A 56,189-nucleotide genomic window follows, 5' to 3' on the forward strand; every position below is an offset into this window, starting at 1 on the left:
AGCAGCATGGTGAGCGGGGTGTCCTCGGCGGGCTTGACGATGATCGTGCAGCCTGCGGCGAGCGCGGGGCCGATCTTGCGGGTGCCCATCGCGAGGGGGAAGTTCCACGGCGTGACGGCCAGGGTGGGTCCGACCGGAACCTTGGTGACCATGATCCGTCCGCTGCCCGACGGGGACGTGGTGTAGCGGCCCTGGATGCGGACGGCTTCCTCGCTGAACCAGCGCAGGAACTCGGCGCCGTAGTTCACCTCGCCGCGGCTCTCCGGCAGTGCCTTGCCCATCTCCATCGTCATCAGCAGCGCGAGGTCGTCGGTGCGCTCGATGACCTTCTCCCACGCCGAACGCAGGATGATCGACCGCTGCCGCGGCGCGGTCGCCGCCCATTCCTCCTGGACCGCCGCGGCGGAGTCCAGTGCGCGCATCGCATCCTTGCCACCCGCATCCGCAACGTCGGCGATGAGAGTGCCCGTGGCCGGGTCGTAGACCGGGAACGTGCCGCCGTCGATCGGGTCGGTCTGGGCACCGTCGATCCACAGTCCGGTGGGCAGGGTGGCGCGGAGCCGTTCGAAATCAGTCATCGGAGTCCTCGTGGTGGGAATGGTGGTGATCGCACGCCTCCGGGGTGGGGGCGACGTCGAGGGCGGGGTTGCGGTCGAAGAATCCGACCGGCTTCAGCCAGAAGGACACGGTGTCCGCAGGCATGATCGGCCAGTCCTCCGGCCGGGGAATGTGGTGGATACCGAACGTGTACCAGAGCACCACGTCGGTGTTCTCGATCGGGCGGTTTGCCTCGGTCCAGGCGGGAAGTCCGTGATCGACCTTGCTCTGGTTCACGAATTCCCCGGCAGGCCAGCGTTCGTCAGGTGAATTGGGTGTCACCCAGACGGTGTGGCCGATCGCACCGGTGCGCTGGAAGATCGGCGACGCCGGGTCGAACATCGACGGTATCGCGCCGCCGGGAACGAGCTTGTAGGCGGGGGCGGTGCCGAGCCCGGTGGTCACGTTGTCGTTGACCACCTTCCACGCCCGCTGGCTCTGCCAGTCGAAGTCCTGGCGGCCTTCGTGTTCGGTGCGCAGCGGGGTGTTCTTCTGGCGCAGCGCGAGACCCAGAGGGTTGTCCGGGCCCATCGGCACCACCTCGGTCTCGGTCGCGTACACCGTGTTCTCGGTGCCATCGACGTCGAGATCGAGGCGGGCGACCAGGAAGTGCTGGTGGAACGGCGCGTACGTGCGGTTGTCGACGAGCGTCCCGCTGGGGTGCTCCCCGCCTTCGGGGAAATGGCTGACCACCATGATCCCGGTGGCGCGGACCTCGCACTCGATGTTGCCGTCCTGGTAGAACCGCCAGTAGACGAGATATTCGTAGTTCGCGACCGTCACGTGCGTCGACACCGTCAGCCGCCGCATACGGCGCACCTCGGCGCCCGCGTCGTGGTCGACGTGCTTCCAGAGGACGGCGTTGTCCTCCTCGTGGATACAGATCGCGTTCTCGATCGTGAACGGCACACCGTGGCTGTCGTGGAGGACGGCGTCGAGGTACCGGATCTCACCGAGGCAGTCGCAGCCCAGGGTCAGCGACGTGGTCATGAACCCGATGCCCCACTCGCCGATGTCGAAGGCGGTGCGGCGGTAGTGATCGGTGCTGGTGTCGCGATACGGCACCGCCATCTCCGCGAACGACATCCGGTTCGCGATCGAGCGCACCCGGCCGTTGTCGTTGTACGTCACCGCGTGCAGGGTCATGCCCTCGCGGTAGTTGAACCCCACCCGCAGCGACCAGTTCTGCCACTCGAGCTTGTTGCCCTCGAGCGTGAACGACGGTCCCTCCGGCTGGACGATGTCCAATGGTGTCAACGGCGGCCGGGTGCTCGCGTTGCGGATCCGTTCCGGGATGTGCCGGGGCACGTACTCGCCCATGACCTCGGGACGTTCGACGCTGAACGTGTCCTCGATCTCGAGCAGTTCCATCTTGTTGACATCGATCACGCAGTGGAAACCGTTGACCGGGCCCGCATACGGGTTGGCGCCCTCGGCTGCCCGCACCCAGGTGTCCGACCAGCCGAGCCGGCGTCCCTTGTACTTCTCCGGGGTCACCGCGTCGCCGTACGTCCACACGTCCATGAACACCAGGCTCATGTCCGTGATCCCGCGCTTCGCGAGTGCCGCGATCACGTCCGGGTGCCCGCGGAGGAAGGCGTCCGCCTCTTCCCATTCGTCCACCGTGAAATTCGCCTGGACGTCCGGGATGTGCTCCCAGGAGACCACGTTGTCTCCCGTGAGCGAGACGAGCGCTTTATAGGTGTCTCCGCTGCTGCGGTCGAAGCACACGACGACGGCCCGGCGGTCCGGGACGGTGCCCGACGTGTCGAACGCCGACACCTCGGCCTTGGCCGGCTCGGCCAGTTCGATCGACGCGAACCGCCAGCCGTCCCCGACCCCGTGTTCCCGGGCGAGGACGGCCGCGGCCTTCGCGAATTCGTCCGCCCCCAACGGGTCCAGAGGATGGAACGTGCCGGTGGTCGTCCGGGTCATGGTGTCTCCTCTGGTCGTGGGGTGGGCACTTCGTGCTCGTGCGCCTTTTCGGTAGCGGTGACTACCGAAAAGGCGCACGGGTCAGACGAGCGAGCGCACGATCTGCTCGATGACGGTCAGGGCGTCGTCGAGCAGGTCGTCGCTGATCACCAGCGGCGGAAGCAGTCGGATGACGTTTCCGTAGGTACCGCACGTCAGCAGAATGACACCTTGTTCGAGCGCATGTGCGGCAATCGCCTTCGTCAGTTCGGCGTCCGGCTCGTCGGTGCCGGGCTTGACGAACTCCATCGCGAGCATCGCGCCGCGTCCGCGCACGTCACCGATGACACCGACGTCGGCGGCCAGGGCCTTCAGCCGCGGCAGGGCCAGGTCGCCGATGTGCTGTGCGCGAGCGGGCAGGTCGAACTTCCGCATGCTGTCGATCGCGGCGAGCGCGGCGGCACACGCGACGGGGTTGCCGCCGTACGTGCCACCCAGACCGCCGGGGTGCACCTTGTCGAGGAGTTCGGCGCGGCCCGTGATCGCGGACAGCGGCATGCCGCCCGCCATGCCCTTGGCCATCGTGATGATGTCCGGGACGATCTCCTCGTGCTCGCACGCGAACCAGGCGCCGGTGCGGGAGAACCCGGTCTGCACCTCGTCGGCGATGAACACGACGCCGTTGGCGCGGGCCCAGTTCACCAGGGTGGGGAGGAATCCCTCGGCGGGAACGATGAATCCGCCCTCGCCCTGGATCGGCTCGATGATGATCGCCGCGAGTGAATCGGCGCCGATCTGCTTCTCCATCTGACTGATGGCGCGCTGGGCGGCCTGCTCGCCGGTCAGTCCGTCCTGGTCCCGGTAGGGGTAGGACATGGGGAGCCGGTACACCTCGGGAGCGAACGGACCGAAGTGAGCCTTGTAGGGCATCGACTTGGCGGTGAGGGCCATCGTCAGGTTCGTACGACCGTGGTAGGCGTGATCGAACGCGACGACGGCGTCGCGGCCGGTGGCGAGGCGAGCAACCTTGATCGCGTTCTCCACCGCCTCCGCGCCCGAGTTGAACAGGACGGTGCGCTTCTCGTGATCACCGGGGGTGAGGGCGGCGAGCTCCTCCGCCACGCGGACGTAGCCCTCGTACGGGGTGACCATGAAACAGGTGTGGGTGAAGTGCCCGACCTGCTCCCGGACCGCCTCGGCGACGGCCGGATCGGACGCGCCCACGCTGGTGACCGCGATGCCCGAGCCGAGGTCGATCAGGGAGTTGCCGTCGACGTCGACGACCACACCACCGTCGGCATCCGCCGCGTACACGGGGACGCTGGAGCCGACGCCCGCGGCCACGGTGGCGCGGCGGCGTGCGGTGAGGGCCGCCGACTTCGGGCCGGGGAGCTCGGTGACCAGGGCGCGCTTCTGCGGCAGCCGGTACTGGATGTCGTTCATGATGGTGCAGTCCTCAGGGTCGTGACGTGGATGGGTAGGGGGTGGGCGACGTCAGTCGTTGGAGCTCATGACGTGCTTGATGCGGGTGTAGTCCTCGACGCCGTAGCCGGAGAGGTCCTTGCCGTAGCCGGAGTACTTGAATCCGCCGTGCGGCATCTCGGCGACGAGCGGGATGTGGCAGTTGATCCACACGGCACCGAAATCGAGTGCGGCCGAGAGCCGTTGCGTGACGCCGTGATCGTTGGTCCACACACTCGACGCCAGACCGTACCGGACGTCGTTGGCGAGGGTGACGGCCTCCTTCTCGTCGGAGAAGCTCTGCACGGTGAGGATGGGACCGAACGTCTCCTCCTGCACGATGTCGTCGCGCTGGTCGACGCCGGTGATCACGGTGGGTTCGAAGAAGAATCCCTGTTCTCCCGAACGCTTTCCGCCGGTGACGATCTTGGCCGAGGTGGGGAGCGCGGCGATCTTGGAACTGACCGCGTTGAAATGGTTGACGTTGTTGAGCGGGCCGTAGAACGTGTCCGGGTCGTCCGGCAGGCCGGGCTTGAGCGTCTCGGCCTTGCGGACGAGTGCGTCGACGAGCTGGTCGTGGATGGACTCGTGGACGAGGACGCGGGTGGCGGCGGTGCAGTCCTGCCCACCGTTGAAGAAGGCGGCCTCGGCGATGCCACTCGCCGTCTTCTCGATGTCGACGTCACCGAAGACGATGGCGGGGGCCTTGCCGCCCAGTTCGAGGTGCGCGCGCTTGAGCTGGCGTGCGGCGGAGACGGCGACGGCGATGCCCGCCCGAACGGATCCGGTGATCGACACCAGTCCGAGGGCCGGATTCTCCACGAGGGTGGCGCCGGTCTCACCGTTGCCGAGGACGACGTTGAAGACGCCGTCCGGCAGGATCCCCTTGGTCAGCCGGGCCAGGACGAGCGTGCTGTTCGGGGTGGTGTCGCTGGGCTTGAGCACGATCGTGTTGCCTGCCGCGAGCGCGGGGCCGATCTTCCACAGCGCCATCATGAACGGGTAGTTCCACGGGGTGACCTGACCGACGACACCGATCGGCTCGCGGCGCACGTACGACGTGAAGCCGTCCATGTACTCGCCGGCGGCCTTGCCTTCGAGCATCCGGGCCGCGCCCGCGAAGAAGCGGAGCTGGTCGGCGCCCACCTTGATCTCTTCGTCGGCGATGACCTGCTTGGGCTGCCCGGTGTTGCGGCACTCCGCCTCGACGAGTTCGTCGCTGTGCGCCTCGATCGCGTCGGCGAGCTTCAGCAACGCGGTCTGCCGGACGCTCGGAGTGGTCTTGCCCCACGAGACGAAGGCCCGCTCGGCCGCCTCGACGGCGGCATCCACGTCGGCCTTGGTGGAGACGGGCGCGCGCCCGACGACGCTCTCGTCCACGGGGTTGATCAAGTCCAGCGTCTCTGTCGCGGATGAGGCGACGAACTCACCGTTGATGTAGTTCTCGAGTACGTCGATCGACATTCGTACCGGTTCCTCTCGTGGGGTCGAAACTCGTGGGTCGAAACTCGTGGGTCGGGACGGACCGTCGGTCGAACAGTCCGACCGGGGTCCGGAGTTGCAGAACATCTGAAAACAAGTGTGCGCTGCCTCACAAGCCGAGGGCAGCTGACAAAATGGTGAAAGACGCGCCCCCCGCCGCGCCGAGTTGTCCAATCCGAAAGTCACCCGTGCGAGCAGGTGTGCGCGGCCGCGCCGGAGCCGGCGAACGGCACGTCCGCACCGGCGCTCGCGGAGTCGGCGTCGTGCACGATCGCGCCGCCGACGAGGGTGAGGTCGGCCCGCTGGTCCAGCAGTTGCCCGGGTTCGAGCGCGTAGAGGTCCGCCGACCAGACGACCAGGTCGGCGCGGGCACCCGGACGGATCACTCCGAGCTCGTCCTCGGCGTGCCACGCCCACGCGCCGCCCCGGGTGTACGCCCGCAACGCCGAATCCAGGTCCATCCGCTCGCGCGGAGTCCAGTCGGTGCGGCCGTCCAGGCCCGAGCGGGTCAGGGCCGAGTACAGGCCGACGAGCGGATCCATCTCCCCGACCTGCCAGTCGCTGGAGAACGCCAGCGCCGCCCCCGACTCGGCGAGCGAACGGAACCGCCACGCCCGGCCCCACCGGTCCTCACCGACGTTCTCCATCCACGTTCCCGCGACGAGGTCGGGAGAGCAGTGCCGCGGCTGCATCGCCGCGACGACGCCGAGTTCCCGGAACCGGGGAAGGTCCTCGGGGTGGAGGCATTCGACGTGGACGATGCCGTGCCGTCGGTCGGCCGTCCCGTTCACGCGGCCGGCGTGCTCGATCGAGTCGAGCGCCAGCCGGATACCCCAGTCGCCGGTCGCGTGGGTGTGCGTCTGGAAGCCGAGGCGGTCGAGTTCGGTGAGCATCGCGGTGAACTCGTGCGGCGGCAGGCTGGGCGCGCCGCGGTGCCCCGGCCGGTTCGCGTAGTCGGACAGCATGGCGGCGGTGTGCGGTTCGATCACGTCGTCGGCGTACAGCTTCACCGGCCCGAGCCGCAGCATGTCGTCGACGGGTGCGCTGTCGACGGCCTCCCGCAGGTCCCGGCGAAACTCGGCGTCGGCGCCGACGGGGTGGAACAGGGCGGTGATCACCCGCGAGTTCATCCGTCCCTCGGCGCGGGCCCGATACATCAGATCGAGTTCGGCCAGCGGGACCTGTGGTTCGACGACGGTGGTGATGCCGCTCGCGGTCGCCATCTCCAAGCTGGACGTGATGCGGCGATAGCGGCGGTCGGGGGAGTACATCGGGATGTCGCGTTGGAGACCGGCCAGACCGGCCCGCGTCATCGCGCTGGTGTAGAAATCCGTGACCCAGCCGGTGGGTACGCCGGTGTCGTCGAATTCTGGCCGCCCCCAGGGAATCTGGGTGCCGCGGTCGATTCCGAGGACCCGCAGTGCGGCGTCGTTCAGCCACACCGAGTGCTGGTCGTAGGTGGTGATGAAGACCGGACGATCCGTGAGGCCGCGCAGGTCGGCGGCGTTCGGTCGCCGCCCGGTCACCACGGAGTAGACGGCGTTCTCGGCGCAGATCCAGTCGAGGTCGGGGCGGGCGGCCGCGTGCGTGCCGATCCGTCGCCGGACCTCGGTGAGGTCGTGTGCGCCTTCGAGGCTCACGGCGTCGGGATCGAATCCGAGGAGCAGGTGGTTGTGGCTGTCGATGATGCCGGGGGTGAGCAGCCTGCCTCGCAGGTCGATGGTGCGCAAGGCGGCGGGTGCGTCCTCGGTGGTTCCGACGTACCGGATCCGGCCGTCCGCGATGCCGACGGCCTCGGCCCGGCCGGTGGTGTCGAACGTGCGCACGACGCCGTTGGTCAGAAGTAGGTCGAGCATCAGCAGTTCTCCTCGGGTGCGGCGTTCAGCAACAGCAGGTGGGTGTGCTTGCGCGGTCGCAGGTACAGGGCGAAGTAGACGAAACCGGCGGCGACGAGTCCGAGGGAGATGCCCAGGCTGAGCCACTGCTCCGGGTCGAGCAGCGTGACGACGAAGACGAGGCCGAGTGCGGCGATGCAGATTCCCGGGGCCAGCGGCCACAACGGCATCCGGTAGCCGGTTCGGGTGGCTCCGCCGCGGCGGTGGTTGATCGCGGCCAGCGCGATGAACAGGTACGTGAACGTCAGGGTCGACCCGGTGGCGGTGAGCAGGACGTCCAGCGGGACGAAGCACGCGGTGAACGCGATGGTGCCCATCACGACGGTGGCGAGGACGGGGACGCGGCCCTTGGTGCTGACGGTCTGCAACGGCGCGGCGACGGTCTCGGGGAGAGCGCGGTCGCGAGCTGCGGCGTAGAGGAGCCTGCCCGCCTGCAGCGTGATCGCGATGATCGCGTTGATCACGGCGAGGGCGATCGAGAGCAGGACCACCATGGCGACGGCGTGACCGGCGCGTTCGGTGAGGAATGCCTCGACGGGAAGGCTGGAACCGAAGAGTTCGGTCTGCGAGCGGGCGCCCACCAGGATCGCGATGAGCGGGACGAGTTCGGTGGCGACGGTGATGACGGCGCTCCAGATCACTGCTTTCGCGATCGAGCGGGCGGCGTTCTTGGTCTCCTCGGCGAAGTACACGGCGCCGCCGTATCCGTTGTACGCGAAGATCCCCTGGGTGACGGCCAGCATCAGTCCGGAGATCGCCAGCGGCGCGAGGTTGCCGGTGCTCGGATCGAGGACCTCCGGGCTGAGAAGGCTGGTGAGTGGCCGTTCCATGTGGACGAAACCGAGGACGGTGAGCAGAGCCAGCGCCGCCATCTCGACGCCCAGGAAGACGCCGGTGAGCCATGCGTTCGTGCGGATGTCGAAACACGCGGTCACGGTGGTGATCACGACCACGACGAGCGCGGTCTGCTGCGGGGACAGGCCGTGGATCGCGACGCCCAGGTAGTCGGCGACCCCGAGGGCGAAGACGGCGATGATCAACGGCAGGGAGATGAGGCTGATGAAGAATGTGGCGACGCCGAAGGCCGGTCCGAGTGCCCGCGACACGAGCGAGTAGTCGCCGCCGGCAACGGGATACGCGGAGGCGAGTTCGGCGTAGCAGAAGGCGATGAGAATGCTCACGATGCCGGCGATGAGGAACGCCCAGAACACGCCGGTGCCGAACAGGGCGAGCGCCGAGCCGCCGAGGATGAAGACGCTCGACGCCGGGGAGATCGACGACAGGGTGATCAGGATGTTTCCGCCGACGCCGATACTCCGGGAGAGCGAGGCCTCGTAGGTGCGGGGAGTGGCGGTGGGTGGCCGGGCGGTCTGGTCCATGAGCTGTCCGTTCGGGGAGGGGGAGGGCCGGAAATAGTTTTTTGACAGGTCCGTCAAACAACTGGGCCGAGTGTCACAGATCACGTCGGCTAGTGTCAACGGCATGGCGCGACCGAACACTCAGAAGCAGCGGCGTTCCGAACTCATCGAGGCGACGCTCCAGGCGGGATCCGCGCACGGGCTCAGGTCGCTGTCCCTGACCGATGTCGCGAAGCGCGCGGGCCTGACGCGCGGCGCGCTGCTCTACTACTTCGACGATCTGGATTCGCTTCTAGTCGAGGCGCACCGGGCCGGCACCGAGCGCTACTGCGATCTGCGCGACGAGGCGGTGGCCGCGCAGTCGTCGTACGCCGCCAAGCTGCGGACGGCCATCGACGCCGGGCTGCCGAGTGGTCCCGACGACACCCTGATGCGGTTGCTCTACGAATTCGACTTCATGACAGGCACTTCGGCGCTGCACGACGAACTGGTCCAAAAGATGTATCTGCGGCAGCTCGCGACGTACCGCGCCATCCTCGGCGACGGGCACGCGGCGGGGGAGTTCGCCGTGCGCGGCGACATCGACCAGGCGGCAATGAATCTGGTGGCCCTCGAGGATGCGTACGGTTTGCACATCGTCGGCGGAAACAGCCTCATCACCGTCGATGCCGCGCGCACGGCCATGCTGGGGTTCTGTGAACAGATCGGCTGCGGCGTCACGGAAGACGCCGCAGCCGAACGGGACTGACCGGGTCGGCTACACGGGGTGGCTGCCTGCCACCTCCGCTTCGTGGCGCACGGAGCCGGCCACCACGGTCAGCTGCACCCGCGCTGTGAGGAGGGAATCGGCGCCCGCGGTGAACGGATCCCCGTCGAGGACCACGAAATCGGCGGCCTTGCTCGCCACCAGTTGACCGGTGAGATCGTCCCAGCGGCACGAGTAGGCGGCGTCGCGGGTGGCGTGCGCGAGCGCCTCCGCCATCGGCAGTGCGTACTCGGGCAGGTTCGGTGCGAGCGCCGGATCGATCGCGGACTTACGCGTCGTCGCGATGTACATGTTGGGCAGCGGGGGATGCGGCGCCGTGGGGGCGTCGGACCCCAGCGCGAGGACGGCGCCCGCGGCGGTCATCTCGGGCCACGGGAACGCCCGCTCGACCCGATGGTCGCCCAGCATCGCCCGCCAGTTGTCCTGGATCGCCGGATCGGCATGGACCGGCTGCATCGACGCGACGACCCCGAGGCGCGCAAGGCGCTCCACATTGTCCTTCGTGATCGTCTCCAGGTGCTCCATCCGGTGCCGGCGCGGGCGAATCCCGTTGGCGGCGATCGCCTGTTCGAGCGCGGCGAGCGCGATCTCCGACGCCTCGTCGCCGATCGCGTGCAGCGCCACCTGGAGGCCGGCGGCATCCGCCGCGACGACCACCGGTGCCAGCGAGGCGAGGTCCCAGATCGGTTCGGCATTGGTGCCGTCCGAGTACGGTTCCTTCATCGCCGCGGTGCAGCTGTCGATGACGCCGTCGATGATGATCTTGATCCCGGCGATCCGCAGCCACGGACCCTGCAGTCGCCTGTGGTGCTCCACCGCCTCGTGCACCTGGCGGACGTTCTCCTCGTCCGAATCGGTTCGTTCGATCAGCCAGTGGCCGGCCACCCGGAGCGGGAGCGTGCCCCCGCCTGCGGCCAGTGCGCGTTCGAGCGCCTCGACCTCGTCCGCGCCGAGCGCCATGTCGACCGCCCCGGTGACGCCGTCCGCGAGATACTGCTCGAACGCGGCCGCGAGGGCGACGTCCCGCTCGGTGTCGCTGACCAACTTCGCGAGGGCGGGCCACACGATCTGGGTCACCGCCGTCTCGTAGAGCATGCCGGTGGCCTCACCGGTGACGGGATCACGCTCGATCCGGCCGCCGATCGGGTCGGGAGTGTCTGCGTCGATGCCGAGTTCGCGGAGCGCGGCCGTGTTCACCCACGCCGAGTGCACATCGTTGGAATCGAGGTACACGGGACGGTCGGCCTCGGCCGCGTCGATCATCTGCCGCGTCGGCGGGTGTCCGTCGAGTGCCGAAAACAGCCAGCTGCGTCCCAGGAGCCGGGGTGCGTCCGGGCTCTCGGCGGCGAATCGGCGGATGCGGTCCTGGATGTCGTTCAGATCGGCGGCGCTCTGCAGGTCCAGCTTCTGGAGGGCCTGGCCCATCATCAGCAGGTGGGTGTGGGCGTCGATGAAGCCGGGCAGGACGAAGGCCCCGCCGAGTTCGACGACGCGGGCGTCGCCGGACAGCGTGTCGGCGGTCGCGGTGTCGCCGACGTACGTGAGGCGATCGCCCTGGACGATCATCGACTCGGCCCAGGCGGGTTCGGCGGCGGTGAAGATCCGGCCGCCGCGGTAGTGGGTCGTCGTGTCGGTGTTCATGGTGTTCTCTCTTTCCGTCAGACGACGACCGAGGTGGTGTACCGGGCAGTGGGATCCTGTCCGGGTGCCGCGGAGGCGCGCTCGGTGCGCGTCGACAGGCGGGCGATCGACACGATCGGCACCAGCAGGACGAGGCTGATGCCCGCGAGGACGACGCCGAACGCGACGTAGCCGACTGCGCCGGTCACGAGGGTGCCGAAGAGCGGGGCGAACGCGGACCCCACCAGATACGTTCCGAGGAGCGGGGCGGACCAGCGGCCGGACGAGTCCAGCGCGGCCGCGATGGCGACCACGTAGATGAAGGCCGCGGCGTACACCGTGTTCCAGGCGATGATGAGCACCAGATACGTCGTCGAATCGGTGGCCAGGCACGAGCCCAGTTTGAGGGCGGCGCCGAGCACGAGGAGGACGGCGGTGGGGACGGTGCGGCCGAGGCGTGACCCGAGCGCCGTGAGGACGAGGGCGGCGCCGATGCCGCCCGCGGTGGAGAGGCTCAGGGCCAGGCCCATCTGCTGTTCCGTCAGGGCTGCGTGTTCGGCGCCCATGATGCCGGACACCGCCCACAGCGAGTCCTCGCCGATCGCCCAGACGGCGAAGAGTACGAGCAGGGTGAAGCCGGCGACGGCCAGTTTCTTCTCGGTGACGCCCTCGGGCAACGGGGTTCGGGTGTGCGCGGTGCTCGCCGAGTCGTCCACGACGGCGGGGGCGGACGGCAGCCAGGTGATCGTGAACACCGTCGCCAGCGCCAGCACCGCGACGATCCCGAAGGCATTGGTCATGTGCAGGCCGAGGATCGGGATCAGTGCCAGTACCCCGGTGACCGCGGTGCGGTTGACGAGCCCGTTGATCCCGGACACCCGGTTCGGATTGTTCAGCGCGGCCAGGGCCGCCCCGCCGACCGCGACCGCGCCACCGGCACCGATCCCGCCGACGATGATCGCGACGCACGCGATCGGCGCCGAGTGGACGGTGGCGGCGACGGCGAATCCCGCGGCCATCACGACGAGGCTGACGCGGCCGAGCAGGTGGCGCGAGCGCCCCGCCGCCCACCGGGTGGTCGCGAGACAGACGAGTGCGGTGGCCAGTAGGGAGCCGGTGAGGACGGCGCCGGCGACGGTCTGGGTGATGCCGAGATCGTCGACCATCGCGATGATCATGAGCGGGATCAGATTGGCCGTGATGTAGCCGACGACGAAGACGCTGAACGTGGCGATACCGCGGCCGAGTGTCAGTGGGACGCGGACTGCGGCGGTCACGTGGGGTTCCTGGGGTGGGTCAACGACAACTCCGTGTCTCGGGTGGCGGCCCGCGTGAGACGTGGGTCACTTAGCGAATGGGATTCGTTAAGTATGCGGAGGGCGCGTCCCGTACGCAAGGGGTCAAACGAACTCAATTCGTTAATGTGGGTTTCGGCGTCGCCCGAGGGTCTACGTCTGACACAATGGAGTAGTCGTCCGTGCTCCGCTGGCCAACTTGTCCAGCGCTATCCCGATCCCGACCGGTCAGGGTGGCACGGACCCGACCGCAATGCGCAGGAGCCGACATGACCGTTCCCGTTCGCTGGATGTTGTCCCAGCCGGACCTGGCTCTCGAATTGAAGGGTGGCGCCGCCGGTCTCGGCAACGAGATCACGTTCGCCCACACCACCGAACTGCAGGACCCCTTCCGGTGGCTCTCCGGCGGAGAACTGCTCCTCACCACCGGAATCCGGCTACCGTTGACCGCCGCCGACCGGGCCCGATACCTGCGCGGTCTCGGTGAAGCCGGGGTGGCGGCGGTCGGGTTCGGCACCGGTCTCTCACATCCGGAGGTGCCCGAGGACCTGGTCGCCGTCGCCGACGAGATCGGGCTGCCGCTGCTCGAGGTGCCGTTGCCGACACCGTTCGCAGCCGTGGTCAAGCGGGTCATGAACCGACTCGCGGAGCAGGAGTACGAGGCGGTGCTGCGCGCGTCCCGGGCGCAGCCGCGGATGACCCGCGCCGTCATCCAGGGCGGCACCGGTGCCACTGTGCGCGAGCTGGCCGTCGCCACGTCGGCCACCGTCCTGCTCCTCGACCTGTCCGGCCGGGTGCTGGAGTCGCATCCGGCGCAGCCCGCGGAGGACGTACTCGGGGAACTGCGGGAAGTGCTGGAGGCGGGCACCGGCGGCGCGTCGAGCAGCGTGTCGCTGGCACGGTCGGGCGCGTCGATCACGGTGCAGCAGATCAGCGTCGGCAGCACACCACACGGACACCTCGCCGTGATCAGCCCCACCGCGCTCAGCCACGTCGACCAGATCCTGCTCGGTCACGCGAACTCGTTGCTCGCCTTGGATTTCGAGAAGCCGGTGCGACTCCGGACCGCACAGAACCGGCTCAATTCGCACGCCCTCGGCCTGCTGCTCACCGAGGACCGCGACCTCGCGCCCGCCTGGTCGCAGATTCGGCACGCCGCGGACGCCGACGGGATGGTCCGCGGACTCACGGTCGTGGCCGAGACGCCGGCACTCGCGGAACGGGTGGAGTCGGCGGTCGCGGTCGCGATGAACAAGGCCGGGCGGCAACTCTTCTCGCGCCGCCACGATACGCGGGTCACCGTTCTGCTGCGGGGCACCGACGACGTGGACTTCGCGCGGGCGATGCTGCGCGGACTGTCCGCGCCGGCGCGGAAGGCGATCCGTGCCGGGCTGAGCGGGAAGCGGGAGGTCGCCGGTCTGGTGGCGGCGATCGAGCAGTCCCAGCTCGCCGCGTCGGCCGCCGAGGCGGGAGCCGAGCCGTTGGAGTTCGCGGCGCTCACCGGCAGCGCGCTGCTCGCCTTCAGCTCGACGCGGGAGGTGCTGAACTCGCTGGCGGACACGATGATCGCGCCGATCGACGAGTACGACCGCACCAACGGCACGGAACTGCTGGGATCGCTGCGGGCGTTCCTCGAGGCGAACGGGCACTGGGAGTCGGCGGCCGCGGCGATGGGCGTGCACCGGCACACCCTGCGCAGCCGCATGTCGCGGATCGAGTCGTTGATCGACTGCCGGCTGGACGTGGCGCGGGTGCGCGCCGAACTGCTGCTCGCGATCATCGCCCGGCAGTCGTGACTGCCGGGCAATGATCGGACGGGACTACTTGCCGAGGCGGGCGACGATGTCCGCGGCGGTGCGCTGACCCATCCGCACGGCGCCGTCCACGTGCTGGTAGCCCTCGGCGGCGATGTCCGAGCAGGAGAAGTGGAACGGTCCGACCGGCGTCCGCGTGTCCTTCCCGTACCGGTGCAGACCACCGAGGTCGAAGCTCGCGGCGTACGCGCCCCGGGTCCATTCCTCCGAGCCCCAGTCGGACTCGTAGTAGACGACCGGCTCGGCGGCCTTCGGTCCGAGGTAGCGGGCGAGCGAACCGAGGATGGTGGCGCGGCGCTCCTCTTCGCTCAGTTCGAACATCGCGTCGGCCTTCTCGTCCGACACGAACGCGACGAGGGTTCCCCGGGTGTCCTCGTGGTTGGTGTTGTCGTACACCTCCTGGACGACCTCGGACGCGCCGAATCCGGTGCCTGCGAGACCGTCCTCACGCCAGAACGGGGTCTCGTACACGGCGTGCACCTTGATGACCAGTCCCAGCGACTGGTGCTGGTGCATCTGGTGCTGGCGGCGCGGCAGCGGCGGGTCGTAGGAGATGCGGGAGTACAGGTTCGGCGGGACGGCGAGCACGACGCGAGACGCCTCCACACGAATGTCCCCGTCCGCCAGCACGACTGCGCCGTTCTCGCTCCACTGGACGGTGCGCACGGGCGCGTTCAGGAAGACGTCGTCGCCGAGCGCGGCGGCCATCCGGATCGACACCTGCTGCATGCCGCCGATGACGCGCTTGTCGAGGATGAAGTCCTCGTCCACCAGGTGTGAGAACGATCCGGCGGACGCGGCCATGAGCACCGCCTGCAGCGCCGAGAACGAGTGAGCGGGCTTGGTCAGCATGCCGCCTGCGATGAACAGGCCGATGTTGTCGCGGGCTTCGGCGTCGTCGGACTGCTCGATCAGCCAGTGCTTGAACGAGATCGTGTCCAGTTCGCGGGCCAGCGGGTGCGCCCAGGGCTCCTCGGCCCCGACCTGCGCGGCCAGGTCGTCGAGGATCTGGATCAGCCGGTCCATCTCCTTGCGAGTCGTCTCGTCGACGGGGAAGGATTCGCCGGTGTAGCGGGTGCGCTCGCCGGAGGCGGAGATGTAGACGGACTCACCCTCGCGGTACCGGTCGAACGTCTCGAGTCCGAGTTCGTCGAGCAGCGAGATGAGCACCGTCTGGTCGGGGGAGACCCACTGGCCGCCGATCTCCAGCATCGCGCCGTCGATGGTGTCGGTCCAGGTCCGACCTCCCACGCGGTCGCGCGCCTCCAGGACCGCGACGGACAGCCCCGCCTTGCGCAGCGCGGTGGCTGCGGCCAGGCCGGACGGGCCGGCGCCGACGATGGCGACATCACGTTGGAGAGTAGGCACTTTCGAGCTCCTTTGGTTGAAGTGCTGACGGATTCGTGAAATGTGGTTCGGTTAGCAGCGGGTGAGCGCGAGCGACAGTTCGGCATCGATGACGCAGATGCTCGAGTTGTCCACGCGGTCGTGGCTCCGCAGTTCGCCCAGCATCTGGGCCAAGCGGTCCGCGGCGGTGGTGTGTTCGGCCAGCCAGCCGGCGACGGCGTCGGCGGCGGACGTCGCGGGCGAGGCGTCGCGCAGTACCAGTCCGATCAGGCCGTGCCAGTGCTCCTGCAGGTTGTCGACGAGGACGGCACCCGCCATCGCCTCCCAGTAGGCGGTCCCGGTCTCGCCGACGGAGAACCGTTCCGACAGCCAGTCGAGGCCCACCACACGACCGAATTCGCGATACGTCTCGGCGACCTGGGTGATCGGCAGGTCGAGCGACTGCGCGGTGGTCTCCAGGGCGAAGCCCTGCGCCAGGATCCGCAGCGTGCCCAGGTCCTGGGCGGGCGCACCGGTGAGGCGCGGCAGTGCCGCCGCGAGTTCCTGAACCGGCTTCGCGAACCGCTCGATGAGCTGCTGCGCATCCGTGCCCGCGGTGCGATGCCGCAGCAACCACGACGTGGTGCGTTCGATCAGGTCCTGGATGCCGAAGTGCAGGTTCAGCCGGGTCCGGTGGGACGCGCCGGGCAAGGTGAGGACCTCGTTCCACAGGCGGTCGATGTCGAACACCTGCCGCACCACCGCGTACGCGACGGTGATCTCGGGGGTGCCGACGCCGAGCCGCTCCTCGAGGCGGTGGATCAGGCCGGGGCCGACACGGTCGATCATGTCGCCGGCCACGATCACGGCCACGATCTCCCGGGCGAGCCGGTGACCGCTGATCTGCTGGGGGACGCGTTCGCGGATGGACGCCGGGAAGTAGTCGGCGAGAACACCGTCGAACACGGCGTCGTCGAGCACGGGGGAGGCGAGCAGTTCGGTGACGACGAGATTCTTCGACTGTGCGAGCAGAACAGCGATCTCCGGCCGGACCAGTCCCTGGCCCGCGCGGTGCCGGGCGGACAGTTCCGCCGCCGATGGCAGCACCTCCGCGGCGCGGCTGATCCCGGCGTCGCGCTCGAGGTTCTCGATCAGCCGCTCGTGGCGTCCGAGCAGGAACGGTGCGTGGACCTCGGCGAGGCTGATGGCGAGGGTCTGAGAGGCGGCGTCGGCGAGCACCGATTCGCCGATCTCGTCCTGGACGCGGGCGAGCAGCGTGTTCCGTTCCTCGGCGGGGAGTTCGCCCGCCGCCACGGCCGCGTCCAGCGCGACCTTCAGGTTCACTTCCCGATCCGACGTGGCGACGCCGGTGGCGTTGTCGATGAAGTCGGCGTTGATCCGGCCGCCGTTCAGCGCGTACTCGATGCGGGCGCGCTGCGTGAGGCCGAGGTTGCCGCCCTCGCCGATCACCGCGGCGCGCACATCGCTCGCCTCCACCCGGACGGCGTCGTTGGCCGGGTCCGCGGCGTCGGCGTGCCCCTCGGTCGAAGCCTTGACGTACGTGCCGATTCCGCCGTTCCACAGCAGATCCACGTCCGCGGTCAGCAGCGCCTTCACCACCTCGTGCGGGGGGAGTTCGGTGGCGGTGACGCCGAGGCGTTCCCGCACCTGCGGCGACAGCGGGATCTTCTTCGCCGTCCGCGGCCACACGCCGCCGCCCGCCGAGACGAGGCTCCGGTCGTAGTCGTCCCAGCTGCTGCCCGCCACGGAGGCGAGGCGCTCGCGCTCCCGGTAGGACGCCTCGGAATCCGGTTCGGGATCGAGGAAGATGTGCCGGTGGTCGAACGCGCCGACCAGCCGGATGGCGCGGCTGAGCAGCATCCCGTTGCCGAACACGTCGCCGGACATGTCGCCGATGCCGACCACCGTGAACGCGTCGGTGTCGACGTTCTTGCCCATCTCCGCGAAATGCCTGCGGACGGAAACCCATCCGCCGCGCGCCGTGATACCCATCGCCTTGTGGTCGTAGCCGGCGGAGCCACCGGACGCGAACGCGTCGCCGAGCCAGAAGCCGCGACGCGTCGCGATGCTGTTGGCCAGGTCGGAGAACCGGGCCGTGCCCTTGTCGGCGGCCACCACCAGATACGGGTCGGCGTCGTCGTAGATCACCGTGTCGCGGGGGTGGACCACCTCGCCGTCGACGATGTCGTCGGTGACGTCGAGCAGTCCGTCGATGAAACTCGTGTACGCCGCACGGACCGCGTCGGGCGTCGTCTCGGTGCGCACCACGAACGCGCCCTTCGCGCCCATCGGAACGATCAGCGAGTTCTTCACGTGCTGCGTCTTCATCAGACCCAGAACCTCGGTGCGGAAGTCGTCCTTGCGGTCCGACCACCGCAGGCCGCCGCGGGAGACCGGACCGCTGCGAACGTGGCTGCCCTCGACGATCGGCGAATGCACGAAGATCTCGCGGTACGGGGTCACGGCCGCGGACAAGGACAACAGCGACGGGTCGATCTTGAACGCGGCGGGGGCGGCGCTGATCGTGCGGTCGTGCTGGAACCAGTTGGTGCGCAGCACCGCCGACGTGAACGACAGCAGGCCGCGGAGCAGACGGTCCTCGTCCAGCGTCGCGGTGCGGTCGATCGCGTCGAACAGCACGCGCTCCGCGTCCGCGACCGCGCTGTCGCGGTCGGTGCCGGTGACGGCGGGATCGAAACGGGCGGTGAACAGGTCGCGGAAACCGCGCACGAAATCGCTGTGCCGCAACAAGATCGCCACGATGTTGGGTTCCGACAGTCCCAGACCCACCTGGCGGAGGTAGCGGCAGGCCGCCCGGACCAGGACGGCGTCCGTCCACGTCAGGTTCGCCGCGGCGACGAGCCGGGTGAATCCGTCGACCTCCAGATGTCCGGCGGCCGCGGCCTCGAACGCATCGGACAGCAGGCCCGGAGTTTCGGCGTCCCAGGCGAAGTCGCCGGTGCTGAAGTCGAAGCGGTGGACCAGCGGGCTGCCGGGCTCGCCCGCGGGCAGCTGTTCGTGGGACGCGACCCGCAACCCCAGGTCCGCGAACAGCGCGACCAACTCGGCGAGCAACGGGGTGCCCTGCGGCCAGACCATCACGGCGGCCGGCTCGGGCAATGCATCCGCGGTGTCGACGAATCGCAGCCGCGGAGTGGTCCCTCCGGACGCCAGGACCGCGCTCGACACGGCGGCCTCGTCCTGGCGTGGACGGGGTGTGTCGGTCGTGCTCGGAATGACACCGGTATAGCTCATCGTGTGGCTCCTGACCCCTGATCTGGCAAACGCGTGACTTGGGAACCAGTGTGTCGAGAAGAGACGCACGCCACATCCGACGAAGTGGAGCGTCGTGTGGCGACGGACGCGACGTTTCGGAGCTGTGAGTGCTTGTTAACCGCGGGCGGTTAACAAGTACTCACGGCTCGCCAGGTGGAGACCGCTGCGGTGCCGAGCAGTCCGCCGGTGATCACGAAGATCGACGACGTACCCGCGACCCCCGCCGCGGCGCCTGCGGCCAGCGGAATCAGTACCTGCCCGAGCCGGTTGCCGGTCAGGCGCAGCGACAACGCGGCGGCCCGGTTGGCGGCGGTGACGAGCCCGGCCACCCACGTCATCGTCAGTGGTTGACCGATGCCCCAGAAGAATCCGGCCACGACGAGGAGCAGGGCCATCCAGACCGGGTGGGGCACGAACGGCAGCAGGGCGGTGGGCAGCGCCGAGCACAGCGTGGCGGAGATCAGCAGCTTCTGCCGCGGCACTCGGGTGAGCAGCCACGGCAGGAACGCGCGCGACACGATCGACGCCGCGGTCCGCGCGGTCAGCAACAGCGACACCAAGAGGACGCTGAAACCGAACTCGTGCCCGAGGACGGGGAGGTACGCGACGACGACGTCGACCGACGCCAGCACGATCAGACTGCTGAACACGGCCGGCCGCATCCCGGTCGTCGAGATCATGCTGAACACGGACTGCCGGTCGCTTTTCGACGGCGACTCCGCCGCTTGCGGGCGTTCGCGTATCGGCCAGGCGAACGGGATCGCGGCCAGCGACACCACACCCATCACCGTCAGCGCCAGAGTGGTTTCGACGACGCCGCCGTCCGAGCTTCCCGCCGCGATCAGTCCGACCAGCGGAACACCGACGGCCTGGCCGATCGAGACGCCGAGCGTCAATCCGGCAAAACCCCGGTCCAGCTGACCGGGCGGGGAGAGGAGCGTGATGAACCCCTGCCCGGCGACGGTCACGAGGATCTGGCCGAACCCCAGGATCACGTTGCCGAGGCCGAGGACGATCAGGTCGTCGCTCACGGCGATCACCAGGACACCGAGCGAGGTCAGCACCACGCCGGTCCGCAGCACCGCGGCAGCGTGCCGCCGGTCCACGGCGCGTCCGATCCGGACCGCGACGAGCAGCGGTGCCAGTGAGAACAGGGCGGTGACGACGCCGATCGTGACGGCGTCGCCGCCGAGCGCGAGGACGCGGTAGGAGACGAGAACGCGGACAGCGTGATAGACGGCCTGGAGGAGAGCAGTGGCAACGCAGACGTTGAGGAACCAGTGCTTCACCACGTCATCCGTTGATCACCTGGCGATTGCCGAGTGGCGCCTGCAACGGGACTTCGAGGGTGCCGAACACGGCGACGAGAATGCACATCTTGTCGGCGGCCTCCGGGAGGGTGCCGGTGCGCAGCGAGATCGTGACGGTGGTGTCGGTCTCGGTGACGGTCGCGTCGGCGCCGTAACACTCCGGGGTCCCGGTGACGAAGTGGATCGCCACCGTGTTGCCGTCCGCGCGGGACCACGACTCGAACGGCGTCGGATTCGCCCGGACGATGTCGGGGCGCGACTCGAAGACGGTGCCGAACTCGCCGCCGGGCACTTCGGAGGGAATCGGCATCCCCGACGACGGATTGGTCGGGCTGGGATCCACTGCGGACGCGATCTCCGGGGGAATCGTCGGTTCGTCGGTGCTCGAACCGGACCCGCATCCGGCGAGGGCGAGGCAGGCCAGCACTGCGAGGGCGATTACGCGCATATGCCACGGTAACCTCATCCCGCGAGCAGGCCGGAGACCAGCGCAATCCCCGGAATCGCGGCCAGAGTGGTGACGAAGGCCGTGTCTCGCGCCAGCACCGTTCCCACCCCGTACCGGCTGGCGTAGACGAAGACGTTCTGGGCCGTCGGCAGTGTCGCCACCACCACGATGGCGAACAGTTCGTGGCCGTCGAGCCCGAGCAGGAAGCGCGCCATCAGGTAGGCCAGCACCGGTTGCACGACGATCTTGAGCACCGACGCCAGCGCGACGTCGCGTCGCGGGCTCGTCCCCTTCTCCAGCACCCGCACCCCGTACAGCGAAATGCCGAACGCGAGCAGCGCGCCCGGCACCGACGCGCCGCCTAGGAGCCGGAACGGCTGCATCAGGGCTTCCGGGGGTGTCCAGCCGAGGAGTGCGATCAGCAGTCCCGCGGCCCCCGCCACGACGATCGGGTTCTTGAACGGCGCGGTGATCGTGTCGAGTCGCGACGCGCCGCGTCGGAGCGTGGTGACGTCGAGGATGGTGAGGGCGATGGGGGAGTACGCGATGATCTGGAACAGCAGCAGCGGCGCCACGAACGACGCGTCCCCCAGCACGAACACGGCGATGGGTATGCCGAGATTCGCGGAGTTCACGTAGGACGCCGACAGGGCGCCGATCGTCAGTTCCGGAAGGGACCTGCGTAGCCACACTCTCGCAATGACCATGTACAGTGCGCCGACCGTCAATGCCGTGACAGCCGCGACGGCCAGAGTGGGCGAGAAGATCACCGAGAGGTCGGACGATGCGAGCGAATCGAACAGCAGCGCCGGTGTGGCGACGAAGAACACCAGCCTGCCCAGGACGGTTTCGCCCTCCGCACCCAGCGTCCCGCGACGGCCGAGCAGGTAGCCGATCGCAATGATCACGAATATGACGGTGAATCCCGCAACAACTCCCGACACGCTGCGGGGCACCTCCTCGACAGGTAAGCCTCCTGTCGGCAAACCTTCCGAAGTCTAGTGCTCGGCGTTCGGGTGGGTGACAATAGCGTCCGGTCGGGGAGATCGTCTGTGCGCGCGTTCCGTCGCGCTCGAGGAGTCGCAATGCTGCGTCGAACGACCGTCCTCTGTGCGCTGTTCTGCGCGTGGACCCTCGCCTGGGGCGCGGCTCCCGTGGCGTCGGCGCTGGCCCCGCCGTCGAGCGGGGATCCGAACCTGATCGCGCTCGCCGGGCAGGTGCTCGGGCGCAGCTACCGCGAGAACGCGAGCGTCGCGTACATCGACGCGTCCGGCGCCCGGTTCGCGAATTTCGGGGCCACCGAGGACACCGACTTCGAGATCGGTTCCGTCACCAAGACATTCACCGCGGAATTGTTCGTCGACGCCGTCGCCCGGGGTGAGGTGCGCGAGGACACGAAGGTCGGAGATTTGTTGCCGTTGCAGGGCGCACCGGTCGGCGACGTGACGCTGCTCGAGCTGGCGTCCCACACGTCCGGGCTGGCGCAGTTCCCGATGAGCACCGACACCGTGGTGGCCGTCGGGCACTGGGTGGTCGCGTCCAACCCGTTCACCTACGACCGGGACACCCTGCTGCAGCAGCTGCAGTCGGCGCCGCTCACGACCCGCGGCACGTACTCGTACTCGACCGTCGGCTTCGCGCTGCTCGGTCAGGCGCTGGCCGCGGCCGCGCACACCGACTACCCGTCGCTGCTCCGCGAGCGCATGCTCGTCCCCCTCGGACTGTCGCAGTCGTGGATGCCGCTCACCGCCGCCGACCTGCCCCCGAATGTCACCCGAGGATTCGACGTCCTGCACCGGTCGCAGGACCCGTGGCCGTTGGATGCCTACGCCCCGGCCGGCGGGTTGCGGTCCACGGCGAACGACATGTCGGCGTACGTCCGTGCACTCCTCGACGGGACGGTCCCCGGCGCCGCGGCCATGGACCCGCGGTGGATCGGTGACAACTTCCGCGCGCTGTCGTGGTCGATCGTCCCGTTCGAAGGTCGCGAGTACACGCTGCACGGTGGCGCGACCGGTGGTTTCCAGTGCACCGTCGTGCTCGACCGCGAGAACGACCGCGGGCTCGTCATCCTCACCGACACCATCGGCGGTCTCGAGCAGCAGGGTCTGGAGATCCTCGCCCACACCCCGATGTGAGTGTTTTCGCGTCCCGGGGCACACATTGTCACTCACCTGCCCAGATACCCCCGCTGGGTATGTCCGGTTACAGTGGTCGTGTGGAGACGGCAACCGGGCGGACGCGCACAGTCGCGGCGCGTGCCGCGCTGCTGATCGCCGTCGCCGCCGGGGTGCTCCTCATGCACAGCCTGATCGCGCCGACCGCGATCGCCGCGGCGCACGGGCAGCCCTCGGTCACCGCGTCCCACGCCGAAGACCCCCACGGTTGCGGCGGGGACGGCTGCGAGCAACCCCATCTCACCGGACATCAGTGTGCCGGCGTGATCGTGGTGATCGCCGCGCTGACGTCGGTGATGTTGCTGTGGTGGCATTCCGTGGATCCCGCCGCGCGACGGTCGCGGGTGAGCGCCGACCGTGTGCAGTCGGGGCGCGGACCACCACCGTGGACGGTGCTTTCTTTGGCGGAACTCTCGATTCTGCGGGTGTGACAGGGAGCCCGGGGCGCGTGCCCCGGCGGATCCGGCTGTCATTTCCCGAATCGATCTCGAGGAGTTCTTCATGCGCACCACCATCACTGCCCTGATCGCCGCCGCGGCAGGCGCGGCTCTCGTCCTGGCCGGCTGCGGCACCGACTCGGCAGGCACCTCGTCGACGTCCGGCGCCTCGACGTCCGCCGTCGAATCGCAGGCACAGTTCAACGACGCCGACGTCGCGTTTCTGGAAGGCATGTACCCGCATCACGCGCAGGCGGTGGAGATGGCCGACATGGTCGCCGGCCACACCGACAACGCCGACGTGGTCGCTCTGGCCGCCGCGATCAAGTCGGCGCAGCAACCGGAGATGGACCGGATGACCACCTGGCTCCAGCAGTGGGGGCGACCGGTTCCGACGTTCGACATGTCCGGCATGCACGGCATGAACCACGGCGACGGAATGATGTCGGCCGATCAGATGGACGCCCTGACGGCACTGACGGGCACGGAATTCGACCGGCAATGGCTGACCATGATGATCGAGCACCACGAGGGCGCGATCGACATGGCGAACACCGAACTGGCCGACGGTGAGAACCCGGAGGTCAAGCAGATGGCCACCGGCATCGTGACCGCCCAGCAGAAGGAGATCGCCGACATGCAGGCCGAGCTCGGCTGACCGGAATGACGAAAGGCCGCGTAATCCGAGGATTACGCGGCCTTTTCGGTGCCTACGTGAGTTACCGGCTCGTGAAGGGCAGCAGAGCCATCTCGCGAGCGTTCTTGACGGCGACGGCAACCTGACGCTGCTGCTGCGGGGTCAGGCCCGTGACGCGGCGGCTACGGATCTTGCCGCGGTCCGAGATGAACGTGCGGAGGAGGTTGATGTCCTTGTAATCGACGTGCTCGATCTTGGCCGCGAACAACGGGTTCTTCTTGGGCTTGCGGCCCTCGACGGGACGCGGCTTCTTCGACGGTGCTCTCTTGACTGCCATCTGCTTCCTTTACCAGCTCGACTTGTGGACGCCTGGCAGCTCCCCGCGGTGCGCCATCTCGCGAACACGCACGCGAGAGAGCCCGAACTTCCTCAGGTGGCCGCGCGGACGTCCATCCGCAGCGTCTCGATTGCGCAATCGTACCGGACTCGCGTCGCGGGGCAGACGCTGCAGTGCCGCCCGGGCCTCCGCGCGCTCGTCTTCGCTGCTCGACGGACGGCGGATGGTCTCCTTCAGCTCTGTGCGGCGCTCGGCCCAGCGTGCCACGACGATCTTGCGCTGCTCGTTCTTCGCGATCTTCGACTTCTTCGCCATGTCGGGTGTCTTCTACTTCTCTTCTCGGAAATCGACGTGCTTCCGCCCGACAGGGTCGTACTTCTTCATCACGAGACGATCGGGGTCGTTGCGGCGGTTCTTGCGGGTCACGTACGTGTATCCGGTGCCTGCCGTCGACTTCAGCTTCACGATCGGGCGGATCTCGTTGCGGGCGGCCATCAGATCTTTCCCCCGCGGGCGCGGATCCGGGCGACGACGGCCTCGATGCCGTCCCGGTCGATGGTCTTGATGCCCTTGGCGGAGAGCGTGAGGGTGACTCGCCTGCCCTCGCTGGGCAGGAAGTATGTCTTCTTCTGGATGTTCGGATCCCAGCGCCGGTTGGTGCGCTTGTGGGAGTGCGATACGGACTTGCCGAATCCTGGCTGGCGTCCGGTCACCTGGCAGTGCGCCGACATGGGCGTTCCTCTCTGTCCTCTCGTGGGACCGCCCCGAGAGAGTGATGACAATCATTTTCGACAACAACGAGATTCCAATGTAGCGTTCCATCCACGTAATGACAATCGTTATCGAAAGGGTGCTCGTGAGTGAGATACTCGACGGCCGGACGCCGCTGATCCTGGTTTCCGGGTGGAACGGCCCCACCGAGGACGCGGCGCGGTCGCTGCTCCGCGACGGCACCGTCGTCGTGCATCACGACCTCGACCTCGTGCACGAAGGCGTCGTGCGCCGGACCGTCACCACGCTGGAGTCGGGGGCGCCACGCGAGCGCCTCGGCATCCTCGAACTGGCGCACGGCTGCATCTCCTGCACGCTGCGCGAGGACCTTCTCCCGCTGCTCCGCCGACTGCACACCCGCAGTTCGGTGCAGCGCATCGTGCTGCACCTCGACCGCCGGCTCGAACCCGAGGCCGTGTGCTGGGCGGTCGAGCACGTGGCGGTGTCCGGCGTGGTGGGGCAGATCGACGGTCCGGCATCGCGGGACGTGCGCGTCGACGGCGTTATCACCTGCCTCGATGCGGGATCGTGGCTGGCCGACGCCACCGGCGACGACGCACTGGACGACGACCGCACCGTCGCACAGGTCGCAGTCGGGCAGGTGGACTTCGCCGACGCCCTGGTGGTGTCGGGCAACGCAGGCGACGGCTGGCAGCAGGCCCGTCTCCACGCCGTCCTGACCCGGCTCGCACCGGGCGCACCGATCGTCTGGGACGGGGACGCGCCCGACGTCGAGCGCCTGCTCCTCGACATCCCGGCCGGCGCGCGGCGGGGTGAGCTGTCCCACGCCCACTCACCGCTGCTGCGCGGGCAGCCGCCGCTGTCCCCCGACTGCGGCGTCATGCTCGTCGAGTTCACCGCCACCCGGCCGTTCCATCCGGAACGACTGCACGAGGCCGTCGACGTGCTCCTCGACGGAGTCGTCACGTCTCGCGGCCGCGTGTGGGTCGCGACGCAGCCGGACGAGGCGCTGTGGCTCGAGTCGGCCGGTGGGGGACTGCGGGTGGCCAGTGCCGACCGCTGGCTGGCCGCGATGACCCCGGAAGAACAGGAACAGGTCCCGACTGCACGCCGCGCGATGGCCGCGCTGTGCTGGGACGAGCGCTTCGGCGACCGGCACACGTCGATGGTGGTGCTGGTCCATGCCGCCGACCCCACCGAGATCGACCGCACGTTGCAGTGGGCGCTCGTCACCGACGACGAACTCGCGGACGAGGCGGCCTGGCAGTCGTGGCCAGACCCGTTCGGGCAGTTCCACGAAGACCCCTGCGAGAGCAGCGAATCACCCTATGCAGAACCCGAATCGAGAGAGGGACACGAATGAAGGCGAACATCCATCCCGATTACCACCCCGTGGTGTTCCAGGACGCGAGCACCGGAACGACGTTTCTCACGCGGTCGACGGTGACCAGCGACCGCACCGCCCTGTGGTCGGACGGCAACACCTATCCGCTGGTGGTCGTGGACGTGACCAGCGAGTCGCACCCGTTCTGGACCGGCGCGCAGCGCGTGATGGACACCGCGGGCCGCGTCGAGAAGTTCGAACGCCGCTACGGAGTGCGCAAGCGCCCGTGAGTACTTGTTAACCGCCCGCGGTTAACAAGTACTCACGGGTCGACGAAGGAGGAGACAGAACATGGCAGTACCGAAACGCAGAATGTCGCGATCCAATACGCGTAGCCGGAGATCGCAGTGGAAGGCCCAGGCACCCGACCTCGTCGGGGTGACGGTGGGCGGCGCGACGCATCGCGTGCCGCGCCGGCTGGTGAAGGCCGTGAAGCTGGGATTGGTGGACCCGGCCGGGAAGTGACGCTCCTCGTGCGAACCTTGGCGGGTGCTGCTGTACATCCTGGAACTGGTGGGCATCGCGGTGTTCGCGGCCTCGGGTGCCCTGGTGGGGGTGACGAAGCGCCTCGACATCTTCGGTGTGTGCGTGGTCGGTGTCTTCACCGCTCTCGGTGGCGGCATCGTCCGCGACGTCCTGCTGGGCATCCACCCGCCGACGTCGCTGGGTAGCTGGCCGAACCTCGGCACGTCGTTCGGCATGTCGTTGCTGGTGTTCTTCCTGCATTCGACTGTCGGGCGACTCCGCCGCGAGATCCTGGTGCTCGACGCTCTGGGTATGGGCCTGTTCGCGAGCACGGGCGCGGTGATCGCGCTCGACCACGGGGCGAGTCCGCTCGCGTCGTGCCTCATCGGCGGGACGGCGGCGATCGGCGGCGGGATCTTGCGCGACGTGCTGGTGAACGAGGTCCCGTTGCTGCTGCAGCGGGACTTCTACGCGGTGCCGGCGCTGCTCGGTTCGGCGCTGGTGGTCGTGGTGAGCGAGTGGGGTTCGGGCACCGACGTGGCGCTGGTGGTGGGCACGGTGTTCGCGTCGGCGCTGCGGGTGCTGGCGCTGTGGCGGAACTGGGGTCTGCCGGGTCCGCGGGTCCTCGACTGACCGCCGCCAGGGCACTTCGGTGATCCCTTCTCAGACATATCTCAGTTGATCGGGCCAAACTGTCGGGTATGCGCATTTTGGTGGTCGACGACGATCGCGCCGTGAGGGAGTCCTTACGGCGGTCTCTCAGCTTCAACGGGTACTCGGTGGAACTGGCCGTCGACGGTATCGATGCTCTCGAGAAAGTGGCGAACGCGCGCCCCGACGCGATCGTGCTCGATGTGATGATGCCGCGCCTGGACGGTCTCGAGGTGTGCCGTCGGCTGCGGAGCACCGGCGACGACCTGCCGATTCTCGTCCTCACGGCACGCGACTCCGTGTCGGAGCGGGTGTCGGGTCTGGACGCCGGAGCCGATGACTACCTGCCCAAACCCTTCGCTCTCGAGGAATTGCTGGCCCGGCTGCGCGCACTACTGCGCCGCGCCGCGCCGGAGCCGGGCATCGACTCGGAGAAGATGACGTTCGAGGACCTCACGCTCGACCCGGTCACCCGCGAGGTGACGCGTGGCGAGCGGTCCATCAGCCTCACCCGCACCGAGTTCTCGCTTCTCGAGATGCTGATGGCCAACCCGCGCCGGGTGCTGACCCGCGGCCGCATCCTCGAGGAGGTGTGGGGTTACGACTTCCCGACGTCCGGCAACGCGCTGGAGGTCTACGTCGGGTATCTGCGTCGCAAGACGGAGGCGGACGGAGAGACCCGCCTGTTGCACACCGTCCGCGGAGTCGGCTACGTGCTGCGGGAGACTCCTCCGTGATGGCAGTTCCGTTCCACAAGACCGCCGACAAGTCGGGGGCGAAGCGCGACTCGCACCACATTTCCCGGCACCCCACAGGCCCGATTCCGTTACCGCCCGAGATGCGCCCTCCGATGCCGTTGACGCGGTCGGTGTCGTTGCGGTGGCGGGTGACGCTGCTCGCCGCGTCGGTGGTGGCCATCGCGGTGGCCGTGATGGCGATCGCGGCGTACGCCGTGGTGTCGCGGGCTCTGTACGCGGATGTCGACAACCAGCTGCGCACCCGCGCGTCGGCGCTGATCGACAGCAATCTGGTGACGTTCGATCCGCGCTACATCGCGGGCGCGACGCTGTACACGACGGACATCAGTGTGGCGCTGATCTTCCCGGACCTCGACACGTACACGCCGCCGGGGTCGAGTGTTCCCATCGGTGAACCCGAACTGTCCGTGGCCCGCGGCGAGCGCGACACGTCGTTGCGGACGGCGGAGAATCAGCGGGTGCTGGCCGAGCGCACCCAGGACGGCAGCACGCTGGTGATCGCGCAGCGACTGGCGCCGACGGGCGCCGTGCTCGACCGGCTCGCCTGGGTGCTGTTCATCGTCGGCGGGTGCGGAGTGGTCCTCGCGGCCGCCGCCGGAACGACGGTGGGACGCACCGGTCTGCGTCCGATCGCCCGGCTCACCGCCGCCACGGAACGGGTGGCCCGGACCGACGACCTGACGCCCATGCCGGTGACGGGCAACGACGAACTCGCCCGGCTCACCGAGAGTTTCAACACGATGCTGAGGGCGCTCGCGGAATCGCGGGAGCGGCAGAGCAGGCTCGTCGCCGATGCCGGACACGAACTGCGGACGCCGCTCACGTCGTTGCGCACCAACATGGAGTTGCTGATCGCGTCGAGTCGTCCTGGCGCACCGCACATTCCGGACGAGGACATGGCCGAGCTGCGCACCGACGTGGTGGCGCAGATCGAGGAACTCTCGCAGCTGGTGGGCGACCTCGTGGATCTTGCCCGCGAGGACGCACCGGAAACCGTCTTCGAGAGAGTCGATCTCAGCGAAGTGGTGGAACGAAGCCTCGAGCGGGCACGCCGCCGGCGCAACGAGATCGACTTCACCGCCGTCACCGTTCCCTGGTTCGTCTACGGCGACCACGCGGGACTGTCGCGGGCGGTGCTCAACGTGCTCGACAACGCGGCCAAGTGGAGTCCCACCGGTGAGCAGGTGCGCGTGGCGATGAAGCCGGCAGGCGACGGCCTCCTCGAGCTGACGGTCGACGACGCGGGCCCGGGCATTCCGGAGGAGGATCGGGAGCTGGTGTTCGACCGCTTCTACCGGTCGACGGCCTCGCGCTCGATGCCCGGCTCCGGGCTGGGTCTGGCGATCGTCAGGCAGGTGGTGGTCAAGCACGGCGGCACGATCGCCGTCGACGTCTCCGAACGGGGTGGTGCGCTCATCCGGATCGTCCTTCCCGGTGAACCCGAAGCGGAATAGGCTCAGGGTCTCGGCTAACTCCAAGGCCGGTCTCAGGACCTTCTCAGTCCCACCGGGCACTCTCGTAGCCAGAGACGGTGCGACTGCCCCTTGCGGGCGGTCGCAGGAGATGGAAGTGATGCGATGACCGAAGATCGAAACAGTCACGACGGCAACAGCCGCGACAATGCCGGTGGCGACCAGGGCGCGCGCCCCGATCAGCCCGCCCACCCGCAGTCGACGCCGGGTTACCACCCGACCGAGCAGTTTCCGGCCACTCCGCAGAATCCCGCGGGCGGTCCGACGGGTCAGCAGCCCTACGGCGCGGCCGGGTACCCCCAGGGCAATCCGTACGGTGCGCCGCAGCAGCCCACACAGCAGTTCGGCCAGCCTCAGCACGGTGCTCCCGGACACCCGGGTGCCCAGCACGCGGCCGGGCCGCACGGGGCGCCTCAGGGCCCGTTCCCCGGCCTTCAGGGCCCCGGACAGGCCGGCGCGGGGTCGACGGCGACCGCGACCAAGCGTCCCGCCCGCACCGCCATCGTGGTGGGCGCTGTGGCGCTCGCTCTCGTGAGCGGTGGCATCGGTGGCGTCGTGGGCTCCCTGGCAACCGACCGGAACGGCAGCGGCGCCGCGGTGACCAACTCCCTCGACGCCCCCAAGAACAACACCGCGACCCCGGCCGCGAACGCACCGGCGGGTTCGGTGCAGGCTGTCGCGAACAAGGTGGTCCCGAGCGTCGTCCAGATCGAGGTCGCGACCGCCGGCGGTTCCGGTGGCGAAGGATCCGGCATCGTCATCTCGTCCGACGGCATGATCCTCACCAACAATCACGTGGCAGGCGCGGCCGCCAAGGGTGGCAAGCTGACGGTCGCCTTCTCGGACGGCAGCACGGCGGACGCCAAGCTGGTCGGCGCCGACCCGGTGTCCGATCTCGCGGTCATCAAGGTGGACGGCAAGACCGACCTCACTCCGATCGAGCTGGGAACGTCCGGCAACGTCCAGGTCGGACAGCAGGTCGTCGCGATCGGGTCGCCCCTCGGCCTCGCCGGAACCGTCACCGAGGGCATCATCTCGGCGCTCAATCGCCCGGTGTCCACCAGCGGTGAGTCCGGCAACCAGAACACCGTCATCGACGCACTCCAGACGGACGCGGCCATCAACCCGGGCAACTCCGGCGGCGCCCTCGTCAACATGGACGGCCAGCTGATCGGCATCAACACCGCCATCGCGAGCATCGGTGGTTCCGGTGCGGGTGAGCAGAGCGGATCCATCGGACTCGGCTTCGCGATCCCGGTCGACCAGGCCCGGCGCATCGCGGACGAGCTCGTCAAGACAGGCAAGGCCACCCAGGCCGTCATCGGGATCCAGGTCCCGTCACAGGACGCCGCCAACGGTGCCACCGTCGTCGAGGTCACGGCGGGCAGCCCGGCGGAGAAGGCGGGAATTCCGAAGGGATCGGTCATCACCAAGGTCGACGACCGTGTCATCACCAGTGGCGACGCACTCATCGCCGCCATCCGCTCACACGCACCGGGAGACAATGTGTCCATCACCTACACCGACGGGAACGGATCCAATACGAAGACCGTCGACGTCACGCTCGGAACCGCCGAACAGGGTGGCCGCTGATGAACACGGGGATTCTCGGGCAGGTCGAGTCCGTTCTGAACGGGGCCACTACGGTAGGGACCATGGACATCGAAGCCTCGCTGGCCGGCCGCGCGCTGGTGGTAATCGTCGACGACCGCACCGCTCACGGTGACGGCAAGGACTCCATCGGGCCCCTGGTGACAGAACTGCTGAACGAGGCCGGCTTCATCGTCGACGCCATCGTGGCGGTGGCGGCCGACGAGGTGGAGATCCGTAACGCGCTCAACACCGCCGTCATCGGCGGCGTCGACCTCGTCGTCTCCGTCGGCGGCACCGGCGTGTCGCCGCGCGACGTCGCACCCGACGTCACCGCCGAGGTCCTCGACCGTGAGATTCCGGGAATCTCGGAGGCCCTCCGCTCCTCGGGTCTCGCCGCCGGTTCGCTCGACGCGGGCCTCTCCCGCGGGCTCGCCGGCGTGTCCGGCAGCACACTCGTGGTAAACCTCGCGTCCTCCCGCGCCGCGGTCCGGGACGGCATGGCCACGCTGACGCCGCTCGCGGCACACGTGATTTCCGAATTGTCCGGCCTGGAAGGCTGAGACGATTTCTCGTTCCGACGAGCCGGACTCGCCCAGCGAGACCGACGAGCAGGCAGTTCCGAGCCGGGCCTCGATCGACAGGGCCCGGCTCGAACGCATCTTCGGGGACGTCTTCCCCGACACCACCGCGGACGAACGCGGCCAGGACGAGGCATCTCAGTATGTGGACAAACGCAACGAGTCTGAGGAGTGGATTCGGCGTCAGGTCCCCCCTCATCACGGGTAGACGCGTGATTGAAATCTGGATGAATCTAAGTGTTGTCGAAAGTAACGGAAAAAATCGCACCCGGAAAACCACTGGTACAACCTCTTTCGTTCGGGCAACTCAAAAGCGGGGCTACTCGTAGGTAACGTCTTGTTTTCAACTTTGTGAGGCACATCACAATTGCGTCACGAGCTGATCACGTTGCCCAGGTTCTTAGCTCAGGTTAATGTCCCTGACGAGTCAGTACGAAGATGGAGGGCGGGGCGTGGTGCCACGTCGTTGCCCGGACGAGCCTCCTGTGAGGTTTGTCTCTGGTGTCGAAATTCCGGCAACTGGTCGTCCGCAGTTAACTCTGCGGACACCTTTGCTGCGAATACTGCGCTGGGCCCGAAATGGACCACTCCTCAGTTTCGATCGTCGAGGCTGGGAACCTGCTTGAATCCTGATGAGGGGAACGAATGAGCGAGAACCGCAAGTCCGGCCTGCGCCGTGGCGCCCGTATTGCAGGCCTGGGTGCTGCTGCGGCTGTTGCACTCGGTTTGATGTCTACTGGTGCGGCGAGTGCGGATACCTTTATCCCGCTGCCTGATGGTTCGAAGGTCGGTCCGAATGTGACGTTGACGCGGACGGCGGAGAGCGCTCTGTCGTCGCCGTCGTTGGCTGCCAATGGCGCCGGTCGTGTGGCGTGGGTGTCGGGCACCGTCGTTGCCGATGTCAAGGGCATCAAGGAGGTCACCGACGTTCCGGAGGCGAACTCCACGACGAACAATGCGGGTACCTACAACGGTACGAATGCGGCAACGACGCATGGTGTTTCGCGGGTGTCGACCGGGTACATCGTGGGTTGCCAGGTGGATATCACGGGTCTGTCGGCGAATCCGTCGTTCAGTCTGGGTCTCGATTCGTTGTCGACGAGTGCGGGTCTGACGGTTCCGTTGGCTTCGGGTGAGGTCAAGTACGTGCCGCTGGGTGGCAAGGACATCAAGAAGGACGGCGTGTACGCGCTGCAGTACCAGGATGCGGAGCTGCAGGTGCAGAAGTGCGGTGGATTCGCGCAGGCTCGTTCGTACTCGGTCGTGGAGATCGTGGGCAACGACTACTCGAAGACCGTTCTGTACGGTGCGCCGTTCAGCATCGGCTGATTTCGGTCTCTTCCGCAGTTCTTCCCACCCACTTCTCGCGTGCGCGAGTTATCTACCCTTAGAGGGGAACAATGAACATCAACCGTAAGAACGGTGTGCGTCTGGCGGCGGTCGGTGCCGCTGCTGCCGCGACCATGGGCTTCTTTTCCGTCGGTGCGGCGAACGCCGACACGTTCATTCCGCTGCCTGGTGGTTCGATCACGCAGACGTTGGCCGACGGCACCGTGGTGACGGTGAACCTGACGGACGAGAGTGCGAACATTTCGCCGTCGATGGGTTCGACTCCGTTGCACCGGAATGTCTGGGTGAATGGCAAGGCCTCCGTCCACCTGGACGGCGCCGGAGCGACCGGTGCCGACATCCAGCCCGGCTACGTCCTGGCCTGCCAGGTCGACTTCGGTGCGGAGGCAGGCGGTGAAGCCGGCTCGACTCCGGTGGTAAATGCCGACGGTACCGTTTCGGTTCCTGTCGACGGCGGCACGAGCGCTGGTATCACCCTCGGCCCCGGTGAGGCTGTCAGCGTCGACATCCTCGACCTCGAGTCGGCCGACGCCTATGGCGGAGAGTCGCATTCCGCATACAACAGCTTCGAGGGTACCGACGGTTCGGTCACCTGGGCCGATTCGACCCTCGGCGTGAGTGGCTGCGCCGGTTACGCCCAGGCGCGGTCGTATGTGAACGTGTCCGTCGAGACGGACAACGTCAGCAGCACCGTCACTCTCTGGGGTCAGCCCTTCAGCATCGGCTGATAATTCGTTCCGCCCATGACTCCGGGCCCGTGCACGCAGCTGCTGCACGGGCCCGGAGTCGTCGGAAGCTATTCGCGGGTCTGCTCGAGGTTCGCGGCCTTGTCCGCGGTCATCGCGTGCGCTCCGTCGGGACTCGCTGTCGCGCCGTTGGTTTCGAGGCTCGATTCGAGGATGTCGCGGATCTGGATCAGCAGGTCGGCCTCGCTGGCCTTCTTGTCTGCGGGCTCGGTGATGAACCGCTTCTTCGCGGCGTTGGCCGGGACGATGAGAATGAAGTACACGACTGCGGCGATGATCACGAAGTTGATCACGGCCGTGATGACGGCGCCGATGTTGATGAAGGTGGCCGGGTTGTCGGAGAGAATCTGGTAGCCCCAGCCCAGATCGTTGGCGCCGCCCGCAACGGCGATCAACGGATTGATCACGTTGTTGGTGAACGCTGTGACGATGGCGGTGAACGCGGCTCCGACTACGACCGCGACGGCGAGGTCGAGGACGTTCCCCCGGAGCAGGAAGTCCTTGAATCCCTTGAGCATGTCGACGTCTCCTCGAGTGGGTGGCAAGTCATCCAGCACTGTTCGCAGAAAAGCCTAGATGAGCGCGGCTCCGTGTGACGGGTCACTGAAAGGTCACGGTGATCGCGCTCGTGAGAGATGCCGCGGCCACCGTCGTGGCCTCGGATGCCGGCAGGGCCAGCATCACCACGCGTTCGCGCTGGTCACGTCCGTTCTCGGAGGGTGTCACCAATACCACGACGGCGCGGGACGCCAGCACGGTGGCGCCGGAGCGCCGGTCCGGATTCGCTGGTGTGTCGGGATCGACCGTGAGCACGTCGACGCGATCGCCCTCACGCAAAAGTTCCGTGACAGCGGGGTCGGCGAGCCGGACGGGGACGATCCGGGCGTCGTCCATGCCGGCTGCGGCCGCGGCGAGACGGGGACCCAGTACCCGGACGTCGGTGAGGGCTTCTCCGGCGCGGGTCGGTCCGGCGAGGGTGCGCCCGTCGACGTCCGCCAGTGCGGTGACGGCGCCGTCGGGCAGGGTCCCGGCCTCGAGGTCCACCAGTTCCACGTCGGCGTCCGTGAGAACGACGCCCGGTTGTAGATCCCGGGCGGCCACCACGACTGCGGAGCGGGCGGAGTCGGGGTCTCCGCGGGCGAGGAGGGCCAGTGCGAGGCAGACCAGCGCGGCGGCCAGGACGCGTCTGGCGACGAGGGTGCGGGCCCAGCCGGGATGGGCGAAATCCGACAGCCGGTCGGCCCACGACGGGCTCAGGCTTCGGTGTGCTCGGTTCGACCGGCGGCGACCGGTCGGGACAGGGTCGAACGACATGGTTCGACGCTAGGAGACCGGCGGGCCCATGGGTACGCCGAAAGAGCCCGCCTGTGGATGGACGAGAGGTTGTGGATAACTCGCGGAGACGCGCGAACTAGCTGGCAGCAGCCTTGGCCGGTGCGGCGGCCGCGGTGCTCGACGAGCTGGACGAGGCCGTCGACGAACTTTCCGACTTCGCGGCGGGAGCAGAGTCGGTCTTGGCAGGCTCGCTGGCCGCGCCGGACGTGCCGCGGCTGTCGGTGCGGTAGAAACCACTGCCCTTGAAGACGATGCCGACGGAGTTGAACAGTTTGCGAAGCTTGCCCGAGCATGCGGGGCAGACGGTCAGGGAGTCATCACTGAACGACTGGACGATGTCGAAACGGTTGTCGCATGCCGTGCACGCATATGAATAAGTAGGCACCGGGGTTCCTCCGCACTGTGTAGTCAAACCGCAGGTTTTAGCACTCTACAGTCGACAGTGCCAACAACGCTAATCAGAGAACTATTCCGGGCCGGACACGTCCTCAGCGGTCGCCGAGCGGGACGAGGCCCGAGCGGGGGGTGAGTGCCCAACCCATACGTACGTCATGGGGATCCTCGGGCAATTCGGATACCAGTTCCTCGTCGCGGACCACCGTGATCAGCCGTGCGTCGGAGGAAGCGAGCCCGAGACTCCGGTCGTAGAAGCCCGCACCGCGGCCGAGTCGCACGCCCCTCCGGTCGACGGCCAGGGCGGGCACGAAAATGGTTCCGGCCGAACGGATCTCGTCGGGCTCCCACACCGGGCCGGTCGGCTCGCGCAGGCCGTAACTCGCGTCGGCGAGACCGTCCGCGCCCGTGAACTCGGACCAGTGGAGCGGGCCCGGATCGCGGGTGACGGGCACGAGGACGCGTCCGGCGACCTGCCGGAGGGCATCGAGAAAGTCCAGTGATCCCGGCTCGAGCGCGGTGGGAACGTAGGCGCAGACGGTGGATCCATCGGCGATTCCCTGTGTGACGAGTGCGACGAGCGCCCGGTCCTCGGCCGTGCGGAGTTCGGGGGTCAGAGCTCGTCGCCCGGAGAGCACCAGTTGCCGCCACTCGTCCTTCGTTCGTGCGTGCATGCCCCAACCTTAGAGCCGACCGACGAGCGTCCCTGACGGGTTCCGGGAGGTTACTGACAGGATCTTGGTGACTGTCGAGTAGGTCCGCACAGTTATGGTGTGGGCATGACAGACGCCGCACCGCACACCGCCAGCGCCTTTCGCACGGCTGTCGTGCCCGCAGCGGGAATGGGCACGCGATTCCTCCCCGCGACCAAGACCGTGCCGAAAGAGCTGCTCCCGGTCGTGGATACCCCGGGTATCGAACTCGTGGCCGGAGAGGCCGCGGATTCCGGTGCCGGCCGGCTCGTGATCGTGACGTCGCCGGGCAAGGATGGAGTGGTCGCCCACTTCGTCGAGGATCTCGTGCTCGAGAGCAAGCTCGAGGCCAGCGGCAAATATCACCTGCTCGAGAAGGTGCGCAAGGCTCCCGGCCTGCTCGAGGTGGAGTCCGTCGTCCAGGATGAGCCTCTCGGCCTGGGCCACGCGGTCGGCTGCGCGGAGTCGGTCCTCGACGACGACGAGGACGCCATCGCCGTGCTCCTCCCGGACGACCTGGTGATGCCGCGCGGAGTGCTCGAGACGATGTCGCGGGTTCGCCGCAAGCGCGGGGGCACCGTCCTCTGCGCCATCGACGTCCCCAAGGATCAGGTGAGCTCGTACGGCGTCTTCGAGGTCGAGACGGTTCCCGACGCCACCAACCCCGACGTCCTCAAGGTCACCGGCATGGTCGAGAAACCGGCCATCGAGGATGCGCCGTCCACGTTCGCCGCCGCAGGTCGCTACCTCCTCGACCGCGCGATCTTCGATGCGCTGCGGCGGATCGAACCCGGCGCCGGCGGGGAGCTCCAGCTCACCGACGCCATCGCCCTCCTCATCAAGGAAGGCCATCCCGTTCACGTCGTCGTGCACCGAGGCACGAGACACGATCTCGGAAATCCCGGCGGCTACCTCCGCGCTGCGGTTGACTTTGCGTTGGACATGGACGAGTACGGCCCGTCGTTGCGCGAATGGCTGATCGACCGATTGAAGCGGACGGATTCCTAGAAGCTCGGGAGGCAAGAACTTGCGGTCGGTCGAGGAGCAACAGACGATCGTGACCGCGGCCGCAGTGGCGCCGCGGCCGGTCCGTGTGGCGATCTCCGAAGCCCAGGGGCTGTTGTGTGCCGAAGAGGTGGTCACCGAGCGTCCGCTTCCCGGTTTCGACCAGGCTGCGATCGACGGCTATGCCGTCCGCAGCGTCGACGTCCAGGCCGCCGGAACCGACATCCGCGACGACGACGGTGCGCCCGTCGAACTGTCGCTTCCCGTGGTCGGTGAGGTCACGGCCGGTTCGCGGCAGCCGATCCGGCTGCAGCCGCGTCAGGCCGTCAAGGTCGACACGGGTGCACCGCTCCCGACGCTCGCCGACGCCGTCCTTCCGCTCGACCGCACGGACGGCGGCCGGGCCCGCGTCAAGATCTACAAGCCGGTCCGCTCCGGCGACTACGTGCGCCGGGCCGGCGACGACGTGCAGCCCGGAGACGTCGCGGTCCGGGCGGGCACCATCATCGGAGCCGCCCAGGTGGGGTTGCTGGCGGCGGTGGGCCGAGACAAGGTGCTCGTACACCCCCGGCCCCGGCTGTCCGTCATCTCCGTCGGCGGCGAACTCGTCGACGTCGACCGGACCCCCGGTCCCGGCCAGGTCTACGACGTCAACTCCTACGCGCTGGCCGCCGCCGCCCGCGACGCAGGCGCCGACGTCAACCGGGTCGGTATCGCGAACGCCGACGCCCGTCGCCTGCGCGAGGTGGTGGAGGGTCAGCTGATCCGTTCCGAGATCGTCGTCATCGCGGGTGCCGTCGGTGGCGGCGCCTCCGAGGACGTGCGGGACGCACTCGCCGATCTCGGCAACCTCGAGGTCGACCGGGTCGCGATGCATCCGGGATCGGTCCAGGGTTTCGGTCAGCTGGGCCGGGACGAGGTCCCGACGTTCCTGCTCCCGTCCAACCCGGTGAGCGCCCTCGTGGTCTTCGAGGTGATGGTGCGCCCACTGATCCGCATCGCGCTGGGGCGCAGGCAGCCGATGCGACGCGTCGTCACCGCTCGCACCGTCGCGCCGATCACGTCCATCGAGCACCGCAAGGGTTTTCTCCGCGGTCAGCTCATGCGCGACGAAGCCACGGGGGAGTACCTCGTCCAAGCTCTCGGCGGGGCGCCGGGCGCGTCCTCGCACCTGCTCGCCACGTTGGCCGAGGCCAACTGTCTGGTCCTCATCGACCCCGAGATCACCGAGGTCCGGACCGGTGACCAGGTGGACGTGGCCTTCCTGGCGCAGCGGGGCTGATGGCACCGCGACAGTGTGAGACGGGATGACACAGCATCCGGGTTGGCCGCCGCATCTCGGGCCCCTGCGCGTGAAGGGTGGCGTCGTCACCGTGCGCGCCATCAGGTTGCGTGACGCGTCGGCGTGGAGCCGTCTGCGCACCCGCGACCGCGCGCACCTCGAACCGTGGGAACCGACCGGGGAGGCGCCCTGGGAAGCGCGCCACCATATTTCGGGATGGCCCGGACTGTGCAGCAGTTTGCGTTCGGAGGCCAGGAAGGGTCGCATGCTGCCGATGGCCATCGAACTCGACGGCAATTTCTGCGGCCAGATCACGATCGGCAACGTGGTGCGGGGTGCGCTGCGCTCCGCCTGGATCGGGTACTGGGTGGCCAGCGACGTCAACGGGCTCGGGGTGGCCACCGGCGCGCTCGCGCTGGGGCTCGATCATGCCTTCGGACCCGTGGGGCTGCACCGCGTGGAGGCCACCGTGCGTCCGGAGAACCTGGCGAGCCAGGCGGTGCTGCGCAACGTCGGCTTCCGCGAGGAGGGTCTCCTCAAGCGCTACCTGGACGTCGACGGGCAGTGGCGCGACCACATTCTGGTCGGCATGACCGTCGAGGACGTGCCCGGCACGGTGGCGGATTCGCTCGTGCGGAGTGGCAAAGCCACTTGGGGCTGACCGCAGAACGGACATGGACAAACGTCCAGCTACGCGGCAGTTATCTCACGGTATCAAAGCTTCCTGACCGGGGCTCCGCTTTCGGCGAGTCTTTGCCGGATCGTTCTCTCTGCCTTATCGGGGCATGTCGAGCACCACATTTTCGCGTTACGCATGTGACACCTGAGTATGGTGAGATCGGCGCGTCTGCGAAGATGTGCGTGTTCATGCGGTTAGCCTGGGTGGGTCAACAGCGGTATCCATGCTGGTAGACGATTGGGAGGAGGTCGCCGTATGCCGAACTCGTTTCTCTGGATCGGGCTCGTCGTCGTGTGGCTCTTCGTCCTGGTCCCGATGCTGGTGAACAACCGCCCCCGGATTCGACAAACCAGTGACGCAGCACTCGCGACGCGCGTGCTGCACCGCGGTGACGAACGTCCCGTGCAGCGTGGACCCGCGGCTGGACACCGCAGCGATCCGTACTGGCAACCGGAACCGGACCACTACGGCTACGACGCGGAGGACCTTGTGGACACTCACGCAGAGGAAGACGAGTTCGACGGTGAGCGGGCACCGGTCGGTGAGTACGTACCGGCGCGCCGGGGGCGTGGCGGCTTCGACCCCGAGGCCGACGCGATCGCGCGCGAGGCCCGGTATGCGTTCCGGCAACGGTCGGTTCTCGGGCTGGTGTTCGCGACAATCATGTCGGCGGCGCTCGGGCTCATCATCTCCCCGCTGATGTGGTGGGCGTTCGCGGCCGGTGTGGTCGGCCTCTTCGGGTATTTGGCGTATCTGCGCCGGCAGGTTCAGATCGAGCAGGAGATCCGTCGCCGGCGGACCGCCCGACTCAACCGGTCGCGGTTGGGTGTCGAGTCCCGCAGCGACGAGGAACTCCGCCTCATCCCGGCCCGGTTGCGGCGTCCGGGCGCCGTCGTCCTCGAAGTGGACGACGAGGACCCCGAATTCGATCATCTCGAACACTTCGACGACGCGCCGATGCAGCAGGCCACGATGCGCCGAGCTGCCGGTGAGTAGCCGGGTGAATCGGGCCGAAAGCCACGTCGGTGTAGGCGATTCGCTCCCGCCGCGGGTGGCCTGCTAGAGTTTGCCGAGCGGATCGCAGGATCCGCACGGGGCTGTGGCGCAGTTGGTAGCGCGCTTCGTTCGCATCGAAGAGGTCAGGGGTTCGATTCCCCTCAGCTCCACCACAGAAGAGGCACTCACTCCATCCGGAGAGGGTGCCTCTTCTGCATTCCGACCCAGGTGAGCGTCGTCGTCAGGGGTGCGAGAGCGTGGCACCGTGCGAATGGCCGACTCTTGGATTTGCCAAAAGGTAACTGAATGCTGTGTACTGTCCGTAGGTCATCAAGGGGTCGATCGCACGGGGTGGAAATACATGCAGGCAATGGACAAGATCTCGAAGTTCTTGGAACCGGCGACGGTGGTCGCGACCATCACCGCGACGATGTTGCTGGTGAACGTCCTGTGAACTCCGGCCGACCAACCGACGTCGCGAGGGCCGCGTCGGAGACGCCGACCTTCCGCTGACCGCTCAGCACCTCCAGGCCGCAACGCCGAACCCGCAGGGGTTCTCGGAAGCTGCTCGAGTCCCACCTGGCTCGGGCACCGCTGGTGGTGCCGGTTCCCCGACATTTGCACCACCAGCACCTCTACTCGATTCGCTCGATACCATGACAGCGGCGACGTCGCCGTAGACGTGGTGTCGTGTCGTGAATACGAGGGGGGTGCACAGTGAGCGCGCGTCGTGCTGTTCGAAGGCTGACCATGGTCGGACTGGCGCTGGCCTTCTTGTCCGGGCTCGGCTGGGTCACCGTCTCGGTGTTCCCGTCCGACGCCTCCGCCGACCCCCAGTACCACGACTGCGCCAGTAGTCGCGGCTGCGGCGGAGAGCCCAGCGAGACACGGGAACCGAGCGAGACACGGGAACCGAGCGAGACACGGGAACCGAGCGAGACACGGGAACCGAGCGAGACACGGGAACCGAGCGAGACACGGGAACCGAGCGAGACCGGGAAGCCCAGCGAGACGGCCGAGCCGTCCGAGACCACGGAACCGTCCGAGACGACCGAACCGACGGAGACGTCGACACCTTCGACATCACGGGTCGTGGTCGCTCCGCCCCGTCCGATCACGTTGCCGCCGGTGGGCGAACCGACCATCGCGCGCCCGGACACGTCCGGGGACGACGATTCCGGAAACGACTCGGCTTCCGATGCTGCGGAAGCCGCTCCGGGCTCGGAGGGTCCTGCAGCACCCCCGCCGTCCGGGGGAGCGCCGGCCGGAGGTTCCGGGTCCGGAACCGCCGCGGCAGCTCCGGGAACGAGTGGTCCCGAAGATTCCGCACTCCAGGATCAGCCTGCCGGGGAGGCCCCGAGCGGCGACGGCCCGTCGCCCGCTGCGGGCGCACCGGCCCAGGACGATCCGGCCGCCGCGCCGCCGGGAATGGTTCCGGTGGTCCACAGTGAGCCGTTGCCTGCGATCACCGTTCTCGGTGGGGTCGGCGTTCTGCTGTGCTGCGCCGGCGGGGCGGGTGCGCTGACCTTCAAGGGTGCTCGCGCACAACAGGCGCGCATCGCGGCCGCGCGGGCGGAATTCTTCCCGCCCGCTTCGAGTGGAGGGATGTAGTCGTGGGGGCGAACAGATCTCATCGTCGGGTAGCGGCGGCCGTGGATGCGGTGTGTGACGCGGCGGCCCGGGCCGAAGCCGTGTCACTCCGGCACGTGGTGGACGCGGTGGCCCGCGAACGGCAGCGTCCCATCGAACTCGACTTCACGAAGCCGATGGCACCCGGTGTGTGCGGCCAGAGGCGCGCGTACCCGGACCGGGACGTGATCGTGCTGGCGCCGGGCCTGCCCGACCTCGACCGCACGCTTGCGCACGAGCTGGGTCACATCGTGTTTCGGCACGAAGGAGCCGAGATCGTCGCCGCGACGCTCGAAGCCGGTGACGATCTGATCGCCTACATGCTCAGCCAGCGGTCGCGACGGCGGGGAGACGAGCAGCCGTCCGACGAGGTGGCCGAGTGGGAGGCCGAGACGTTCGCGTCGATGCTGCTCATCCGGTTGAACACGATGCAGGGGCGCGGAACTCCCGTGTCCGTGCTCCGTTACGACGAGGCGATCGGCTGATGGGCTGGCTGGTTGCGCTCGTCGTCTGGACTGCCGCGGGTGCCCGGATCGGCCGGGTCGCCGCGCGTCAGCCGACGCCGCTGCGCGTGGCGATGGTGGTGGCCGTGTCCAGCGCGGCCCTCGCGTCCACGTTGGCCGTTCCGGACGTCGCCGGGCGCCTCGACACCGTGGCCCCGGGAGTCGGGCTGTCGGAGATCGTCCTCGAACTGGCGTGGACGCTGTTCGCCGCCGCGAGCGCGGTCGGCGCGATCTCCGTGTGGCCGATACTCCCGCGTCCTGCGCTGCGTGCCGTCGCCGTGGTCGTCTACACCGTGGCCGTCGTGCTCGGAATCGGGCTTGCCGGTGGATATCCCGTTCCCGCGCTGGTGTTCATCGTGATCGCGCTGACCGCGGTGGTCGTGACCGGAGTCCGGCACGTCGCGTGGACACCGCTCGGCCGCGGAATCTCACTGATCGTGGTCGGATCGGCGATCGTCCTGGCTGCGGCGGTCGTCGGACTGGTGCGTGAGGTGTCGGGCGAGACGTGGGCCGTCGGCTCCTCGCCGGCGTACACCGTCGCGGCCGTGATCGTCTCGGTCGGCACCGTCTGGGTGCTCGTCGAAACGTGGCTGCGCGCTCGACAGGACCTGCGCCGCATGAACACACTGCATTCGGTGCTCGTTTCACGGTTCCCCGAAGTGGTCGAGGGCGACGGCAAGGGGAGCACGACCGTCCTCCGCGCCTCCGACGCCGTCGCACACGTCATGGATGCGCTGTACCTGCAGGCGGGCGCGGGCATGCTCGAGACGGACGAACAGGATCTTCCGGAATCGGCCGCCGAACGCGCCCGGATTCTCGCCCGCTGGATCGACGACCCGGTCGCCTCGGACGTCCTCGACACCGAGTGGATCGCGCCGCCTCAGGGCATGTCGCCGCGCCGATGGGTGCTCGATCTGGCGGACGCGTACGCCGACGTCCGGAAGTCGGCCCCCGTTCCTGCGAAGGCGGACACCGTCGAATCGGTCGCGGAATAGCCTTCAGCCGCCGATCAGTCCGGCGAACCGGTGACGAGCCACCCGCAGGGCGAGGCGAGGTCTTCGGCCTCCGGCGGTCCCATGGATCCCGCGGGGTACGGCTTGGCCGGGGGAGGGTCACGCAGCAGTGCGTCGGCGACGGCCCAGACGTGCGCCAAGCCGTCGGGGCGCGTGAACAGCGACCGGTCGCCGTGCAGGACGTCGAGGATGAGCCGCGAATACGGTGCGAGGGCGTGGGCGAGCGGCACCGTGTCGAGGGGCAGTCCCAGGTGGCCCACCGTCAGGCTGTCGTCGGGTCCGGGTTCCTTGACCACCATGGAGATGTCGATCTCGCCGTCCCCGGACAGATCGAACGTCAGGACGGCGCCGTCCGGCGGAATGTCCGTGAGCGGGCCACGGGGACTTCGGAAGACGAGGCTGACCCGTTGCCGGCTGACACCCAGCATCTTTCCGGTCCGGAGGAGGAACGGCACCCCACGCCAGCGGTCCGTGTCGACCCACAGCCGTGCGGCGACGAACGTCTCCGTCGTCGAATCGTCCGCGACACCGTCGACGTCGCGGTACCCCTCGTACTGGCCGAGCACCACGTCGGCCGTGTCGAGGGGGCGGAACGCCCCGATCACGGATTCGCGGGCGGATTGGAGATCGTCGGCGCCCAACGTCTCCGGCGGTTCCATCGCGATCTCGGCGGCGACCTGGAACAGGTGTGTCACCAGCATGTCCAGGACGGCGCCGGTGGCGTCGTAGAACCGGGCGCGGTCGTCGATTTCGAGTGTCTCGGGCACGTCGATCTGCACCTGCTCGACGTGTTCCCGGTTCCAGACGCCCTCGATCAGCCCGTTGGCGAAGCGCAGGATGTGCAGATTCTGGGTGCTCTCCTTGCCGAGGAAATGATCGATTCGGTAGATCTGCTTCTCGTCGAGGACGTGGTGCACGGCTTCGTCGAGTTCGGCGAACGCCTCTCGAGACGTCCCGAACGGCTTCTCGTACACGACGCGTGCGCCACGGGCCAGGTCGTGCGTGCCGAGCGCGCGGGTGGTTTCGGCGAACGTGCTGGGTGGCAGGGCCAGGTAGTGCACCAACTGCGCGTCTGACGCGTCGAGGTCTTCCCGCGCCTGCCGAACGGTCGCGGGAAGTGTTCCCGGGTTGTCCGGGGTGAAACCGCCGCCGGCGAATCTCAGCCGCCGGGCGAACGCCTCCCAGTCGGTGTCGTCGTGCGGCACGGCGAACTGGTTCAGGACGTCGCGCACGTGGTCGCGGAACTGGTCGTCGGAGACGTTGCCCCGGCCTGTGCCGATCAGCATCCACTCGGAGTTCAGGAGCCCCGACTGGGCGAGTTGGAAGAACGCGGGGAGGACCATGCGTTTGGACAGGTCCCCGGTGGCACCGAAGAGGACGAAGATCGTGGGACCGAGCTGCGGTCTGTCAACCATTGCTCCATCATGCGCCACGCGGGCACACAGGGCAGGGCATTCCGGCGGTGTCGTCCGGTGTCGTCCGGTGCGTTTCAGCCGGACGTCGGATGCAACCTGCGGCGAACCCGTTGCCGCCCAACGGCTCCGGTGATCAGCGGGACGCGTCCGGCGGGACCTCCGGCAACCCCTCGCTGGCACGAAGTTTCTCGGCCATCGTGGTGAGCAGGTTCTGCGACTCTTCGGAGAGGTCGAACGCGCGGCTGGAGAGCTTGCGTAGTCCGTATCCCTGGAGTTGCGAGAGAAGCTCGAGATCGTGGTCGATCTTCGCGGCGTAGATGTCGTTGAAGAAGTAGTCGGGCTTCACCTTGAAGAAGCGAGCGAAGGCCGCGACCGTCTCGTCGGAGGGGTTGGTGCGTTGTCCCGACCGGAGTTGGGAGATGTAGGGCTTCGAGATCTGATGTCCGTCTGCGATGAGTGCCGCCGCGACCTCAGCGTTGGTATGCGGTTTACGTCCCGGAGGGTGGACCGTGTCGAAAAGCTTGTTCAACCGCGCAGCAAAATCTGCCATTGTGAGCCGCCGGGTCCTCTCTCGTGCGCGCGTCAGTCGTGTGAACGACACCGTACCACGATGATAACCGATTGATAACTCACGGACATAGAGGCAAAACGTCGTCCGCCGATGCCGCGCTTATCTCATATATGTTTCAACGACTGGCTGCTGTGCGCTCGCGGATCGCCGACATTTCGGGCGTCCTCTGCGCTCGTCACGCGCGTTCTACCGTTGAAAGTTCAAGAGAGGCGTCGGTGCGTGGCGCGCGAAGGCTGCCTCGCCGGTTGCGGTCGCCGGCACGCGTGCGTGGTTGCCGTTTCAATCACTGGAAGTTAGCTGGCAATGTCGTAGGGGTGTGTGCCGTGGGGCGGTGGTGCCTATAGTCCCAGTTCAGCGCCATTGTGTTGCGTTGCGCATCGCAACGTAGCGAGGTCGCTCGCGGCCCGCGGGGCCTGGTGAACACTACTGTGAAGTAGGGGCATTCGCACGGGCGCCGGGCCGCGCGCCGCCGATCCGACTCTCGGTCGCCGCGTGATCCGTGCGGCTCCGCTCCGTCTAGTTGGACATATGTCCAGCTCAGGCGGGGTTCCGCCGCTCCGGCACGCCCCTCGAGTCTGGCCAAATCTGAAGCCGACGGGGATGATTGTGATATGGAACACAGAATGAGTGACGCCGAGCTTCGGAAGGCGATTCGAGTTCTGCGCGAGCGCGCCGACGACGCCCGGCACCGAGGAAACGACGACGACGCCAACGGAATCGAGAGGACGATTCGTACCTATCAGGAAGAAATGACTCAGCGGTTGTGAACCGTCACGAACCGGCCCGGCGCGGGCCGGTTCGCGTTTCTTCTCGGGAAGGGCGCCCTGCAGTTGCGTGCGCGCAATCAGATTGCGTGCGTAGACTTCCAGCCGACACGGATCGGTGACGACGGGGGCGCGCACGGCTATGGCGATCAAGACGCTGGACGGCAAGAACTGCCTGATCACGGGTGCAGGTAGCGGGATCGGGCAGGCGACCGCCCTGGCGGCCGCGGCGGAGGGCGCCGAACTGTTCCTCACCGACATCAACGAGGTCGGCCTGGCTCAGACGGTCGAACAGGTCGGCAGCCGCGGGGGCACCGTCAGCTTCTCGCGCGCGCTCGACGTGTCCGACTACGACGCCGTCGCCGCATTCGCCGCCGACGTGCACGATCAGTTCGGCAGCCTCGACGTCGTGATGAACGTCGCCGGCATCTCCGCGTGGGGGACGGTCGAGAATCTCGAACACCGCCACTGGAAGTCCATGGTGGACGTCAATCTGATGGGCCCGATCCACATCATCGAGAGTTTCCTGCCCCCGATGGTGCGGGCAGGACGCGGCGGTCACCTGGTCAACGTCTCCTCCGCCGCCGGTCTGCTGGCACTGCCGTGGCATGCGGCTTACAGCGCAAGCAAATTCGGGCTCCGCGGAGTGTCCGAGGTTCTGCGATTCGATCTCAAACGGCACGGCATCGGCGTGAGCCTCGTGGTTCCCGGCGCGGTCAAGACGCCGCTGGTGGGCACGGTCGAGATCGCCGGGGTCGATCGCGACGACCCGCGCATCCAGAAGGCCATCCACCGCTTCGAGAAGCGGGCCGTCACGCCCGAGAAGGTCGCGTCCTGCATCATCGCCGGCATCAAGAAGGACCGGTACCTGGTGTACACGTCGCCGGACATCCGGTTCGGCTACTGGTGGGCCCGCAAATTCTCGCCGCCGTACGACTTCGTGATGCAGAGGGCCAACGACCAGTTCAGCAAGTTCCTGTAGGAGCTAGAACTCTCCGCCCCGACCGGGGGCGCTCGGGGCCAGAACCGTCCCGTCGGTGAATCGGACGCCGTCGGTGCACCGGCACTCGACCTGCCCGCCACCGAACTGCTCGGCGTGGAGCCGCGCGTACAACCCTTGTCGTGCAAGGAGTTCGGTGTGCGTTCCGCGTTCGATCAGCGTTCCCTCGTCGATCACGAAGATCACGTCGGCGTGCTGAATGGTGGACAGCCGGTGGGCGATCGCGAGGGTGGTGCGTCCGCGCATCACCTCACCGAGTGCCCGCTGGACGAGTCGCTCGGAAACCGTGTCGAGTGCGGACGTCGCCTCGTCGAGGATCAGTACGCGGGGGTTCTTCAGCAGTACCCGCGCGATGGCCAATCGCTGCTTCTCGCCACCGGACAGGCGGAATCCTCGTTCGCCCACCAGGGTGTCGTATCCGTCGTCGAATCCGAGGATGCGGTCGTGAATGTTGGCGGCCGCCGCCGCGGCCTGCAGTTCGGCATCGGTCGCGTCCGGTTTGGCGTATCGAAGGTTGTCGGCGATCGAGGCGTGGAACAGATACGGGTCCTGGGTGACCATTCCGACCGCCTCGGCGAGCGAGCTCATGGTCAGGTCGCGCACGTCGTAGCCGTCGACGCGGACGGCGCCACTGTCCACCTCGTACAGGCGCGGGACGAGGTAACAGAGCGTGGTCTTGCCTGCGCCGGACGGTCCGACGAAGGCGGCGAGCTGACCCGGCTCGATCTCCAGGGACGTGCCCGCGACCGCCCAGCGCCGGCTGCGACGTTCCGCCGGTTCCGTGTCGGGCGCCGCCGCCGGGAAGCGAGGCGCGACGGCCGCGACGCCGCGCATGCCACCGCCCCCACCGCCGCGCCCCAGGCTGCGCAGTGCCACCGGGTCGGGGTCGGCGGTGGCGAGCCGGACGGGCGCGGGATACGCGAAGTACACGTCGTCCAACTCCACCCGCCCGGGGGAGTCCGCGGGCAACTCGACGGCGTCCGTGCGGTTCACGATAGCGGGTTGCAGATCGAGGTACTCGAAGATGCGGCGGAACAACGCCATCGACGTCTGGACGTCGAGAGTCACCCGCATCAGCGAGACCAACGGTTGCAGCAACCTGGCCTGCAGAGTCGAGAACGCGACGAGTGTGCCCGCCGAGAGCGCCGCGGAACCGCCGCTGACGAGATACCCCGCCAGCAGGTACACGAGTGCGGGAGTGATCGCCATGAACGAGCTGACGACGGCGAAGAAGCCCTGGCCCGTCATGGCCTGCCGCACCTGCAGTTCGGTCTGCCGCGCGTTCTCGGTCCGATACCGGTCGAGCTCGGTGTCGGCCTGGTTGAACACCTTCGTCAGCAGAACACCCGAGACGCTCAGCGCTTCCTCGGTGATTGCGGTCATGTCCGACAACGACTCCTGCGTCTTGCGCGCCAGAACCCGTCGCCGGGCGCCGACCCGCCGCTGCAGGTAGACGAAGCCGGGGAGCAGTGCGACCGCGAGAAGCGTCAGCTGCCACGACAGCAGCAGCATCGCGATGAGGGACGCGGTCACGGTGACGACGTTCGACAGGATGCTCGACGCCGTGGACGTGAGGACGGACCGCACCCCGCCGACGTCGTTGGCCAGACGCGATTGGATCGAGCCGGTCTTGGTCGACGTGAAGAACGCCAGTTCCATCTTCTCGAGGTGGGCGAACAGACGCTCCCGGAGATCCGCCATCGACAGGTTGCCGACCTTGGTGGTGAGGTAGCTCTGGCCGACGCCGATCAGCGAACCCGTGAGCGTCACCGCGATCATGGCGACGACCAGCCACAGCAGCAGTGTCAGATGGACACCGCTGCCGTCGGTGGGAAACAGTGCGCGGTCGAACACCGCCTTCGTGAGGAAGGGATTCACGATGCCGAGCAGTGAGGACACGACGATGGCGGCCGCGACGAGCACCAGCCACCCGCGGTAGGGATGCAGGAGCGCCCAGATGCGGGGGAGCAGCGAAGACTCGGCGGGTGCCTCCGAGGCCTGCTGTGTCGATGAGGAACCGGTCGCGGGCATCTCCCCATCGTGCCCATCCGCCGCGGTCCTGGCGAGCCGAGTCGACGCGGCCCCGTCGTCCTGCTCCGGTCCGGTGGTTACGGTAGGTCCCCCTCCTCGGGGATGCCGAGTTCGTCGCGCACCGCGGCGAGAAAATCGTCCTGGGCGCTCATCCCGGCCTGGAAGTGGTCGGCGAACTGCTGTTGACGGGTGGACAGGGCGTCCGCAGACACGGCGTCATCCGTCGCGAAGTCGGTGCTCAGCCAGCCGACCGTCTCGGATCCGGCCAGGTATTCGACCACCATCCGCCGTGCCGATTCCACGACCGGTTCCGATCCGATGAGCTCCACCGCCGTGAATTTCGAGCCGAGGACGATGTTCTGTTGCGGTAGCGGACGGAGGACTTCGGCGATCATGGTCATGAGATCGGTTCCGTCGAAATGGTCGAAGGCCACCGAGACGGAACCCGACGTGATACGCACCTCGTTGGCCGCGGTCAGGAGCTCCGAGTAGATCTGCTGCCGCTGCGTTCGCAGGAACTCGTTCGAGGATTGGCTCACCGTCGCCTCCACCTGATTCGACGTGTTCAGCAAGGTGAACACGCCTCCGCACACGGAGCCGATCAGGGTGCCGACGACGGCCATCGAGGCCACGAGCATGCTGAGCCGAAACTCGTGGCGCCGCATATCCGTTCGGTCGGGAGGCGTGACGCCGTCACGCTCGCTCATCGTCCTGCTCCCTTCGATGCATCACCGGTTCACCCCGACTCTCCCGTACGGCCGGCGACCCGTCGCGCGTAGTCGACTACTCGGGTTGCGACACCCCGTGGGGAGCGCTGAACCGGGCCACCAGCGTCGGTAGGCCCCGATCGAGGTTCTCTACATCCCTCGGGAACGTTGTTCGAAGAGATCTTTCAGCGATGCCCGGCGTGCAGGCAGTCCTCGAACAGGGTGCGCACTTCGTCGACGTGCCGGTCGAGATCCGCGAGGTTCCAGCCCTCGGTCGGCACGGGTGCGAGGACGTCGACATCGACGGTGCCGGGGTGCGCGACGAGCGAGTTCCGCCACATCCGTTCGCCCGCGTTGTGGATGACGATCGGCACGATCGGCACTCCCGCCTGCATCGCCAGGTGGAATCCGCCCTTCTTGAACTTGCCGAGACGCGGAGTCGGCGATCGGGTGCCCTCGGGGGCGATCGCGATGGAGACGCCGGACTGCAGTTTCTCCACGGCCGGGCGGAGGGCAGCCCTCGCCTTCGTGCTGTCCGCCCTGTCGATGTACGCGACGTCGAGCAGCGCCCCCACGGGAATGAACCGGGGATCGCGCGCGGCCTCCTTCTTCGCGACGCCGGTGACGTCGCGACGGATGACGCTGCCGATCACCAGCATGTCGAGCGAACTCTGGTGATTGAACATGAAGACCGCGGGCCTGGCCGACCACGCGTTCTCCTTGCCCTTGATGCGCACGTTGATCCCGCAGATCGCGAGCGCGAGATCCGGGCCGAAGCTGCCGACCAGGTTGGCGCCCGTCTGCCGGTTCTGGGTGAGCAGTCCGGCGGAGACGCCGAACGCGGCCGCCCCCATCAGGGCGCCGATCGCAGTGGTGGTGCGGGCGATGGACATCGGGTCGGCGCCGCTCTCCGGAGGTCGCAGATTCACCGACGGCCACCCGTTCTGCCGCGCGGTCGCCGCAAGCTTGCGGTCGGGGTTCAGGGCTACGGGATGTCCCACCGACTTCAGCATCGGAACATCTTCTGCGCCGTTGGAGTACGCGAAGCTGTCACCCAGAACCGCGCCGTGCTCCTCGGCGTATTCGCGCAGTGCCTCGGCCTTGGCCGGGCCCCACAGCGGCGGCGATTCGAGCTTGCCGGTGAGCATCCCGTCCAGCACCGCGGGCCGGGTGCACAGCACGTCCTCGGCGTCGATGTCGAGATCCGCGGCCACCGACAGTGCCTGATAGGGGGTGGCGGAGGTGGCCATCACCACCCGGTGACCGGCGTGCCGGTGCGCGGCGAGCAGTCCGCGGACCTCCGAGAAGATCATCCTCGCGATCTCCTGACGGAACAGCCGCTGCCCCCACTCCTGCATCTCGTCCTCCATGCGCCCGGCCAGGCTCTCCACTCCGATGCGCATCAAATTGCTGACGTCGGCACCCCGGAACCGGGTCTCCACCGCCGCACCCGTGGTGCGCAGAAGCTCTGCCACGCTGATGTCGAAGCGACGCAGGCGGTCCCGGTAGACGACACTCGCGGAGTACCCACTGATCAAGGTGCCGTCCAGATCGAACGCGGCGAGGGTACCCGGTCCGGGAACGGCGGCCGCGATGTCGTCGTGGAGACTGCGGAGATCGCTCATCTACTCACCTACCACCCATCTGGTCGAGATTCTCGTGCGCGATGGCACGGATGCGCAGCACCCGATCGATCAGGGTCTGGAGTTCGGCCTCGAATTCGACGCGCCGGGCCGCCATGTTCTCGGCATTCGGTTCGACCAGGCCCCGGTTCCGTGCCAGCTTCAGCGCGGTCGTGAAGAGTTCGGCCGAAATCGACTCGCTGCTCCCGATCTGCTGCCGGAGACGCCGCTGCTCGGCGAGCGCGAGGCACGAGGTCATGAAGGCCTTCTCGTCGAACTTCCGGTCCACCGGAGTCCGGAGCAGCTGGCCCGCGACCACGGCGTACGCCTCCAGGAACGGTTGCAGAACCCGGTGAGCCAGGTGAATGCGCATCCCGGACAACAGGTTCGCGGCGTGCTGCGGGTCACCCAGATTCGCTTCCCACGCCGGGTCGATGAGATCCAGTTCGGCGCGCAGTTCCTTCCGGAAGCTGTCCTTCTCGCTGAAGAAGAACTCGAACTTGAGGAGATCGCGGATGCGCAGTGCCGCATCCCATCCGTCGTTCAGCGGATCGGTGAACTGCTGATCGACGGCCGCTCGCAGCACCATCTCCGCGATCGCCCGCATCACGAGGAAGTGAATCGTGTTGTTGCGGTAGAACGCTGCCACGAGATGCTGATCCCGGCCGAGGTAGAACACCCGTTCGCTGCCCTGATCGAAACTCCGCAGGACCCCGGAATCGAGATGGGTGCGCACGGCCTTGCGGATCACCTGCGGATCGGTCAGGTCCACATCGCCTGCGGTCGGCAGCGAGCGCGCCGTGATGTAGTCCACGAGTGGTCCCAGGATGGCACCGACCTCGGCGACGGTCAGCGCCCGGTCCTCGATGCCGAGGAACGCGAGCATGACGAGCGAGGACGCCGTGACGGGTGTGACCTCGTTGATGCGGTGGCACACCTCGAACGCCGTCTTCTGCACTGCCAGCCGCAGGTCGTCCTCCTGGCCGAGGTAGTCCGCCAGCGACATCGGCCTGCCGACGTTGACGTGCGCGACACCGTGCCGTTGACCCTGTGCCCGAACGTATCCGAAGAGCCAGCGCAGACTCTCCTTGCTCTTCGCCTGGCCGTGCGCCTCCGCCGCCATCGCCCCGACCTCGTACAGCTGGTCGTAGGTCAGCGACACCGGAACGAGATACACGTCGGACATCCCGCTGTCCCGGAAGGCTTTCGCGAGGTAGTTGAGCAGACCGAACCGCGGCGGCCGCAGTTTCCCGGTGCGGCTGCGCCCGCCCTCGATGTACCACTCGAGGTTGAACCGTTTCGTGAGCAGATAGCGCATGTACTCGCGGAGCGTCCACTTGTAGATCTCGTCGCCTTCGATCTTCCGGCGAATGAACACGGTGCCGCTGCGCTTGCCGATCGGTCCGATCGGCCAGAAGTTGATGTTCAGACCGCCCATCACGTGGTTGAGCGGAAGATCGTTCGCGAGCAGCGCCGGCCGCAACACCAGCGGGTCGAGGTACGAGCGGTGGCTGGGCAGGAACACCAGGGAATGTTCCTTGTTCAGCTCCCGCAGCTCGTCGAGCCGGGTGGTGTCGACGTCGAGGCGGTACGCGCGGGAGAAGTAGCGGCCCAACTGGTCCCACAGCGCGATGGCCCGCCTGCTCTGCGCGGCGACCATCTCGTCCAGTGCCCTACGGGCCCGGCGATCCACTTCGGCGACGGGGAGGTTCAACTTCGCGGACAGCTCCCGGGTGCCGTCGTGGTACCGGCTGGCGTCGGTGATCTCGTCGACGACGAACTTTGACACCTTGTACTGCGTGCCCAGCAGGGTGCGCTCGGCCCGCTCGAGGGTCAGCGCCGCCTGGCGGCGAATGAAATCCGGAAGCGACCCGCCGCCGTTCTCGGCGAGCCGGCGTTCGAGGTCGCTCAGCGGGGCCGGGTCGCCTTCCAGGACCTGGCACCGAGCCGGGTCGTCGCGCATCACCCGGCGCTGCATGTTCTGACCGGGGTGCAGCGGATCGCGCAGCGACAGCGTCTCCCGGAATCGCCGCGCGCCGTCCGGATGGGTCTCCTTCGGCAGCCAGACCACCCGCAGCGGGGTGAGCAGCGGATCATCCTTCCGGCGCACGAGGTCGGCGAGGGCCTGGTCGGTGACGCGGACCGTCGGCGGCGGCTGACCGGAATCGTTCGCCTGCCGCTCCAGCCACGTGCGGAGAACGTCGTCCTCCATGTCGCTCATCGTCTCGATGAGGTAGACCCGTGGCCGTGTCGTGTGCTCGTCCATCGCGCCAGCCTTTCCTTTCACCCGCGGCCCAGTTCGACGATCTCGTCGAGACTGTCCTGCAGGCACTGCATGAACCGCGCCGGCTCGGTGACGGCGGCGGTGTCGAGATTGACGCCGATGCAACACGTGCCGACGTGGGAGACGAGAGTGGCCATGACCGCACAGCCGGGGGCCGGGCCGAACGGGAACATCCGCTCGATCCGGGCACCCGCCAGGTACACCGGAACGGGGACCCCGGCGACGTTGCTGGCCTGCAGATCGAGACCCGTCGACTGCGACAGATACCAGTTCGCCAGCACGACCGTCGGAAGCCGGACCAGGAGCGGGGCGGCCGAATCCAGTAGTCCGAGTGCGGGTTCCTGGCGCAGCCCCAGGATGATCGCGCGCACCTTCTTTACCCGCGCGACCGGGTCGCGTTCACCGACCGGTCCGGCGAATCGGGCCGCGGCGAACCGGTTGCCGCCCGTCGGATCCGCCGCCGAACGCATGCTCACCGGCATGCCCACCGGAATCGTGTCGAGGTCGCGGCCGAACGATTCGTGGTAGCGGCGGAAACCGCCCAGCAGGGCCGCCACGTACGCGTCGTTCAGCGACCCGCCGGCGACGTGGGCGGCGGAACGCAGTTCGTCGACACTCACCTCGAGCACCCCGAACCAGCGTCCGAGTCCGCGGTCGCGCAGCAGGTCCGAACCCGTGGTCGGGGGAGGGGTCACCACCCTCCGGATCGAGTTCGCGTAACCGGCGACCTCCGTGACACTGCCCACCGGGTCGCCGACGACGGTCATCGCCGTCCGCACCGCTCCGCGGATCAGGCCGCCGAGACGGCCGGGGGCGCTGCGCACGTTGTCGAGTGCCTGCTCGAACAGGGCGCCGCCACCCGACATCTGCTCCGGCAACGGCGCGGGCCGATCCGGTTTGTCCGGCGACGGTTCGGGGCGCCTGCTGTGCAGCAGCGTCATCAACTGGATGCCGCCGAGCCCGTCCGTGATGCTGTGGTGCGTCTTCACCACGTAGACGGCGCGGCCGTCGTCGAGTCCCTCGATGAGCATCGCGCTCCACGGCGGCCGGGCGCGGTCGAACGGCTCGGTCGCCATGTGCCTGCACATCCGGAGAGCGTGGTCGAACGTCGCCGGCTCCGGCAGTCGCACCCGCGACAAGTGATAGTCGAGGTCGAACTCGGGGTCGACCGACCACATCGGATTGCCCAGCCGCAGCGTCGGCTCCACCACCCGCATCCGGATACGCGGCACCATGTGCGACGCCCATTCGTGGGCGCGAACCAGCCGGTCCCAGTCCGGCGGTTTGTCGAGCACGTCGACCGCGACGATCGGTGAGCGCAGCTTCGGCTGCACCTCCTCCATCCGCCACATCACGGTCTCGAAGTCGGACATCGTGCGGTCCGCTCCCCAGGCGACGTCGGAGAAATCCACGTCGACGGCACTCGGCGGTATCAGAGGTTCGCCGTCGGCCATGCCCACCCTCATTCGGTTGCTCGAGTTGCCCTCAGCTGCTGCTTTTCCAGTGTGGACCCGCCCCGCAGATCGCGTCCCTGGTTCCGGCGGATTGCGCACCGGACTTTCTGTCTAAGGTGAGGACGTGCCGACTCTCCACCACGCGACGCTCGACAAGATCGACCCGGCCACGCTCTACCGGATCATGGTCCTGCGGACCGACGTGTTCGTCTTCGAGCAGGGCATCGTGTCGGAACCCGAACTCGACGGACGCGACCTCGAACCGACCACCACCCAGTTCTGGGCGGAGGAGGACGGCGAGGTTCTCGCGACACTGCGTGTGCTGGCCGACGAACCGACACTGCACCTCGGACGCGTCGCCACCGCCGCCCACGCCCGTGGGCGCGGACTCGCGGGTCGGCTGCTCGAAGCCGTGTTCGAGGCGTTCCCGGGCCCCGTCGAGATCTCCGCCCAGGCCTACCTCGAAAACTGGTACGGCCGTTACGGTTTTCGCAGAACCGGCGAGAACTACCTCGAAGCCGGCATCGACCACCTGCCGATGAGGCGCTCCGCGCCCGTGCGTGGCTGACGAGTCTCTGGACTCCTTCACCACTCACGGAGTTGTCGTAGGCTGCCGTCATGGCGAAAAGCTTCGAATACTCCGAACAGATCGCGTACCCGATCGACCGGGTGCACGCGACGGTGACGGATCGGGCGTTCTGGCAGCACCGGTTCGAAGAGGCGCCGGAGAAACTCACCCTCGACGACAGCCGCGGCCCCGGCACCCTGACGGCGACGATGCGCGACACCATCGGCGCGTCCTCCCTCCCCGGGCTGGTCCGCAAGGTCGTCTCGGGTGAACTGAAGGTCGAGCGTGCCGACGAATGGGGCGCCCTCGACGGCGACCGCGCCGACGGCCGGATCAGTGGCAGCTC

54 protein-coding genes and 1 tRNA gene (2 of these 55 running past the window's edge) are annotated in these 56,189 nt (G+C 68.0%); 27 read left to right on the forward strand and 28 right to left on the reverse strand.

The genetic code is table 11. The features are described from left to right. The 6 genes from RHA1_RS27305 to RHA1_RS27330 all read right to left on the reverse strand — a co-directional run. Positions 1 to 578 carry the beginning of an NAD-dependent succinate-semialdehyde dehydrogenase gene (locus RHA1_RS27305; protein WP_011597751.1) on the reverse strand. 877 nt of this gene lie to the left of the window's left edge, so the window shows 578 of its 1,455 coding nt (coding positions 1-578); it begins with the start codon at positions 576 to 578; the stop codon falls past the left edge of the window. Then, positions 571 to 2,532 carry a primary-amine oxidase gene (locus RHA1_RS27310; protein ID WP_011597752.1) on the reverse strand — a complete coding sequence of 654 codons (1,962 nt, stop codon included), beginning with the start codon at positions 2,530 to 2,532 and terminating at the stop codon, positions 571 to 573. The genes RHA1_RS27305 and RHA1_RS27310 overlap by 8 nt, the downstream gene beginning before the upstream one ends. Before the next feature lie 81 nt (positions 2,533 to 2,613). Next, positions 2,614 to 3,954: a 4-aminobutyrate--2-oxoglutarate transaminase gene (gabT, locus tag RHA1_RS27315; protein WP_005238605.1), complete on the reverse strand. Its 1,341-nt coding sequence runs from the start codon at positions 3,952 to 3,954 to the stop codon at positions 2,614 to 2,616. A 51-nt stretch (positions 3,955 to 4,005) separates the two neighbouring features. After that, positions 4,006 to 5,436, reverse strand: coding sequence for a gamma-aminobutyraldehyde dehydrogenase (locus RHA1_RS27320; protein ID WP_011597753.1), 1,431 nt, complete (start codon positions 5,434 to 5,436; stop codon positions 4,006 to 4,008). Positions 5,437 to 5,636: 200 nt separating this feature from the next. Beyond that, on the reverse strand, positions 5,637 to 7,310 hold the full coding sequence (locus RHA1_RS27325) for an amidohydrolase (protein ID WP_011597754.1): 1,674 nt from the start codon (positions 7,308 to 7,310) through the stop codon (positions 5,637 to 5,639). Next, a complete protein-coding gene (locus tag RHA1_RS27330; RefSeq protein WP_011597755.1) occupies positions 7,310 to 8,728 on the reverse strand; it encodes an APC family permease in 1,419 nt (472 codons plus the stop codon). The genes RHA1_RS27325 and RHA1_RS27330 overlap by 1 nt, the downstream gene beginning before the upstream one ends. 103 nt (positions 8,729 to 8,831) lie before the next feature. Here RHA1_RS27330 and RHA1_RS27335 point away from each other — a divergent pair, with 103 nt between their 5' ends. Next, entirely contained in the window at positions 8,832 to 9,455 is a 624-nt protein-coding gene (locus tag RHA1_RS27335; protein ID WP_009478863.1) for a TetR/AcrR family transcriptional regulator, read from the forward strand. Positions 9,456 to 9,464: 9 nt separating this feature from the next. Here the strand turns inward: RHA1_RS27335 and RHA1_RS27340 are convergent, their stop codons facing one another. Both RHA1_RS27340 and RHA1_RS27345 read right to left on the reverse strand, forming a co-directional pair. Then, on the reverse strand, positions 9,465 to 11,114 hold the full coding sequence (locus RHA1_RS27340) for an amidohydrolase (RefSeq protein ID WP_011597757.1): 1,650 nt from the start codon (positions 11,112 to 11,114) through the stop codon (positions 9,465 to 9,467). Between the two features lie 17 nt (positions 11,115 to 11,131). Beyond that, positions 11,132 to 12,370: an MFS transporter gene (locus RHA1_RS27345; RefSeq protein WP_011597758.1), complete on the reverse strand. Its 1,239-nt coding sequence runs from the start codon at positions 12,368 to 12,370 to the stop codon at positions 11,132 to 11,134. A gap of 287 nt (positions 12,371 to 12,657) precedes the next feature. On the opposite strand from RHA1_RS27345, the gene RHA1_RS27350 reads away from it, so the two are divergent. Beyond that, positions 12,658 to 14,184: a PucR family transcriptional regulator gene (locus RHA1_RS27350; RefSeq protein ID WP_011597759.1), complete on the forward strand. Its 1,527-nt coding sequence runs from the start codon at positions 12,658 to 12,660 to the stop codon at positions 14,182 to 14,184. Between the two features lie 24 nt (positions 14,185 to 14,208). Here RHA1_RS27350 and RHA1_RS27355 read toward each other — a convergent pair whose 3' ends face one another. The 5 genes from RHA1_RS27355 to RHA1_RS27375 all read right to left on the reverse strand — a co-directional run bounded on the left by RHA1_RS27355 (position 14,209) and on the right by RHA1_RS27375 (position 21,527). Then, complete coding sequence (locus RHA1_RS27355) at positions 14,209 to 15,570, reverse strand: flavin monoamine oxidase family protein (RefSeq protein WP_011597760.1); 1,362 nt, start codon at positions 15,568 to 15,570, stop codon at positions 14,209 to 14,211. Positions 15,571 to 15,621: 51 nt separating this feature from the next. After that, on the reverse strand, positions 15,622 to 18,804 hold the full coding sequence (locus tag RHA1_RS27360) for an NAD-glutamate dehydrogenase domain-containing protein (protein WP_011597761.1): 3,183 nt from the start codon (positions 18,802 to 18,804) through the stop codon (positions 15,622 to 15,624). A 149-nt stretch (positions 18,805 to 18,953) separates the two neighbouring features. Next, a complete protein-coding gene (locus RHA1_RS27365; protein WP_011597762.1) occupies positions 18,954 to 20,117 on the reverse strand; it encodes an MFS transporter in 1,164 nt (387 codons plus the stop codon). 1 nt (position 20,118) lies between these two features. Then, the gene (locus RHA1_RS27370) at positions 20,119 to 20,583 is read right to left on the reverse strand and encodes a hypothetical protein (protein WP_009478870.1); all 465 of its coding nucleotides are present in this window, start codon (positions 20,581 to 20,583) and stop codon (positions 20,119 to 20,121) included. 14 nt (positions 20,584 to 20,597) lie between these two features. After that, positions 20,598 to 21,527, reverse strand: a complete 930-nt coding sequence (locus tag RHA1_RS27375; protein WP_011597763.1) for an AEC family transporter — start codon at positions 21,525 to 21,527, stop codon at positions 20,598 to 20,600. A 141-nt stretch (positions 21,528 to 21,668) separates the two neighbouring features. On the opposite strand from RHA1_RS27375, the gene RHA1_RS27380 reads away from it, so the two are divergent. From RHA1_RS27380 to RHA1_RS27390, 3 genes are all read left to right on the forward strand, one after another. Continuing rightward, positions 21,669 to 22,721: a serine hydrolase domain-containing protein gene (locus RHA1_RS27380; protein WP_011597764.1), complete on the forward strand. Its 1,053-nt coding sequence runs from the start codon at positions 21,669 to 21,671 to the stop codon at positions 22,719 to 22,721. An 80-nt stretch (positions 22,722 to 22,801) separates the two neighbouring features. Then, on the forward strand, positions 22,802 to 23,191 hold the full coding sequence (locus RHA1_RS27385) for a DUF6153 family protein (protein ID WP_237724128.1): 390 nt from the start codon (positions 22,802 to 22,804) through the stop codon (positions 23,189 to 23,191). Between the two features lie 70 nt (positions 23,192 to 23,261). After that, complete coding sequence (locus tag RHA1_RS27390) at positions 23,262 to 23,855, forward strand: DUF305 domain-containing protein (protein WP_011597766.1); 594 nt, start codon at positions 23,262 to 23,264, stop codon at positions 23,853 to 23,855. 61 nt (positions 23,856 to 23,916) lie between these two features. Here RHA1_RS27390 and rpsR read toward each other — a convergent pair whose 3' ends face one another. Genes rpsR through rpmB form a run of 4 tightly spaced genes read right to left on the reverse strand, consistent with a single transcriptional unit; the run spans position 23,917 to position 24,902 of the window. Further along, positions 23,917 to 24,171, reverse strand: a complete 255-nt coding sequence (gene rpsR / locus RHA1_RS27395) for a 30S ribosomal protein S18 (protein ID WP_009478875.1) — start codon at positions 24,169 to 24,171, stop codon at positions 23,917 to 23,919. A gap of 9 nt (positions 24,172 to 24,180) precedes the next feature. Further along, complete coding sequence (gene rpsN, locus RHA1_RS27400; protein WP_009478876.1) at positions 24,181 to 24,486, reverse strand: 30S ribosomal protein S14; 306 nt, start codon at positions 24,484 to 24,486, stop codon at positions 24,181 to 24,183. Positions 24,487 to 24,498: 12 nt separating this feature from the next. After that, complete coding sequence (gene rpmG / locus RHA1_RS27405; protein ID WP_011597767.1) at positions 24,499 to 24,666, reverse strand: 50S ribosomal protein L33; 168 nt, start codon at positions 24,664 to 24,666, stop codon at positions 24,499 to 24,501. Further along, a complete protein-coding gene (gene rpmB, locus RHA1_RS27410) occupies positions 24,666 to 24,902 on the reverse strand; it encodes a 50S ribosomal protein L28 (protein WP_011597768.1) in 237 nt (78 codons plus the stop codon). The genes rpmG and rpmB overlap by 1 nt, the downstream gene beginning before the upstream one ends. 98 nt (positions 24,903 to 25,000) lie before the next feature. Between rpmB and mrf the strand changes: the two genes are divergently transcribed. From mrf to RHA1_RS27460, 10 genes are all read left to right on the forward strand, one after another. Further along, positions 25,001 to 26,266: a ribosome hibernation factor-recruiting GTPase MRF gene (gene mrf / locus RHA1_RS27415; protein WP_050787396.1), complete on the forward strand. Its 1,266-nt coding sequence runs from the start codon at positions 25,001 to 25,003 to the stop codon at positions 26,264 to 26,266. Further along, positions 26,263 to 26,517: a type B 50S ribosomal protein L31 gene (locus RHA1_RS27420; RefSeq protein ID WP_011597770.1), complete on the forward strand. Its 255-nt coding sequence runs from the start codon at positions 26,263 to 26,265 to the stop codon at positions 26,515 to 26,517. The genes mrf and RHA1_RS27420 overlap by 4 nt, the downstream gene beginning before the upstream one ends. A 61-nt stretch (positions 26,518 to 26,578) precedes the next feature. After that, positions 26,579 to 26,752 (forward strand): 50S ribosomal protein L32, encoded by a 174-nt coding sequence (gene rpmF, locus RHA1_RS27425; RefSeq protein WP_009478880.1) that lies wholly within the window; start codon positions 26,579 to 26,581, stop codon positions 26,750 to 26,752. A gap of 24 nt (positions 26,753 to 26,776) precedes the next feature. Continuing rightward, a complete protein-coding gene (locus RHA1_RS27430) occupies positions 26,777 to 27,385 on the forward strand; it encodes a trimeric intracellular cation channel family protein (RefSeq protein WP_009478881.1) in 609 nt (202 codons plus the stop codon). A gap of 68 nt (positions 27,386 to 27,453) precedes the next feature. Then, the gene (locus tag RHA1_RS27435; RefSeq protein ID WP_011597771.1) at positions 27,454 to 28,140 is read left to right on the forward strand and encodes a response regulator transcription factor; all 687 of its coding nucleotides are present in this window, start codon (positions 27,454 to 27,456) and stop codon (positions 28,138 to 28,140) included. Then, positions 28,140 to 29,615 carry a sensor histidine kinase gene (locus RHA1_RS27440; protein ID WP_011597772.1) on the forward strand — a complete coding sequence of 492 codons (1,476 nt, stop codon included), beginning with the start codon at positions 28,140 to 28,142 and terminating at the stop codon, positions 29,613 to 29,615. The genes RHA1_RS27435 and RHA1_RS27440 overlap by 1 nt, the downstream gene beginning before the upstream one ends. A 123-nt stretch (positions 29,616 to 29,738) precedes the next feature. Then, positions 29,739 to 31,226 (forward strand): S1C family serine protease, encoded by a 1,488-nt coding sequence (locus tag RHA1_RS27445; RefSeq protein ID WP_011597773.1) that lies wholly within the window; start codon positions 29,739 to 29,741, stop codon positions 31,224 to 31,226. Beyond that, a complete protein-coding gene (locus RHA1_RS27450; protein WP_005567398.1) occupies positions 31,226 to 31,786 on the forward strand; it encodes a MogA/MoaB family molybdenum cofactor biosynthesis protein in 561 nt (186 codons plus the stop codon). The genes RHA1_RS27445 and RHA1_RS27450 overlap by 1 nt, the downstream gene beginning before the upstream one ends. 663 nt (positions 31,787 to 32,449) lie before the next feature. Beyond that, complete coding sequence (locus RHA1_RS27455; protein WP_011597774.1) at positions 32,450 to 33,133, forward strand: MspA family porin; 684 nt, start codon at positions 32,450 to 32,452, stop codon at positions 33,131 to 33,133. A gap of 71 nt (positions 33,134 to 33,204) precedes the next feature. Further along, entirely contained in the window at positions 33,205 to 33,882 is a 678-nt protein-coding gene (locus tag RHA1_RS27460; protein WP_011597775.1) for an MspA family porin, read from the forward strand. Positions 33,883 to 33,950: 68 nt separating this feature from the next. Here the strand turns inward: RHA1_RS27460 and mscL are convergent, their stop codons facing one another. From mscL to RHA1_RS27480, 4 genes are all read right to left on the reverse strand, one after another. Beyond that, positions 33,951 to 34,418 carry a large conductance mechanosensitive channel protein MscL gene (gene mscL / locus RHA1_RS27465; RefSeq protein ID WP_009478887.1) on the reverse strand — a complete coding sequence of 156 codons (468 nt, stop codon included), beginning with the start codon at positions 34,416 to 34,418 and terminating at the stop codon, positions 33,951 to 33,953. A gap of 82 nt (positions 34,419 to 34,500) precedes the next feature. Next, a complete protein-coding gene (locus RHA1_RS27470; RefSeq protein ID WP_011597776.1) occupies positions 34,501 to 35,214 on the reverse strand; it encodes an SAF domain-containing protein in 714 nt (237 codons plus the stop codon). A gap of 97 nt (positions 35,215 to 35,311) precedes the next feature. Further along, positions 35,312 to 35,620, reverse strand: a complete 309-nt coding sequence (locus RHA1_RS27475; protein WP_009478889.1) for an FmdB family zinc ribbon protein — start codon at positions 35,618 to 35,620, stop codon at positions 35,312 to 35,314. 103 nt (positions 35,621 to 35,723) lie between these two features. Then, positions 35,724 to 36,302, reverse strand: a complete 579-nt coding sequence (locus RHA1_RS27480) for a 5-formyltetrahydrofolate cyclo-ligase (protein WP_011597777.1) — start codon at positions 36,300 to 36,302, stop codon at positions 35,724 to 35,726. A 105-nt stretch (positions 36,303 to 36,407) separates the two neighbouring features. Between RHA1_RS27480 and RHA1_RS27485 the strand changes: the two genes are divergently transcribed. The 8 genes from RHA1_RS27485 to RHA1_RS27525 all read left to right on the forward strand — a co-directional run bounded on the left by RHA1_RS27485 (position 36,408) and on the right by RHA1_RS27525 (position 43,409). Further along, positions 36,408 to 37,328 (forward strand): UTP--glucose-1-phosphate uridylyltransferase, encoded by a 921-nt coding sequence (locus RHA1_RS27485; RefSeq protein ID WP_011597778.1) that lies wholly within the window; start codon positions 36,408 to 36,410, stop codon positions 37,326 to 37,328. A 19-nt stretch (positions 37,329 to 37,347) separates the two neighbouring features. Further along, positions 37,348 to 38,607, forward strand: coding sequence for a molybdotransferase-like divisome protein Glp (gene glp / locus RHA1_RS27490; RefSeq protein ID WP_005238688.1), 1,260 nt, complete (start codon positions 37,348 to 37,350; stop codon positions 38,605 to 38,607). 25 nt (positions 38,608 to 38,632) lie between these two features. Then, positions 38,633 to 39,268: a GNAT family N-acetyltransferase gene (locus tag RHA1_RS27495; RefSeq protein ID WP_011597779.1), complete on the forward strand. Its 636-nt coding sequence runs from the start codon at positions 38,633 to 38,635 to the stop codon at positions 39,266 to 39,268. A 273-nt stretch (positions 39,269 to 39,541) separates the two neighbouring features. Next, positions 39,542 to 40,282, forward strand: coding sequence for a divisome protein SepX/GlpR (sepX, locus tag RHA1_RS27500; protein WP_009478893.1), 741 nt, complete (start codon positions 39,542 to 39,544; stop codon positions 40,280 to 40,282). 97 nt (positions 40,283 to 40,379) lie between these two features. Continuing rightward, positions 40,380 to 40,455: transfer RNA gene (locus tag RHA1_RS27505), tRNA-Ala, on the forward strand. A 544-nt stretch (positions 40,456 to 40,999) separates the two neighbouring features. Then, positions 41,000 to 41,893 carry a hypothetical protein gene (locus tag RHA1_RS27515; protein WP_011597781.1) on the forward strand — a complete coding sequence of 298 codons (894 nt, stop codon included), beginning with the start codon at positions 41,000 to 41,002 and terminating at the stop codon, positions 41,891 to 41,893. Positions 41,894 to 41,895: 2 nt separating this feature from the next. Continuing rightward, positions 41,896 to 42,396, forward strand: coding sequence for an ImmA/IrrE family metallo-endopeptidase (locus RHA1_RS27520; protein WP_011597782.1), 501 nt, complete (start codon positions 41,896 to 41,898; stop codon positions 42,394 to 42,396). Then, positions 42,396 to 43,409, forward strand: a complete 1,014-nt coding sequence (locus tag RHA1_RS27525; RefSeq protein WP_011597783.1) for a hypothetical protein — start codon at positions 42,396 to 42,398, stop codon at positions 43,407 to 43,409. Before RHA1_RS27520 ends, RHA1_RS27525 begins: the two co-directional genes overlap by 1 nt. A gap of 14 nt (positions 43,410 to 43,423) precedes the next feature. Here RHA1_RS27525 and RHA1_RS27530 read toward each other — a convergent pair whose 3' ends face one another. Further along, positions 43,424 to 44,842 (reverse strand): glucose-6-phosphate dehydrogenase, encoded by a 1,419-nt coding sequence (locus RHA1_RS27530; RefSeq protein WP_011597784.1) that lies wholly within the window; start codon positions 44,840 to 44,842, stop codon positions 43,424 to 43,426. A gap of 133 nt (positions 44,843 to 44,975) precedes the next feature. After that, entirely contained in the window at positions 44,976 to 45,392 is a 417-nt protein-coding gene (locus RHA1_RS27535; protein ID WP_005238699.1) for a helix-turn-helix domain-containing protein, read from the reverse strand. A gap of 644 nt (positions 45,393 to 46,036) precedes the next feature. Here RHA1_RS27535 and RHA1_RS50635 point away from each other — a divergent pair. Both RHA1_RS50635 and RHA1_RS27540 read left to right on the forward strand, forming a co-directional pair. Further along, on the forward strand, positions 46,037 to 46,180 hold the full coding sequence (locus tag RHA1_RS50635) for a hypothetical protein (protein WP_005561362.1): 144 nt from the start codon (positions 46,037 to 46,039) through the stop codon (positions 46,178 to 46,180). Positions 46,181 to 46,319: 139 nt separating this feature from the next. Further along, positions 46,320 to 47,159, forward strand: a complete 840-nt coding sequence (locus RHA1_RS27540; protein WP_009478900.1) for an SDR family oxidoreductase — start codon at positions 46,320 to 46,322, stop codon at positions 47,157 to 47,159. Between the two features lie 3 nt (positions 47,160 to 47,162). Here the strand turns inward: RHA1_RS27540 and RHA1_RS27545 are convergent, their stop codons facing one another. The 5 genes from RHA1_RS27545 to RHA1_RS27565 form a co-directional block, all read right to left on the reverse strand. Further along, positions 47,163 to 49,208 carry an ABC transporter ATP-binding protein gene (locus RHA1_RS27545; protein WP_011597786.1) on the reverse strand — a complete coding sequence of 682 codons (2,046 nt, stop codon included), beginning with the start codon at positions 49,206 to 49,208 and terminating at the stop codon, positions 47,163 to 47,165. Between the two features lie 77 nt (positions 49,209 to 49,285). Next, positions 49,286 to 49,915 (reverse strand): hypothetical protein, encoded by a 630-nt coding sequence (locus RHA1_RS27550; protein WP_011597787.1) that lies wholly within the window; start codon positions 49,913 to 49,915, stop codon positions 49,286 to 49,288. Positions 49,916 to 50,100: 185 nt separating this feature from the next. After that, positions 50,101 to 51,540: an HAD-IB family hydrolase gene (locus RHA1_RS27555; protein WP_011597788.1), complete on the reverse strand. Its 1,440-nt coding sequence runs from the start codon at positions 51,538 to 51,540 to the stop codon at positions 50,101 to 50,103. 4 nt (positions 51,541 to 51,544) lie between these two features. Beyond that, positions 51,545 to 53,803 carry a glycerol-3-phosphate 1-O-acyltransferase gene (locus RHA1_RS27560; RefSeq protein ID WP_011597789.1) on the reverse strand — a complete coding sequence of 753 codons (2,259 nt, stop codon included), beginning with the start codon at positions 53,801 to 53,803 and terminating at the stop codon, positions 51,545 to 51,547. Between the two features lie 17 nt (positions 53,804 to 53,820). Further along, positions 53,821 to 55,275, reverse strand: a complete 1,455-nt coding sequence (locus RHA1_RS27565) for a wax ester/triacylglycerol synthase domain-containing protein (protein ID WP_011597790.1) — start codon at positions 55,273 to 55,275, stop codon at positions 53,821 to 53,823. 124 nt (positions 55,276 to 55,399) lie between these two features. Here RHA1_RS27565 and RHA1_RS27570 point away from each other — a divergent pair, with 124 nt between their 5' ends. Beyond that, entirely contained in the window at positions 55,400 to 55,843 is a 444-nt protein-coding gene (locus RHA1_RS27570) for a GNAT family N-acetyltransferase (protein ID WP_011597791.1), read from the forward strand. Between the two features lie 50 nt (positions 55,844 to 55,893). Then, positions 55,894 to 56,189, forward strand: partial view of a DUF2505 domain-containing protein gene (locus tag RHA1_RS27575; protein WP_009478907.1) — the 5' portion only. Its footprint extends 199 nt past the window's final position; 296 of the gene's 495 nt are visible here — the first part of the coding sequence; it begins with the start codon at positions 55,894 to 55,896; its stop codon lies beyond the right edge, outside the window.

The organism is Rhodococcus jostii RHA1 (assembly GCF_000014565.1).
In the GTDB taxonomy this organism is placed as follows: domain Bacteria; phylum Actinomycetota; class Actinomycetes; order Mycobacteriales; family Mycobacteriaceae; genus Rhodococcus_F; species Rhodococcus_F jostii_A.

What these genes read in the sequence shown, in the direction of transcription:
- RHA1_RS27530 (WP_011597784.1), bottom strand. Translation starts at nt 44,842, where the DNA reads ATGGTTGACAGACCGCAGCTCGGTCCCACGATCTTCGTCCTCTTCGGT.
- RHA1_RS27535 (WP_005238699.1), bottom strand. Translation starts at nt 45,392, where the DNA reads ATGGCAGATTTTGCTGCGCGGTTGAACAAGCTTTTCGACACGGTCCAC.
- RHA1_RS27565 (WP_011597790.1), bottom strand. Translation starts at nt 55,275, where the DNA reads ATGGCCGACGGCGAACCTCTGATACCGCCGAGTGCCGTCGACGTGGAT.
- RHA1_RS27555 (WP_011597788.1), bottom strand. Translation starts at nt 51,540, where the DNA reads ATGAGCGATCTCCGCAGTCTCCACGACGACATCGCGGCCGCCGTTCCC.
- RHA1_RS27450 (WP_005567398.1), top strand. Translation starts at nt 31,226, where the DNA reads ATGAACACGGGGATTCTCGGGCAGGTCGAGTCCGTTCTGAACGGGGCC.
- RHA1_RS27360 (WP_011597761.1), bottom strand. Translation starts at nt 18,804, where the DNA reads ATGAGCTATACCGGTGTCATTCCGAGCACGACCGACACACCCCGTCCA.
- rpmF (WP_009478880.1), top strand. Translation starts at nt 26,579, where the DNA reads ATGGCAGTACCGAAACGCAGAATGTCGCGATCCAATACGCGTAGCCGG.
- RHA1_RS27340 (WP_011597757.1), bottom strand. Translation starts at nt 11,114, where the DNA reads ATGAACACCGACACGACGACCCACTACCGCGGCGGCCGGATCTTCACC.
- RHA1_RS50635 (WP_005561362.1), top strand. Translation starts at nt 46,037, where the DNA reads ATGAGTGACGCCGAGCTTCGGAAGGCGATTCGAGTTCTGCGCGAGCGC.
- RHA1_RS27470 (WP_011597776.1), bottom strand. Translation starts at nt 35,214, where the DNA reads ATGTCGTTCGACCCTGTCCCGACCGGTCGCCGCCGGTCGAACCGAGCA.
- RHA1_RS27445 (WP_011597773.1), top strand. Translation starts at nt 29,739, where the DNA reads ATGACCGAAGATCGAAACAGTCACGACGGCAACAGCCGCGACAATGCC.
- RHA1_RS27485 (WP_011597778.1), top strand. Translation starts at nt 36,408, where the DNA reads ATGACAGACGCCGCACCGCACACCGCCAGCGCCTTTCGCACGGCTGTC.
- RHA1_RS27310 (WP_011597752.1), bottom strand. Translation starts at nt 2,532, where the DNA reads ATGACCCGGACGACCACCGGCACGTTCCATCCTCTGGACCCGTTGGGG.
- rpmB (WP_011597768.1), bottom strand. Translation starts at nt 24,902, where the DNA reads ATGTCGGCGCACTGCCAGGTGACCGGACGCCAGCCAGGATTCGGCAAG.
- RHA1_RS27320 (WP_011597753.1), bottom strand. Translation starts at nt 5,436, where the DNA reads ATGTCGATCGACGTACTCGAGAACTACATCAACGGTGAGTTCGTCGCC.
- RHA1_RS27550 (WP_011597787.1), bottom strand. Translation starts at nt 49,915, where the DNA reads ATGAGCGAGCGTGACGGCGTCACGCCTCCCGACCGAACGGATATGCGG.
- RHA1_RS27390 (WP_011597766.1), top strand. Translation starts at nt 23,262, where the DNA reads ATGCGCACCACCATCACTGCCCTGATCGCCGCCGCGGCAGGCGCGGCT.
- RHA1_RS27455 (WP_011597774.1), top strand. Translation starts at nt 32,450, where the DNA reads ATGAGCGAGAACCGCAAGTCCGGCCTGCGCCGTGGCGCCCGTATTGCA.
- rpsN (WP_009478876.1), bottom strand. Translation starts at nt 24,486, where the DNA reads ATGGCGAAGAAGTCGAAGATCGCGAAGAACGAGCAGCGCAAGATCGTC.
- RHA1_RS27325 (WP_011597754.1), bottom strand. Translation starts at nt 7,310, where the DNA reads ATGCTCGACCTACTTCTGACCAACGGCGTCGTGCGCACGTTCGACACC.
- RHA1_RS27330 (WP_011597755.1), bottom strand. Translation starts at nt 8,728, where the DNA reads ATGGACCAGACCGCCCGGCCACCCACCGCCACTCCCCGCACCTACGAG.
- RHA1_RS27480 (WP_011597777.1), bottom strand. Translation starts at nt 36,302, where the DNA reads ATGCACGCACGAACGAAGGACGAGTGGCGGCAACTGGTGCTCTCCGGG.
- mrf (WP_050787396.1), top strand. Translation starts at nt 25,001, where the DNA reads ATGACAATCGTTATCGAAAGGGTGCTCGTGAGTGAGATACTCGACGGC.
- mscL (WP_009478887.1), bottom strand. Translation starts at nt 34,418, where the DNA reads ATGCTCAAGGGATTCAAGGACTTCCTGCTCCGGGGGAACGTCCTCGAC.
- RHA1_RS27540 (WP_009478900.1), top strand. Translation starts at nt 46,320, where the DNA reads ATGGCGATCAAGACGCTGGACGGCAAGAACTGCCTGATCACGGGTGCA.
- gabT (WP_005238605.1), bottom strand. Translation starts at nt 3,954, where the DNA reads ATGAACGACATCCAGTACCGGCTGCCGCAGAAGCGCGCCCTGGTCACC.
- RHA1_RS27525 (WP_011597783.1), top strand. Translation starts at nt 42,396, where the DNA reads ATGGGCTGGCTGGTTGCGCTCGTCGTCTGGACTGCCGCGGGTGCCCGG.
- sepX (WP_009478893.1), top strand. Translation starts at nt 39,542, where the DNA reads ATGCCGAACTCGTTTCTCTGGATCGGGCTCGTCGTCGTGTGGCTCTTC.
- RHA1_RS27370 (WP_009478870.1), bottom strand. Translation starts at nt 20,583, where the DNA reads ATGCGCGTAATCGCCCTCGCAGTGCTGGCCTGCCTCGCCCTCGCCGGA.
- RHA1_RS27380 (WP_011597764.1), top strand. Translation starts at nt 21,669, where the DNA reads ATGCTGCGTCGAACGACCGTCCTCTGTGCGCTGTTCTGCGCGTGGACC.
- RHA1_RS27350 (WP_011597759.1), top strand. Translation starts at nt 12,658, where the DNA reads ATGACCGTTCCCGTTCGCTGGATGTTGTCCCAGCCGGACCTGGCTCTC.
- RHA1_RS27440 (WP_011597772.1), top strand. Translation starts at nt 28,140, where the DNA reads ATGGCAGTTCCGTTCCACAAGACCGCCGACAAGTCGGGGGCGAAGCGC.
- RHA1_RS27460 (WP_011597775.1), top strand. Translation starts at nt 33,205, where the DNA reads ATGAACATCAACCGTAAGAACGGTGTGCGTCTGGCGGCGGTCGGTGCC.
- RHA1_RS27545 (WP_011597786.1), bottom strand. Translation starts at nt 49,208, where the DNA reads ATGCCCGCGACCGGTTCCTCATCGACACAGCAGGCCTCGGAGGCACCC.
- RHA1_RS27335 (WP_009478863.1), top strand. Translation starts at nt 8,832, where the DNA reads ATGGCGCGACCGAACACTCAGAAGCAGCGGCGTTCCGAACTCATCGAG.
- RHA1_RS27435 (WP_011597771.1), top strand. Translation starts at nt 27,454, where the DNA reads ATGCGCATTTTGGTGGTCGACGACGATCGCGCCGTGAGGGAGTCCTTA.
- RHA1_RS27495 (WP_011597779.1), top strand. Translation starts at nt 38,633, where the DNA reads ATGACACAGCATCCGGGTTGGCCGCCGCATCTCGGGCCCCTGCGCGTG.
- RHA1_RS27560 (WP_011597789.1), bottom strand. Translation starts at nt 53,803, where the DNA reads ATGGACGAGCACACGACACGGCCACGGGTCTACCTCATCGAGACGATG.
- rpsR (WP_009478875.1), bottom strand. Translation starts at nt 24,171, where the DNA reads ATGGCAGTCAAGAGAGCACCGTCGAAGAAGCCGCGTCCCGTCGAGGGC.
- RHA1_RS27420 (WP_011597770.1), top strand. Translation starts at nt 26,263, where the DNA reads ATGAAGGCGAACATCCATCCCGATTACCACCCCGTGGTGTTCCAGGAC.
- rpmG (WP_011597767.1), bottom strand. Translation starts at nt 24,666, where the DNA reads ATGGCCGCCCGCAACGAGATCCGCCCGATCGTGAAGCTGAAGTCGACG.